Genomic DNA, 47,892 nt, shown 5'->3' with positions numbered 1-47,892 from the left:
GGCATCGCGATGTAGTCCTTGAACCGGCCCGGGACGGGCTGCCAGTTCGCGTGGATGACACCGAGCGTGGCGTAGCACTCGCGTTCGGACTCGACGAGCACCCGGATGCCGACGAGGTCGTAGATGTCGGTGAACTCGCGACCACGCACGATCATCTTCTGGTAGATCGAGTAGTAGTGCTTCGGTCGCCCGGTGACCTCGGCCTTGATCGCGCCCTTCGCGAGGTCGGTCTTGACCCGCTCGATGACCTGGCCGAGATAGGTGTCGCGGCTCGGCGCCCGATCGGCCACGAGCCGCACGATCTCGTCGTAGCGCTTCGGGTACAGCGTGGCGAACGCGAGATCCTCGAGCTCCCACTTGACCGTGTTCATGCCCAACCGGTGGGCCAGCGGGGCGAGCACCTCGAGCGTCTCGCGCGCCTTGCGCTCCTGCTTCTCCGGCGGCAGGAAGCGCAGGGTCCGCATGTTGTGCAGGCGGTCGGCGAGCTTGATCACGAGCACCCGCGGGTCGCGAGCCATGGCCACGATCATCTTGCGGATGGTCTCGGTCTCTGCCGCCGCGCCGTAGTTGACCTTGTCGAGCTTGGTGACGCCGTCGACCAGGTGCGCGACCTGCTCGCCGAACTCGCGGGTGACGTCGTCGAGGGTCAGGCCGGTGTCCTCGACGGTGTCGTGCAGCAGCGCTGCAACGATGGTCGTGGAATCCATACCGAGGTCGGCGAGGATCGTGGCCACCGCGAGCGGATGGGTGATGTAGGGGTCCCCGCTCTTGCGCAGCTGGCCCCGGTGACACTCCTCGGCCACGTCGTAGGCACGCTGCAGCAGCCGGACGTCACCCTTCGGATGCGCCGTGCGGTAGATCGCGAGCAGCGGTTCGAGGACCGGCTTGACGGGGCTCGGCCGAGTGGTCGTGACGATGCGGCGGGCCAACCGGTCCCGAACCCGGCGACGGTGCGTCGAGCTGACGTCCTCGCTCAGCTTGGCCGGTTTGGCGTCCTTGGCCGGTTTCGCGTCCTTGGTTTGCCTGGCGTCCTTCGCCGGCTTCTGCGCCGTGCTGCGGGGTTCGGCGGGCTTGGCCGGCGCCGTCGGTGCGGTTGCGGAGGGAGCTGCCGTCTTGGCAGCGACCTGCTGCTCGGTCATCAGCTCGGCTTCGTCGCGCTCGGGGGCCTGCCGGGCAGCAGCGGATGCACTGGCTGCGTCGGCGAGCGACTGTGGCTGCCGCGTGCCGGTCTCGCTGGTCAGGACCAGGCCCCTCTCTGGCGATGTCGTACCACCACTCTACGGACCAGGTGGCCAGCGCGGTTTCGGCGCTGCCGAGAAGGTCACGGCGCCGCCGTAGGGGTCACAGCGTCAGCAGCGAGACCAGCGGCGGGGTGTCGCCGAGCAGTGCGCGTCCGTTCAGGAAGCCGAGTTCGACGATGACCGCCATCGCGGTGACCGTGGCCCCGGCGTCGGTGAGCAGGTCGGCGGCGGCGCGCAGCGTTCCACCGGTGGCAAGCACATCGTCGACCAGCAGGATCCGCTTGCCGTCGAGCAGCCCGGTCGGCACCTCGATCTCGGCGCTGCCGTACTCCAGGTCGTAGGAACGCGCGAGCGTGGGCGGTGGTAGGTTGCCCGCCTTGCGGACCGGCACCAGCCCGGCGCCGAGCTCGGTGGCGATGGCGCCCGCCATCAGGAACCCGCGAGCCTCGACCCCGGCCACGAGATCTATTCCGCCGCCCGCGCGAGCCAGCGCTTCGACGACCGCCGCGAACGCAGCCGCGTCGGCCAGCAGCGGCGAGATGTCCTTGAACAGCACGCCCGGCTGCGGAAAATCCGGGACGTCGCGCAGCAACGCCGTGATGCGCGCGGCGAGGTCCGCGTCGAAGCTCATGTGCGCTTGCGGCGATTCGGCCGTGCCCCCACCTTCGGAGCGGGCGCCGGCGCTCCGCGTCGCACGTTCACCGACGAGCCGACGCCGACCAGCCCGCCCTCCTCGGCCTTGCGTGCCTCGCTCGCGCGCTTGGCGGCGACGCGCTTCGTGAGCGCCTTGTACTGCGGGTCGCGCTCGGTGAGGTCGACGACGACCGGGGTGGCCAGGAACAACGACGAGTACGCGCCCGAGAGCAGACCGACGAACAGGATCAGCGCAAGGTCCTCAATGGTGCCGACGCCGAGGATGCCGGCCCCGACGAACAGCAGGCCGGCCACGGGCAACAGCGCAATGACCGAGGTGTTGATCGAGCGCATCAGGGTCTGGTTGACGGCCTTGTTCGCGGCCTCGGAGAACGTGGTGCGTGAGCCGGCAAGAATGTCCTTCGCGTTCTCACCCACCTTGTCGTAGACCACGACGGTGTCGTAGAGCGAGAAGCCGAGGATGGTCAGCAGGCCGACGATGGTCGACGGCGTGACCTGGAAGCCGACGATCGAGTAGACGCCCGCGGCGATGATGAGGTCGTGCAGCAGCGCCACCATGCCACCCACCGCCATGCGCCATTGGAAGCGCAGCGCGATGTAGATCGACACCACGACCAGAAAGATGATCAAGCCTTGTAGAGCCTTGATCGTCGTGTCGTGGCCCCAGTCGCTGCCGATCGACTTCGGGCTGATGTTCTTCTTGGCCGAGATACCCAGGTCTGCGGCGACGGTTTTCTGGACGTCCTGCAGGTCCTTCGGCCCCAACGTCTTGGTGTTGACCACGATCGTGTTGTCGGTGCCCACCTTCTGCGGCGACCCCTCGGAGGCGACACCTGCCTTGTCGAAGGCGTCGGCCACCTCACTGACCGAGACGTCGTTCTTCAGCCCGGTGATGATGAAGGTGCTGCCGCCCTTGAAGTCGATGCCGTAGTCGAAACCCCGGAACACGAAGCTGATCACGCAGATGAGGATGAGCACGGCCGACGCCGCGTACCACTTCTTGCGGCTGCTGATGAACTGGATGTCGGTCTCGCCGCGGTACAGCGTGGTGAATCGAGACATCAGGAGTCGCCCTTCTCGCGCTGCTCGCGCAACCGAGCCCGGCGGGCCGCAGCCCGTTCCGCGGCCGAGCCGGACTGCGGGGTCGTACGCCGGCGGGTGCTCCGCTGGTCATCGTCGTCTGTCGGCGCTGCCTCGACGTCGGGCTCGTCGTCCGACGTGTCGTCCACCACCTCGACATCCGCGGTCTCGTCGCGCACGTCGCCCGCGGTGTCGTGCAGGACGTCATCAGTGCTATCGACGTCATCGGTGTCGTCGGGGTCGTCGGCTTCCGGCTCGTCCAGCACGGCAACGCCACGGCGCAGTTGCGCGCGCTGGGTGGCCGTCTCACCTTGCTTGGGCGGGCCTGCCGACGCACTCGACGCAGCCCGCGCTGGCTTGCGCGAACGGCGAGCCGGCAGCTCGTCGTCGACCACGCTGCCAGTGCGCACCGAGTTCAGCCCGGTGAAGCGTGGCGAGCCGAAGGTGCGGCTGCGTGAGAGTAGCGACACGATCGGGTGGGTGAACAGGAAGACGACGACGAGGTCGAGGATCGTCGACATGCCGAGGGTGAAGGCGAAGCCTTTCACGTCGGCCGAGGCGAAGTAATAGAGGATCGCCGCGGCCAGGAACGACACCGTGTCGGCCGACAGGATCGTGCGCCGCGCGCGCACCCAGGCCCGGGGCACTGCGACGCGGATCGACCGGCCCTCGTGCACCTCGTCCTTGATCCGTTCGAAGAACACGACGAACGAGTCGGCGGTGATGCCGAGCGCCACGATGAAGCCGGCGACGCCGGCCAGGTCGAGGGTGAAGCCGATCTGGGTGCCGAGAATGACCAGCATGGCGTAGGTCAGCACAGCGGAGACGAGCAACGAGGCGATGGTGACGATCCCCAACCCGCGGTAGTACAGCAGCGAGTACAGCACCACCAGAGCAAGGCCGATGCCGCCGGCCAGCAGCGCAGCGTGCAGCTGCTGGGTACCCAGCGTGGCAGACACGTCGTCGTTGGCATCGGTCCGAAAGCTCAGCGGCAGCGAACCGTAGTTCAGCTGCGTGGCGAGCTCGTCCGCACTCTTCTGCTTGAACGAGCCCGAGATCTGGGTTTGCAGGTCGAGGGTGGCTTGGGTGATCGGCGCCGAGACGACCTGACCGTTCAACGTGAACGCGACAAACATCGAGCACGGAATCGCCGCCGACACGCCGCACGGCGCCGTGTCGCTGGTCTGCACGGCCGAGCCGCTCGACGTGGTGTGGTAGGCGCTCGTCCACTTGCTCCAGCGATCACCGCCCGAGCTCTTCAGGGTCAGGGCGACGGTCCATTCAGCGTTGCTCCCACCACTGCCGGTGCTGGGCGCCTGCGCGCTGGCGGAATCGACCTGGCTGCCCTTCACGATGACGTGGCCGAGCAGGTAGGCCGCGGTCCCGTAGGGCGTCGAGCCACAGGCGATGTAGTACCGGTTGGGCTCGTCGGGTTCGTTGACGGCGGACTCGCAGTCGAAGGTGCGCAGGGCACTGGCGATGGCTGTTTGTCGAGCGGCGCTCAACGTCGAGAAGGCGCGGCAGGTGCCGGTCTGACTCGGAGACGGGCACTTCTCGGCGTTGGGGATGAGGTTCTTCAAACCGGGGTCGGTCTTGACGAGTGCCGCGATCGGGTCGCTCAGGCACGCGACGGGCGCGGCGGTCGTGGCTGCGGCCGAGGACGAAGCGGCGGGCTTGCTGGTCGCAGCCGTGCTGGCCGCGCCACTGCTCGCGCCGGTGGTGGGGCTGGCCTTCGCCGTGGTCGCTGCCGGAGTGCTCGGTGTGGTCGAGGGGGTGGGCGCCGCCGCCAGCGGACGTTCCCGGAAGCCGTTGCTGGTGGCCGACGGCGAGGTGCCCGCCGATGCCGACGCGGTGGCCTTCGGCGCCGTCGATAAGGCGCCCGAGGCGCCTGTTGACGGCGCGCTCGACGCGCCGCTGGCCGAAGTGGACCGCGGCGTGCAGGTGACGACCTGCGCCGGGGCGACGACGCCGCGGAAGTTCAGCACGGCCGGCTGGCCGAGCGCGGCGACGTCGGTGTCGGTGCCGCCGGGGATGAGCACGACGAGCTGATTGTCACCCTGCACCTGGACGGTGGCACCCGTGACACCGGTGCCGTTGATGCGGTCCTCGATGATCTGGCGTGCCTGGCTCATCGACGACGAGGTCGGCGTGGTGCCGTTACCTGTTCGGGCGGTGAAGATGACGCGCTTGCCACCGACGAGGTCGATGCCGAGCTTGGGGGTGTGCCGGGCGCCGGGGAAACCGACGGCCAGGTAGAGCAGGCCCAGCAGCACGATCAGGGCAGCGAAGTAGCGCCCGACGCGCAGCGTTCCGGGGGGTGGTGCCACGGGGAAATTCTCCTCGGCGTTCTCGATGACGGATATCTGGACGCGCACGTCCGGACAGGATGTTCAGACAACACGCGCGAGCCGCGGGACAGTATGACCGACCGATCCCCCTGTCCCGCTGTGAGCGCCTGTGGGCGCCGGTGGGCGCCGGTGGGCACCTGCGGGCGGCGCCCGCAAGCACTAGACGGCCGGGTCGGCGCCCGACCGTTTGTCCTCGGTCTCGCGTGCGCCGGTGTTGCGGATGTCGGTGTTGCGGATGTCGGTGTTGCGGATGTCGGTGTCGTGCACGTCTGCGTCCTGAACGTCGGTCTCGTGGACGTAGCGACCGGGCAGCTCGGTGACGTCACGTAGCGCGGCCAGCTCCCAGCGGACCTCGACGCCCGGAGCGATCGACAACATGACGGTGCCGTCGTCGTTGGTGCTCACGACGGTGGCGTGCAGTCCGGACGTCGTCATGACCTCGGTGCCGACTCCGATCCGCTCCGCCCGCTCGCCCTCAGCGACCGCAGCCCGTCGACGATTGCGGGCCGACAGCGCCAGCATGCCCACGATGAGGACCGCGAAGATGAGGAACGGTAGGTATTTCACCGGGCTGACCCTACGCGTCGAACAGCGTCGGGCCGGTTCCCGCTCTGGGCGGTGCCAGGTCCAGGTGGGCCCACGCGGCCGGTGTCGCGACGCGGCCGCGGGGGGTGCGCGCCAGCAGACCGGCGCGGACCAGGAAAGGTTCAGCGACCTCTTCGACCGTCTCCGTCTCCTCGCCAACCGCCACCGCAAGCGTGCCGACGCCCACGGGCCCGCCGCCGAACCGGCGCACCAACGCATCGAGTACCGCGCGGTCCAGCCGGTCGAGCCCGAGCTCGTCGACGTCGTACACCGCAAGCGCCGCCCGGGCGATCGCCTCGGTGACGACCCCGTCGGCCCGCACCTCGGCGTAGTCGCGAACCCGGCGCAACAGGCGGTTGGCGATCCGCGGCGTGCCCCGCGAACGACCGGCGATTTCCTGCCCGCCGTCGGGTCGCAGGTCGACGCCGAGCAGCGCGGCCGAGCGGCGCAGCACCTGTTCGAGCTCAGGTGGGTCGTAGAAATCCATGTGCGCGGTGAAGCCGAACCGGTCGCGTAGCGGGCCGGTGAGCAGCCCGGCCCGGGTGGTCGCGCCGACGAGGGTGAACGGCGCGAGGTCGAGCGGGATCGCGGTGGCGCCGGGGCCCTTGCCCACGATCACGTCGACCCGAAAATCCTCCATGGCCATGTAGAGCAGTTCCTCGGCCGGCCGGGCGATGCGATGGATCTCATCGATGAACAACACCTCGCCCTCGCCCAGGCTGGTCAGTAGTGCCGCGAGGTCGCCGGCCCGCTCGATGGCCGGGCCGCTGGTGACGCGGATCGGCGCATTCAGCTCAGCGGCCACGATCATGGCCAGGCTCGTCTTGCCCAGACCGGGCGGGCCGGACAGCAACAGGTGATCGGGCGGTCGGTTGCGGCGCAGCGCGCTCTCGAGCACGAGCTGCAGCTGCTCGCGCACCTTCGGCTGACCCACGAACTCGCCGAGATGCCGGGGACGCAGCGAGTTCTCAACATCGCGCTCGTCGGGCAAGGCCTCGGGATCGACGACGTCCTCGGCCGGCTCGGGGGTCACGACCCACCCCGCGAGGCCGCCGCCCCCACCGTGATCAACAGGGCTGAAACGTCGTGAGACGACGTTTCAGCGCTGTTGATCACCGGGGGGGTGGCGGTCATCGGGTGCGGCCCAGAAGCTGGATGGAGCGGCGCAGCAGGGCCGGGACGTCGGCCGGGTTGTCGGCACTCACGTCGACCGCCACCACGTCGACCGCCTCGGCCGCCTCCTTGCCGGAGAAGCCCAACCCGGCAAGAGCGTGGGTCAGCTGGTCACGCCACGGGGCTACCGCAGTCACGCCGGCACCGGTCGGCAACCCGGAGTCCGAGCCGTCGATCGCGCCGATGCGATCGCGTAGCTCGAGCACGATCCGCTCGGCGCCCTTGCGCCCGATGCCCGGCACGGCGGTGAGGCTGGCGAGGTCCGACATCGCGATCGCCCGGCGCAGTTCGCGCGGCGGGTGCACGGCAAGCATGGTCTGGGCCAGTTTCGGACCGACGCCATTGGCGGTCTGCAGCAGTTCGAACAACGCCCGCTCGTCGTCGTCGCCGAAGCCATACAGCGTCAGTGAGTCCTCGCGAACGACGAGGCTGGTGGCGAGTCGGGCCTGCTCCCCCAGCCGCAGCCGGGCGAGCGTTCCCGGCGAGCACGACACCGCCAGGCCCACCCCGCCGACCTCGACGACGGCTCCGTCGGGCGCCAATGCAGCCACCGTGCCGTGCACGCTGGCGATCACGGCGCCTGCTCTGGCGACTGCGCGTCGCGCAGCCGACGCTGCGCGGCCTCCAGACCGGTCCGTGACGCGGCGCGTTCGTCGTCGGCCAGCTCGAGATCCTCACGGATGGCGAGCGCCCGGGCGAAGTGGTCGCGCGCGTCGTCCCAGTGCCTCTGCGCGAAGTCGTTGAGGCCGGCGTGGTGATGCGTGTAGGCCTCGATGACGAGCCCGAACTGCTCCGCCGCGGGCAGCAGCTCGGTGACGATGACGTTCGAGTCGGCGAACTCGCCGCGGCGCTGGTGCACGCGGGCCAGGCGCAACCGGGCGGTGTGTTGCATGGCGGCATTGCCGGCGATCTCGGCGCGGTCGGCTGCGGCGGTGGCCTCGGGCAGCGCGTCCTCGAGCTCATCGAGCCCGCGCAGCAGGTCGACGAGGTCACCGCGCGCCACCAGCTCGCCGATCTCGTCAACAGCGGTGCGGATCTCGACGCGCAGCTGCTCGGCCCGCGCGCGCGCCGCGTCCGGATCGGGGTAGCTCTCGTGCAACGTCTCGGGGTCCAGTAACGGCTGCAACGCCGGGGCCGGCTCGCTCATGCTGCGTCGTCCCACAGCTCTTGGTCGGCATCGTTGGTCGCCGAGCACAACTCGGTGCGCGCCTGGATCTTGCGATCGAGGTCGTCGATCGCGAAGACCAGTTCGACGTAGAGCATCGTGGAGTGCACGTACCGACCCTGCCACTGCCAGCCCAGCGCCGGGCCCAGACGGGCGTGGTGTCTGGCGTATTTCTTGGCCACCCGGTCGGCCTTCTTGCGACCGGGAAGCAGATCGGCGCCCAGCTCGGCCACGGTGTTCACGCCGGCCGCGCGCACCACCTGCTCGTCATCGAACACCCGGGCGGCGGTGACCGGGTCGAGCCGGAACGGTAGGCAGATCACCGGGTGATCCTCGCGCGAGCCGCCGACCGGGCCGCGCCTGCCGCAACTGCCGCCACTGCCTCGGTGCGCTTGCGCTGCGCGCTGCCACGCCACACGTGGCAGATCGCGAGAGCAAGCGCGTCGGAGGCATCTGCCGGTTTGGGCAGCTGAGACAGGCGCAACAACCGGGTGACCATCGCACCCACCTGTGCCTTGTCGGCGGTGCCCGAGCCGGTGACCGCCGCCTTGACCTCGCTCGGCGTGTGCAGCACCACCGGCAGGCCGGCTCGGGTAGCGGCGACAATGGCCAACCCGGCGACCTGTGCAGTGCCCATGACGGTGCGCACGTTGTGCTGGCTGAAGACCCGCTCGACGGCGACGACGTCGGGCCGGTAGGTGTCGATCGCCCACGCGATCGCGTCAGCCTGCACCACCAGCCGGTCGCCTATCTCGGCATCGGCCGGCGTGCGCACGACGTCGACGTGCACGAGGGTCAGCGGCCGACCAGGCGCACCATCGACCACGCCGATCCCGCAGCGGGTGATGCCCGGGTCGACCCCTAGTACGCGCACAAGATTCCCTCATCGAACGGTCGTTCGATGCAGCCTAGGGCGCCCGGGCGACCGGACGGGCCGGACACGCCGCACCATTCACCCAGGGTCGGTCCGTACCGTTGGGCGCATGTCCGTTTATGACCTGGGCCAGCGGCGCGGGGTGGTGCGTCCCAGCCCGCTCTTCCTGGCCTTCGTCGCGCTCACCGCGGCCGGTGGGCTGCTGGCGTGGGTCGAAACGGACCAGGGCTCGCGACTGGGCGACTTCGGTGTGTTGGTGTTCGTGCTAGCCGGCTGGATCGTTTCGGTGTGCTTCCACGAGTTCGCGCACGCGTACGCCGCGTACCGCGCGGGCGATCGCAGCGTCGAGCAGGCGGGCTATCTGACGCTGAACCCGTTCAAGTACACCCATCCCGTGTTGTCGATCCTGCTGCCGCTGTTCTTCATCGTGCAGGGCGGTATCGGCCTACCCGGTGGCGCGGTCTACCTGCACCGGCACGCCTTCCGTAGCCGGGCGATGCAGAGCGTGGCGTCGTTCGCCGGGCCGGCCGTCAACCTCGTCCTGGGCGTGGTGCTGCTGCTTGTTGCGAAATCACATGACACCGAGCTCTTCAGCTACCTGACCGGCTCCGGTTCAGGCCACGCTCGGTTCTGGTCCGGCGTCGCGTTCCTGGGCTTCCTGCAGATCACCGCCGCGGTGCTGAACCTGCTGCCGGTGCCGGGTCTCGACGGCTGGGCGATCATCGAGCCCTACCTGGCGCCGGAAACCCAGCGCCTCGGCGACAAGATCAAGCCCTGGGGCATGCTCGCCATCATCGTCATCCTGCTCTACGTCGACCAGCTCAACCAGTATTTCTTTGACCTGGTGAACGCATTGGCCAAACTCACCGGTACGCAGGAGATCCTGTGGCAGGCCGGCTACCTGTTCTTCAAGTTCTGGAGCAAGAACCCCCTGTGAGGGCGGGATGGCGACGCCCCGTTACTCGGCGCCGACCGCTTCGAGCACCTCGTCGCTGACGTCGAAGTTGGCGTAGACGTTCTGCACGTCGTCGAGGTCCTCGAGCGCGTCGACGAGCCGGAGCACCTTGCGTGCACCGTCCTCGTCGAGCGGGACCTGCAGGGTGGGCAGGAACGACTGGTCGGCCGACTCGTACTCGATGCCGGCGTCCTGCAGGGCGGTGCGGACCGGGACGAGGTCGGTGGGCTCGCAGATGACCTCGTAGGCACCGCCGAGGTTGTTGACCTCGTCGGCGCCGGCATCCAGAACGGCCATCAGCACGTCGTCCTCGGACAGTCCGGTGTCCGGCACGATGACGACGCCCTTGCGGTTGAACAGGTAGGACACCGACCCCGGGTCGGCCAGCGAGCCGCCGGCGCGCGTCATCGCGGTGCGCACCTCCATGGCGGCGCGGTTGCGGTTGTCGGTGAGGCATTCGACGAGCAGGGCAACGCCGCTGGCACCGTAACCCTCGTACATGATCGTCTGCCAGTCGGCGCCGCCGGCCTCGGCGCCCGAACCACGCTTGACCGCGCGTTCGATGTTGTCGATCGGGACGGAGTTCTTGCGCGCCTTCTGCACGGCATCGAACAATGTGGGGTTGCCGTCGACGTCACCACCGCCCATGCGGGCCGCGACCTCGATGTTCTTGATCAGCTTGGCGAACAGCTTGCCCCGCTTGGCGTCCTTGGCCGCCTTCTGGTGCTTCGTCGTCGCCCACTTGGAGTGGCCACTCACAGCCCCGGCTCCTCTCCGTTGATGGTGACTGATACCCAACGGATCAGTCTAGCTGCCGGGCCTCGGCGATCATCCGCACGAACAGGGCGTGCACCCGCAGATCGCCGGTCATCTCGGGGTGGAACGATGTGGCCAGCAACGGCCCCTGCCGAACCGCGACGACGTGGCCCCCGCTGGTGGTGCCGAGCGGCGTCGCGCCCGGGCCGACCTCCTGCACCCACGGCGCCCGGATGAACACTGCGCGCACCGCGTCACCCTCGACGCCGGCGACCGCGACGTCCTCCTCGAAGCTGTCGACCTGCCGCCCGAAGGCGTTGCGCCGCACGGTGATGTCGATGCCCCCGAAGGTCGCCTCGATCGCATCGCCGCCGGCATCGACCCGGTCGGCAAGCAGGATCATGCCGGCGCAGGAGCCGTACACCGGCAAGCCGTCCTTGATCCGTGCACGCAAGGGCTCGTGCAGCTCGAAGATGCGCGCCAGCTTGACGATCGTCGTCGACTCGCCACCCGGCAGCACCAGCCCGTCGAGGTGGTCGAGTTCGGCGGGCCGGCGCACGCGAACCGCGTCGACGCCGGCGGACTCGAGCGCGCGCAGGTGCTCGCGGACGTCGCCCTGCAGGGCCAGCACACCGACGGTCAGCACACCGCCCAGCGTAGATCCGGCGGGCAGCGCGGCGGCTCAGCCGGGGTCGGACCGCTTCCGGCGCAGGGCGGCGCAGGGCGGCGTGACGGTGCGTGACGGTGCGTTGTGGTGCCTCGCTCTGTGTCTCGCTGAGCCGCTCGAACAGCGTGCGCAGGCTCTCGTGCAAGCTGGTTATCAATTCGGGTGACAGCGCGGCAAGCATCTCCTGCTCCTGGCAGGCTGGTGAAGTTGCCCGGCGTGAGCTGCAGGATCGGCCCGAGCCCGGCGCCGGCAGGGCCGGCCACGCGCCGCCGATGGCCCAGTTCGCGGCTCGTAGCCGCGGGATGTTCCGGCCCAGGGCAGCCAGCGATCGCGGGCTTCGGGATGATCAAAGGTTCCGGGCGCGCGGGAGCGAGGTCTCAGCGTTCGAGACCCGTTCGAGACCCTGGTGACGCCCGGGGTTACGCAGGCGGGACGACGGGCACGAGCAGCGAGCTGTCGTAGCGGCCGCCGAGGTGGATCACGTGCGTGCCCGCGTTGCGGTACGGCGGCTGGGGGGCGCGCTGGGCCAGCACATAGTCCGGCAACTCGTGCTCACCACCGAACGTCACCATCTCGACGTGTGTCCCCGGCTCGTAGGTGCCGCCGTCGGCCGGGACCGTGATCTCGCCCTTGCCGAAGCGCGGCATGGGTGCCCCGGGTGGCGGGCCGCTGACTTCGCCGACGAGCTGCAGGGTCTCGCCGGGCCGGAAGGTCAGGGCGATCGGGCTGAGCGGGATGTCGACCTGGACGACCTGTCCCGCTTCGAGCGGCTCCTCGACGGTGCCGAGCAGCACCGGCTCGGTCGGGGTCGACCGCTCGGCGTCCAGCTTGCGCTGCGACGCCCGCAGGGCACCAGTAGCGGCCGTCATCGTCATCGGCCGGCCCGGGTACGGGCGGCCCGCCGCGTCGACCTTGTGCGCAAGCACATTGAGTTCCAGGTCGTCGGCACCGTGGGCCTCGACCCACAGCCGCAGGCTGAAGTAACCGGTCGGCTCGGTGGTCTCGGCGAAGGTGGTGCTGAATCGGACCCCGCCGGGCGGCCCACCCCGACCCCCGACCGCGTACTCGACGCTCGCCTCGGCGGCCGGCGCGTCGGCGACAGCGTGCCGTCGGCGAAACTGGCCACGACGTAGGCCGGCACGGTGACCCGGTCGAGGCGGGCCTGCTTGTCCTGCCAGTAAGCGCAGCCAGCCGACCGATCCTCCTCAGCTCACGCGGTGGCGAAGCGGGTGAGCGTCTTGGCCGGGTCGACGTCCGGGAGCCAACGACGCCAGACGCGGTAGTACGCGAGTTCTTCCTTGGTGCGGATCGGCGGCGTGATGTCATGCCGTTCGGCCTCGAAGTCGTCATCGGCGATGCCGGCGGCAACCGCGTCCGACAGCACCTCGCGGGCGCCGGAGCCGTCGCCGAATTGCGATTTGACGCGCCATAGCAGGTCCTCGGGGAGCCAGCCGGTGAAGGCCTCACGTAGCAGTACCTTTTCTATCTCGCCCTCGGCCGGGATCTTCAGTTCGATCGGCAACCGCATCGCCCAGTCGATGACCTCGAGGTCGAGGAACGGCACCCGGGCCTCGAGCGAGTGCGCCATGGTGACGCGGTCGGCGCGCTGCAGATTGAGGTTGTGCAGCCCGTCGATGGTGCGTTGGAGCTCGTCGTGCAGGGCCCGTGGGTCGGTGATGTCGCGCATGTACTCATAGCCCGCGAACAGCTCGTCGGCGCCTTCGCCGGTGAGCACGACCTTGACGTGCTGGGCTGCCTCGCGGGCCAGGAAGAAGTTGGGTACCGCGCTACGCACGAGCGCCGGGTCGAAGGACTCGATCGTGCGCACCACGACGGGCAGCGCCTCGAGCGCCTGTTCCGCGTCGTAGACGATCTCGTGGTGACGGCTGCCGATGTGCTCGGCCACTCGCCTCGCGGCGGCGACGTCGGGGCTGTCGATCGTGCCCACCGCGAACGTCTGCAGCGTCTCGCCGAGCCGGCCGTAGTGCCGCGCCGCGATGGCCGCGACCAGCGAGGAGTCGAGCCCGCCGGACAGGAACACCCCGACCGGCACGTCGCCCATCAGCTGCCGGTCGACCGCGTCGATCAGCACGTCGCGCGCACCCCGGAGCGGGTCGCCGGGAACGGGGCCGGTCACCCGCGGCACGGAGTCGGCGAAGCGCCGGACGCCGGTCTCGGGTGTCCAATAGCAACCGGGCGGAAAGGGCTCGACCACGCCCTGCCAGGACGGGTCGAACGCGTGCAGCTCGGAGGCGAAGCGGATCGTGGCGCCGCGCCGGGCCCAGTACAGCGGCTTGATGCCCACCGGGTCACGAGCCGCAACGAAGCGGCCGTCCTCCGCGGCGAAGACGATAGCGAACATGCCGTTGGTGCGGGCCAACGCGTCCGGGCCGTCGCGGTCGATGAGGTGCAGCGCGACCTCGTTGTCGGATCCGGTCAACAGCTGGCGACCGGCGAGCACCCGACGCAACGTGACGTGGTTGTAGATCTCGCCGTTGCCGACGAGTTGCGCCGAGGAGTCCGGCAACCGAAGTGGCTGGTGGCCACCCTCGACGTCGACGATCGAGAGTCGACGATGCCCAAGCCAGTGCCCGCCCACCTGGACGGTGCCGGCGTCGTCGGGGCCGCGATGGACCAACCGTTCGAGCATCGGCTCGAGTTCGGCCGGATCACCGGGCCCGTACTGGGCCACGATTCCGCACACCGGGCTGCTGCTACCAGCCTCGTTCCGACAGTCTGTGCGGCTGCGCGATCTCATCGACGTTGATACCGACCATCGCCTCGCCCAACCCGCGCGAGACCTTGGCGATGACGTCGGGGTCGTCGAAGAACGTGGTGGCCTTGACGATGGCCTCGGCGCGCTGCACCGGGTTGCCGGACTTGAAGATGCCGGAGCCGACGAACACGCCCTCGGCGCCGAGCTGCATCATCATTGCCGCGTCGGCGGGGGTGGCGATGCCGCCGGCGGTGAACAGCACGACCGGCAGCTTGCCCAGGGTCGCGACCTCGCGGACCAGTTCGTAGGGTGCCTGCAGCTCCTTGGCCGCGACGAACAACTCGTCGTCGGGCAGGTTCTGCAGCCAGCGGATCTGATCGCGCAGCTTGCGCATGTGCGTAGTGGCGTTGCTGACGTCGCCGGTACCGGCCTCGCCCTTGGAACGGATCATGGCCGCGCCCTCGGTGATGCGGCGAAGGGCCTCGCCCAGGTTGGTGGCACCGCAGACGAAGGGGACGGTGAAGTTCCACTTGTCGATGTGGTTGGTGTAGTCGGCGGGCGTCAGCACCTCGGACTCGTCGATGTAGTCCACGCCGAGTGACTGCAGCACCTGCGCCTCGACGAAATGCCCGATGCGAGCCTTCGCCATGACCGGGATCGACACCTCGGACACGATCGAGTCGATCATGTCGGGGTCGCTCATCCGCGAGACACCGCCCTGCGCCCGAATGTCCGCCGGCACCCGCTCGAGAGCCATCACGGCGACCGCGCCGGCGTCCTCGGCGATGCGGGCCTGCTCGGCGGTGACGACGTCCATGATGACGCCGCCCTTGAGCATCTCGGCCATGCCGCGCTTCACGCGGGCGGTGCCGACCAGGGGTTGATTTTCAGACATATCCGGATTCTACGGCGGCAGCCGTCAGCTGTTGACCGGGATTCCCTTGCGGATCAGCACGACCCAGGTGTTGCCCGGGTTCAGTGTCAGTGGTTTGCCGTTGCTCGCGGTCAGCGTGGTGCCTGCGGTGATGCTCTTGCGGCTCCAGGTGCCGTTGACGCGTTTGCCCTGCCGGAATACGGAGACCGCACCTGACCCGATGGAGTGGGTGAACTGCGCCGGGTTGCCGTTGACGTCCCTGTCACCTTCGTAGACGTCGATGAGGCAGGACTGCACGATGACGTTGGTGGCCGTGATCAGCTTGCCGTCCGCAGCGCGCTGAGCCACCCCGTCGATGTAACGCACGTACTTCTGCAGTGTGGCGTTCCAACGGAACTGCACGGGCGTACCGCTGCTGTAGCTGCCAGTGACGACGGTGTCCATGCGGGTACCCGAGCTCACCGGAAGTCCGGCCAAGCTCGGGTTGAAGCGCCAGCCGTTGCTCGTGGGCTTGGCGGTCTTCGTCCTCTTGGCCACCTGCGCGAGGTCGAGCACCACGTTGATGTAGTCCGACTCGTACCGCGAGACCCGCTGATAGAACGACGCCCCGGCCCCGAAGTTCCACTCGGTCAGCCCTGCGGCGCGCAGGATCTGCTTGGGCTTGGACTGGCCACCGGAGAACGCCTCCGTGATCTTGCCGTACTGGCGCAACAGCTCCGGGTCGCTCGGGCGTGTGCTGCGCACGTAACCGACGGACTTCGGTTTGTTAGACCCGAAGATCGCGGCGATGCGGTCGAGCCCACCCTCGACGGCTTCGATGTAGACGATGTCGGCCTTGTCGATCCCGACCTGCGGACGGCCCGGGGCGGTGTCGTCGATCTTCACCGCGATGACCGGCGTGCGCGGCACGGCCCCGATGCCGGTCAGGGGGTTCTTCGCGGCCGGGACCGGGGCCGGGCTGCTGGTGGCCGCGGCGGGTGACGTCGAGGACGGCGTGGCGCGTGAATCCGTCGCCGCTCCCCCGCTGCCGCCGGTACATGCCGCCAGGCCCAGCAACGCGACCGAGGCGATCGAACCCACCGCGACGCGGGCGGAGCAGGACGTGCGGCGGCCTCCGGGGCGGGGGCTGGTGGTCATCGATCCTCTTCCGGGTTATCGACAGGCGCTTCCGGGTTATCGAGTGGCATAGCGGCGAGCGACGGAGCTGGGTCGAGCGTCGCACCCGCGGGCGGGTGAACCGCGGCGGGCGGCAGCGTGTCGTCGATGTCGAAGAAGTCGGGTTGGCCACGGTGACCGGCCAGGTGCAACAGGCGCGGCATCCGCCGGGCTCGCAGGGCGCGGGTGTCGCGTACGGCGTCGTTGTAGAAGCGACGGGCAATCAGCACGCGGGCCGCGGCCTCGCGCAGCTCGACCTCGGCGGCCGGGTCGAGTGGCACGGGCAGCGCGAGCAGGTGGGTGACGGCGCGACCAACGGCATTCTCGAGTGCCTGCCGCCCCCCGGCCGCCGTCGGCACGTCGCCGGTGCCGCTGCCCAAGACCTGCTGCGCGGCAGCCGCATAGGCGGCGCGGTCGGCGACCGTGAGCCCTGAGGCCGGGGCGTCGACGAGCCGTTGGACGGCGACCGCTCGACGCACCAGCTGGGCGTCGAGCGCGGCCTCCGCCGCGTCGACCCGCGCGTGCAGGCGATCCAACCGGGTCAGGGTGAACGTGACCCATGAGGTCAGCGCGACGGCCAGGAGAACGGCAAGGACCACCCAGCCGATCAGGAGCACCCGGCGACACTATGTGGGTCGGCCGGCTCCCAACGAACCGGCCTCAGACCGGCGCCCCGGTGCCGGCGATGGCCAGGTCGTACACCCGCAGGACGTCGGCGACGATGACCGTCCAGTCGTAGGGTGCTACCGCACCGGTTCCGGCCGTCACCAGCTCGGCGCGCAGGGCGGCGTCGGCGAGCACCTCGCGTAGGGCGTCGGCCAGCGCCACCGGGTCGCCGGCGGGGAACAGCCGGCCGGCCCGGCCCTGGTCGAGCACCCGCCGAAAGGCAGGAAGGTCACTGGCCACCACCGGGCGCCTGGCTGCCATGGCCTCGAGCAGGATGACGCCGAAGCTCTCGCTGCCGGTGTTGGGCGCGCAGTACACGTCGATCGAGGCGAGCATCTGCGCCTTCTCGGTCTCGCTGACCTGACCCAGTAGGACGAAACGGTCGCGCAGGTGCGCGGGCAGCTCGTTGCGGAAGTCGTCGGAGTCACCGCGGCCGGCTACGAGCACTTGCAGCTCGGGGTGGTCGGGCGCCAGCAGCTCCAGCGCCCCCACCAGGGTGTCCATGCCCTTGCGCGTCTCGTCGTAGCGACCGATGAAGCCGATCGTCCCGCCGGGGCGGGGATAGCCGGGCAACGGCCGCGCGGAGTCGAAGTGCTCGACCGCCACGCCGTTCGGGATGACCACCGCGTCGCCGCCGAGGTGCTCGACGATGACCTTGCGCGCGGCCGGCGACACCGCGATCTTGCCCGTGATCCTTTCGAGGAACGGTTGCAGCACCGAGTCGAACATCGACAGGAAGCGCGAGCGCGCGGTGGCCATGTGGAATGTCGCCACCAGCGGGCCCTCGTGCAGGGCGCAGGTCAGCAGCGACAGACTCGGCGGTGCCGGTTCGTGCACGTGCACGACGTCGAACGCACCGTCGCGCAACCAGCGCCGTACCCGGCTCGCCGACACCAACCCGAACTGCAGCCTGGCCACTGAGCCGTTGTACGGGATCGACACCGCTTTGCCGGCCACCACCACGTAGGGCGGGACGTCGGGGATGTTGTCGTCGCCCGGGGCGAGCACCGAGACAGTGTGGCCCAGGGAGATCAGCTTCTCGGCGAGGTCGCGCACATGCGTCTGCACCCCGCCGGGGATGTCCCACGAGTACGGGCAGACGATGCCGATGCGCACCGCTCACACCCCGGCACGGGCGGGGCGCGGCGTGAGGTCGGCCAGCCAGAGCTTCTGCAGCATGTGCCAGTCGGCGGGGTGTTCGGCGATCCTGGCGGCGAAGATGTCGGCCAGTCGCTGGGTCGTCCGGGTGACCTGGTCCCGCAACCTGCCGTCCGGCAGCGGGAGCGGCGGGCTGATCGTGTGCCCCCAGCTGTCGTTGCCGACGAAGAATGCGTGCACGCCCAGCAGCGCAGCGCCGGTCTGGGCTGCGAGCAGCGCAGGTCCGGCCGGCATCCGGGTCGGCTCGCCGAAGAAGTCGACCTCGATGCCCCGGTGCGACAGGTCCCGATCGGCCATCAGGCAGATGACCTTGTTCGCCCGCAGTCGCTCGGCCAGCACCTCCGTCGGCGGCCGCGCACCGCCGGTGAGCGGCAGCACCTCCATGCCGAGGCTCTGCCGGTATTCCACGAAGCGGTCGAACAGCGATTCGGGCTTGAGCCGTTCGGCGACGGTGGCGAACGGACCGTGCTCGGCGACCAGCCACACGCCGGAGGCCTCCCAGTTGCCGGAGTGCGGGAGGGCCAGGATGACGCCTCGGCCGGCAGCCAGTCCGTTCTCGATGTGCTCCCGACCGACGGTGTTCGCATCGACCCGGGCCGCCACCTCAACGAGATCCATGCTCGAGAGCCGGAACGTCTCCAGCCAGTAGCGGGAGTACGAGCGCAGGGCGTCGCCCACGAGCGTGTCCATGCCCCGCTCCGAGACGTCAGGCCCGACGATTCGGCGCAGGTTGCGGCGCAGCTGTTGGGTCCCGCCGCCGTTGCGCACGGCCGCGGCGTCGGCTGCGGTGGTGAAGATCCGCCGCCCGACCGGTGCCGGCAGCGACTTCAGCGCCCCCCAGCCGGCGGCGTAGCCGAGGTCGACGGCACGGTCGCGAGCCCGGTCGAACATCAGACGTCCGCCGTCTCCTGCGGGCCGGGTCCGACCGCGGCGCTGCGGGACTGCCGCCACACCGTCGCAAAGCGCTGGTAGACGGTGATGGTCGACGCGGCGACGAGCAGCCACAACGCCACCGCGAGCACGTACGGCACGTGGTAAAACGGCAGGTCGCTGAGCCCGGTGCCGACCAGGACGATGATCAACCGCTCGGCGCGCTCGGCAATGCCGACGGTGGCCGTCAACCCGGCCGCCTCCGCGCGGGCGCGGATGTAGGACGTCAGCGAGCCGAGCACCAGGCACAGCAGCGCGGCCAGCAGGATCCAGCGCTGGCCGTGCCGGGCGTAGTACCAGGCAACGGTGCCGAAGACGGCGGCGTCGGCGATGCGGTCGCATGAGGAGTCCAGCACCGCCCCGAACGTCGAGGACCGGCCACCCAGGCGGGCCACCGTGCCGTCGAGCAGGTCGAACATCACGAAGAACCAGATCAGCAGCGTGCCGCCGAAGAACCAACCCTGCGGGAAGAAGATCAGCGCGCTGGCCACCGCCCCGACGGTGCCGGCCGCGGTGATGGCGTCGGGCGTGACACCCGCTGCCACCAGCCGCTTGGCGAGGGGCGTGACCCCTCGGGTGAAGAAGCCGCGCGCATGGATGTTCAGCACCGGCGTTACTGCTTCGGAAACTTGAGCTTGGTGATGTCGGGCAGGTTCAGGTTCGGGTCCTGCTGGGTGAGCCCCGGTGGCAGTTGCCCCGGCAGGCCCCCCGGGAAGCCACCCGGGAAGCCCGCGGGCATCCGCGGCTGGTTCGGGCCACGCCCGCGTCCCTTGTTCTGCTTGGCCTTGCGCTTGTTCTTCGACGATTTCGTGGCGCTGCGCTTCGCCATGCCGGGCATCATGCCGCCCATCTGGCCCATCATCTTGCGGGCCTCGAAGAAGCGGTCGACGAGCTGGTTGACGTCACTGACCTTCACGCCCGAGCCGTTGGCGATGCGCAGCCGCCGCGACCCGTTGATGATCTTGGGGTTCTCCCGCTCGAGCGGGGTCATGCCGCGGATGATGGCGGCGGTTCGATCGAGATCCTTGTCGTCGACGTTGGCCAGGGCTTCCTTGATGTTGCCCATCCCGGGCATCATGCCGAGCAGGTTGCCGATCGGGCCCATGCGGCGGATGGCCTGCAACTGGTCGAGGAAGTCCTCGAGCGTGAACTGGTTGCCGGCGGCCAGCTTGGCCGCCATCGCCTCGGCTTCGTCCTCGTCGAAATGCTTCTGCGCCTGCTCGATCAGGGTCAGCATGTCGCCCATGCCCAGGATGCGGGATGCCATCCGGTCCGGGTGGAAGACGTCGAATTCCTCGAGCTTCTCGCCGTTGGACGCGAACATGATCGGCCGGCCGGTGATCTCGCGGACGCTCAGTGCGGCACCGCCGCGGGCGTCACCGTCGAGCTTGGTGAGCACCACACCGGTGAAGCCGACGCCCTCCTGGAAGGCCAGCGCGGTGTTGACGGCGTCCTGACCGACCATGGCGTCGACGACGAACAGCACCTCCTGCGGGTCGACCGCATCACGGATATCGGCAGCCTGTTGCATGAGCTCGGTGTCGATACCGAGCCGGCCGGCGGTGTCGACGATGACCATGTCGTGCTGCGCGCGACGCGCGAATTCGATCGAGTCGCGGGCCACCTTGACCGGGTCCCCGACGCCATTGCCCGGTTCGGGAGCATAGGTCGGCACACCCGCGCGCTCGCCGACGATGGTCAGCTGGTTGACCGCGTTCGGGCGCTGCAGGTCACAGGCGACGAGCAACGGCGTGTGACCCTGGCTCTTGAGCCAGTGCGCCAACTTGCCGGCGAGCGTGGTCTTACCGGCACCCTGCAGACCCGCGAGCATGAGCACCGTCGGCGGCTGCTTGGCGAACTGCAGCCGTCGGGTCTCGCCGCCGAGGATGCCGATCAGTTCCTCGTTGACGATGGAGATGACCTGCTGCGCCGGGTTCAGGGCCCGGGAAACGTCCTCACCGCGCGCACGCTCCTTGATGCGGGCGATGAACTGCCGTACCACCGGCAGCGCGACGTCGGCCTCGAGCAGAGCGATGCGGATCTCGCGCGCCGTCGCGTCGATGTCAGCCTCCGACAGCCGGCCCTTTCCCCGCAGGTTCGTGAAGACCGTGGACAGACGGTCGGACAGGGTGTCGAACACGGCAGATCCTTCGACGGCAGCGGCAGGTGACGGACGGGCACCAGACTACGTGCCCGTCCGCGCCGCCCTACTCGATGCGGTCCGTCAGTGCAGGCCGCTGCCGCCGTCGACGTAGATGACCTGGCCGGTGACGTACCCGGCCTCCTCGCCGGCGAAGAACGCGGCCGTGTTGGCGATGTCAGCCGGGACGCCGCCACGACGCACGGGCAGGGCCGCAGCCGCACCCTCGCGCATCTGCTCGATGGTGGTGCCGATGCGCTCGGCCGTCGCCTTCGTCATGGCCGTCTCGATGAACCCGGGCGCGATGGCGTTGGCGGTGATGCCGAACGGGCCGAGCTCGATGGCCAGCGTCTTGGTCAGGCCCTGCAGGCCGGCTTTGGCTGTCGAGTAGTTGATCTGGCCGCGGTTGCCGCGCGCGGACGTCGAGGACATGCTGATGATCCGGCCGTACTTCTGCGCCACCATGTGTTTCTGGGCGATCTGGCTGCACAGGAAAGCGCCGCGCAGGTGGACGTCCATGACCATCGTCCAGTCGTCGTCGGTCATCTTGAACAGCAGGTTGTCGCGCAGCACGCCGGCATTGTTGACCAGGATCGACAGGCTGCCGTACTCGCCGACGAGCTCGTCGACCGCGGCCTGCACCTGATCGCGCTGCGAGACGTCGGCGCTCAGGGCGATCGCAGTGCCGCCGATGCCGGTGATCTGGTCGACGGTGGCCTGTGCGGCGTCCTTGTTCAGGTCGAGTACGCCGACCTTGGCGCCGTCGGCGGCGAAGCGGGCGGCGATGCCGGCTCCGATGCCCTGCGCGCCGCCGGTGATGAGCGCGACATGGTCCTTGACTCCGGTCATTGCTGATCCTTTCGAGGTTCGAACTGGTGGTGGTGGTGGTTTACGGCTGCTGCTGGCTGGCTACGAGGCGCCGCAGCCCGCGCAGCCAGCGGTCGGGGTCGGACGCCTTCTGCGCCCAGAACGTACCGACCTCGGGATGGGGCAGGACGAGGAACCGGTCTTGCGCCATCGCGGCCAGGACGGCGTCGGCCACCGCCTCGGCAGTCACGATGGTGCCGGACGCGGCGACGGCTGCCGCGCCGCGGTCACCGGCCGCGAGCGGGTCCATGAGCAGCGGGGTGTCGACCCCGAGCGGGCAGACGACGCTGACCCCGATGCCGCGGTCGCCGTAGGTGACCGCGAGGTGCTCGGCGAATCCGACGGCGGCGTGCTTGCTGACCGTGTACGGCGCGTCGCCGGGAGAGATCAGCAACCCGGCAGCGGAGGCGGTATTCACGAGGTAGCCGCGGCCCTGCTTCAGCATCACCGGCACCACGGCGCGGGCGGCGTACACGTGCGCCATGAGATTGACCTCGAGGGCGCGATGCCACAGGTCGTCGGGGTCGTCGAGCTCGACGCCTGTGGTGATGCCGGCGTTGGAGCAGAAGACGTCGAGGCGGCCCTCCCGGGCGACCGTCCGCTCGACCAGTGCGGCCACCGCGGCCGCGTCGGCGACGTCGACCTGCTCAGGCACTCCCCCGACCTCGCGCGCGACCTCCGTCGCAGCCTCGAGATTGCGGTCGACCACCACGACGTGGCGCGCGCCGTCGGCATGGAAGCGGCGCACCAGGGCGGCGCCGATCCCGCTGGCGCCACCCGTCACGACGACGACGGTGTCCTTGACGTCCATCAGGCCTCCGGTCCGAGCGCACGCAGTAGATCGAGATCCGCGGCCCCGTGCGTGGTGGGCAGAAGCATCATCACCGGCGTCTTGACCCCGGCGTCGACGTAGGCCTGCACCTGGTCACGACAGGCAACCGGCGAGCCGTGCAGGACGAGGTCGTCGACCACCTCGTCGGGAATCGCCGCCGCCGCGCCCTTTCGATCACCCGCCGCCCACGCCTCGTGCATCGGCTTGAGCTGCTCGCCGCGGCCGAGCCAGTCGTGGAACGCGGCGTACGCCGGGACAGTCAGGTACGTCGAGATCAGGGTGCGGCCGAGCGCCCGGGCGTAGTCGACGTCGTCGGTCGGGCAGACGAAGATCCGGGCAACGACTTCTATGTCTCCAGCATCCCCGCCCGATTGCCTCGCACCGTTGTGCACCTCGGCCAGGCACTGCGCGACGTCGTAGGACGCGAGCCAGTTCAGGATCGCGCCGTCGGACTCGCGCCCGGCCAGCCGGAGCATCTGGGCCCGCAGGGCCGCGACCAGGACCAGCGGCTTGGGGTTCGGCGCCTGGTCGAGCTTGAAGCGGTGCACGCTGATGGTGTCGAAATCGCCGGTGACCCGCTCACCGCTCAACAAGGCGTTGGTGGTGCGCAGGACGTCGCGGGTGCGGCGGAACGGCTGCTCGAACGGGATGCCGTTCCAGTCGCCGACGATCACCGGGCTGGACGCGCCGAGGCCGAGCACGAAGCGGCCCGGCGCCGCGGCGGCCATCGACGCGGCCGACATCGCGATCAGCGCGGGGCCGCGGGTGTAGACGGGCACGATGGCCGTGCCGAGGCGCAGCGTCGGCTCCCACGCGGACGCGAGCGCCAGCGGAGTGAACGCATCGGTGCCGTTCGTCTCGGCCGACCACACGTCGGTGTAGCCGAGGTCGGGCAGCGCGCGGATGATCTCGGCGTGTGCGGGCAACGGCACGCCGAGCAGCGGGATCGTGAGTCCCCAGCGGTTCATCGGACGGTCCTTTCACTGGTGACGCCGAGGCCGGCGAGCACGAAGTCGGCGATCTCGTCGGCGAGTTGCTGCGGGCGTTTGCGGCCGTTCGGCCGGTACCAGATGGGCATCTCGTTCACGACGCCGAAGATCGTGAACGTCACGGTGTCGGCCGAGGTCGTCGAGCTGAACGTCCCGTCGGTCTGGCCGTCGCGTACGACCCGGCCCACCGCGTCGTGGCAGCGGCGCCGCTGCCGGCGGTACTGCTCGGCCCGCTCGTCGCCCAGGCTGTGCATCTCGCGCCAGAACACCTTGGCCTGTTTCGCACTCTGCGCCGTTGATACGACGAGCTCCGTGATCATCGCCCGCAACGTCGCGGCGGCCGGCTCGGCGCGGGCCAGGATCGTGTCCATGGCCGCGAGCTGACGGCTGATGAGGTCGCCGTACACCTCGTAGAGCAGGTCCTCCTTGCTCGCGAAGTGGTGGTAGAAACCGCCCTTCGCCACGCCGGCCGCGGTGACGACCTGCGACACCGACGTGCGCTCATAACCCTGCTGGGCGAACAGGTCGACGGCGGCCGTGAGCACGCGCGTACGCAGATCGGGTTCACTCATGTGGCGCGATGCGGCGCAGCTCCTGGCGGGCGATCGTGCGCAGGTGCACCTCGTCCGGCCCGTCGGCCAGGTGCAGGGTGCGCAGCTGGGCCCACATCTCGGCCAGCGGCACCTCGTGATCGACGCCGGCCGCGCCGAACGTCTGGATCGCGCGGTCGACGACCCAGGACGCCGCCCGTGGTGCCGCCACCTTGATGGCCGCGATCTCGGTGCGCGCCTCCCGGGCGCCGACGGTGTCGATGAGCCAGGCGGCGTTGAGCACGAGCAGCCGGGCCTGGTTGATGGCCAGGCGGGATTCCGCGATCCACTCCTGCACCACACCCTGGCTGGCGACCGTGCCGCCGAAGACGGTGCGCTGCGAGGCGCGGGTGCACATCAGCTCGAGGGCCCGCTCGGCCATGCCGATGGCGCGCATGCAGTGGTGGATGCGGCCGGGCCCGAGCCGGGCCTGGGCCATCATGAAGCCGCCACCCTGCGGGCCGAGCAGGTTCTCGACCGGCACCCGCACGTCGTAGTCGATCAGGGCGTGACCGCCGTGGGTGCCGTCGTCGTAACCGAAGACGCTTGTCGAGCGCTGCAGGGTGACACCCTCGCTGTCGAGCGGCACGAGGATCATCGAGTGTCGCGCGTGCCGGGGCGCGTCCGGGTCGCTGACGCCCATCACGATCGCGACCTTGCACTCCGGGCGCATCGCCCCGCTCGACCACCACTTGCGGCCCTGCACGACGTAGGAGTCCCCGTCGCGGGTGATCGTCGTGGCGATGTTGGTGGCGTCCGATGACGCGACGTCCGGTTCGGTCATCGAGAAGCACGAGCGGATCTCACCCTCGAGCAGCGGCTCGAGCCACTGCGTCACCTGCTGCGGTGTGGCGAACATCGACAGCAGCTCCATGTTGCCTGTGTCGGGAGCGGCGCAGTTCATGGCCTCCGGGGCGATGTGCCCCGAGCGGCCGGACAACTCGGCGATGGGCGCATAATCCAGGACGCTGAGCCCGGCGCCACGCTCGATCTCGCCGTCCTTGGCCTGGGGCAGGAACAGGTTCCACAACCCCCGCTTGCGGGCGCGCTGCTTGAGGTCGGCCAGCACCTCCGGCGTCCGGAACGGGTCTCCTTCCGCACGGAAAGCCCGAGCCTGCGCCTCGAAGGTCGCCTCGGCGGGATACACGTCCTCGTCGAGGAAGCGCGTCATCTCCTCCTGCAGGGCCAGCGAGCGATCGCTGTGTGCGAAGTCCATGGTCAGCTCCCGGGTAACGAGTCGAGTGCGGAATGCAGCAGGCTGGGGACGGCGTCGCCGAAATGCGCGAAGCCCTCGCCGACGGTCTTGCCGGCCAGGTAGCGGTGATGGATGCCTTCGGCGATGACGGCGAGCTTGAAATAGCCGAAACCGACGTGCCAGTCGAGGTGTTCGGTGCTGCGCGAGGAGTTCTTGGCGTAGTGCTCGACAGCCTGCGCGCCCGTCCAGAAGCCCTGCGCCGGTGCCATTGCCGGTCCGGTCAGCGTCCCGTTGCCCGCGATGTCGGTGTAGACGACGAGCAACCCGACATCGGTGAGCGGGTCGCCGAGCGTGGCCATCTCCCAGTCCAGGACGGCCGGAATCCGGGTGATGTCGGGGGTGAACATCACGTTGGTGAGCCGGTAGTCGCCGTGCACGATGCCGGGAGCCGACTGCACGGGCAGCGTCGCTTCCAGTCGACGGACGACCGCGGGCAGCACGTCGAGCGGGCGGGTCTCGGACGCTTGCCACTGCGCCGACCAGCGGCGCACCTGTCGGGCCAGAAACCCATCGGGGCGGCCGAACTCCTGCAGGCCCACCGCTGCGGGGTCGACCTCGTGCAGGGCGATCAGCGTGTCGACGAGCAGCTCGCAGGCTCGGTCCGCGTCCGCCGGGGCCAGGGTCGCGAGCAGGTCGGGCTTGTCGAGCACCACGCCGTCGACGAAGTCCATCAGGTAGAACGGCGCGCCCAGCACATCGGCGTCCTGACAGAGGGCCACGGCCGACGGCACGGGAACGGGTACCTCGGCCGGCGTCAGCGCGTTGATCACGGTGAACTCGCGGACCATGTCGTGCGCGGTGGGCAGCACGTGCGCGAGCGGCGGACGACGCAGCGCCCACGTCGAGGACCCGTCGGTGATGCGGTAGGTGAGGTTCGACTTGCCGCCGGCCACCACCTCGCCGGCGAGCTCGCCCAGCCGCAGGCCGGGCCGCTCGTCGTCGAGCCAGATGGTCAGCCGGGCCAGATCAACGCCGGGCAGTTCCGCCATGCACCCGACCCTAGAGACCGACCGGTCGGTCGGTCAAGGGATGGGCGGCTGCGCGTCGGCCGGTTCTGCTGCGGGTTCTTCCGCCGACTCGTCTGCCGGCAATGCCTCGCGCTCGGCGTAGTAGGGCGTGCTCTCACGTTGCGCCCGGAAGCCGCCGTGCAGCAGGAAGTACACCAAGCCGCCGATGAACACGATGATGGCGGTCCAGACGTTGAGCCGCAGGCCCAGGATGTGGTTGGCGTGGTCGGTGCGTAGCGCCTCGATCCAGACGCGGCCGGCGGTGTAACCCATGACGTAGAGGGCCATCACGTTGCCGCGGCCGAGCCGCAGCCGCCGGTCGATGACGAGCAGCAGCACACCGATCAGGACGTTCCATAGCAGCTCGTACAGGAACGTCGGCTGGTACATGCCGGGCACCAGCGCACTGCCGTTGCAGACCTGGCCGCCGTCGGCGGTGCCGAAGCGGGTGGTGTGCCCCGTCGTCACCTCGAGGCAGTGCACCTTCAGTCCCCAGGGCAGCGACGTCGCCGAGCCGTAGAGCTCGTTGTTGAACCAGTTGCCGATCCGGCCGATGGCCTGGGCGAAGATGACGCCCGGCACCGCGGCGTCGGCGAACACCCGCAGGTCGATACCGCGGCGACGGCAGCCGATCCAGGCGCCGAGGGTGCCCAGCGAGATCGCGCCCCAGATGCCGAGGCCGCCGTCCCAGATCTTCAGTGCATTGGCCGGGTTCTCGCCGGACTTGAAATACAGCTCCGGATCCGAGATCACGTGATAGACCCGGCCGCCAAGGATGCCGAAGACGATGGCCCAGGCCGCGACGTCCCAGACGTGGTCGGACTTCCCGCCGCGCTCGACCCAGCGGCGGGTGGTCAACCAGACCGCCAGCAGGATGCCGGCGATGATGCACAGCGCGTACGCCCGCACCGGGAACGGTCCGAGATGCCACACGCTCTGCGTAGGGCTCGGGATCGAGGCGAGCGGGTGCACGCAACCACGGTAGCTGTCGGCGGCCGGCCTGCCGCCGCTACGTTGAGGGCATGCCAGCCGACACCGACGTCCGCGCCCTGATCGTGCCGCAGCCCGGCGGCGCCGACGTGCTCGAAGTCCGTTCCGTCCCCCGCCCGCAGCCCGGTCCCGGCCAGCTCGTCGTTCAGGTCCAGGCGTCCGGCGTGAACTTCAAGGACGTCTACATGCGCGAAGGCATCTACCCGGCGGCGATGCCCCTTCCCCTCGGCGACGAGTGCGCCGGTCAGGTGCTCGAGGTCGGCGAGGGCGTCACCGACTTCGCCGTCGGCGACGTCGTGGCCACGGCCAAGGCACCGGCGGGCGCGCACGCCGAGGTCGTCGTGCTCGACGCGGCCGGCACGGTCGCTGTACCCGAGGGCGTCGACGCCGAGATTGCCGCCGCGGCAATGCTGCAGGGCATGACCGCGCACTATCTCGTGCACGCGACGTACATGGTCGGTCAGGACGAGATCGTGCTGGTCCACGCGGCGGCCGGCGGTGTGGGCGCGCTGCTCGTGCAGATGGCCAAGGCGCAGGGTGCGCAGGTGATCGCGACCGTGGGCAGCGAGGCCAAGGTGGCGGTCGCCAGGGACGCCGGCGCCGATCACGTGCTGCGCACCGACGTCTCCGAAGATCTCGCCGCCGAGGTGCGGGCTATTGCACCGGACGGCGTCGACGTCGTCTACGACGGCGTCGGCAAGGACACCTTCGAGGCATCGCTGCGCTCATTGCACAAGCGCGGGCTCCTGGCATTGTTCGGCGCCTCGAGCGGGCAGGTGCCGCCGTTCGACCTGCAACGGCTCAATCCCCTGGGCTCGCTGTTCGTCACCCGCCCGACCCTCGCCGACTACGTTGCCAATCCAGAGGAGCTGCGCGAGCGGGCCGGCGATCTGTTCGCAGCGATCGCCGACGGCACGCTGACCATCGCGATCGGCGGGCGGTACCCGTTGGCTGAGGCGCGTCGTGCCTACGACGATCTCGAGGGTCGCCGGACCACCGGCAAGCTGTTGCTCGTGCCATAGCCGACTAGCGGCGAACGCCGGCTGCCAGCTCCTGGGCGAGCGCTCGGACGGCGTCGACGCCGTGGTCGTCGGGCGAGTCGAGCAGGCAGCGGACCAGCGCCGAACCGACGATGACGCCATCAGCGAAGGCCGCGATCTCGGCCGCCTGGTTGCCGGTCGACACCCCGAGCCCCACGCACACCGGCATCTCGGGCGCAAGACTGCGGAACCGGGCGACGAGAGCGGCCGCAGCGTCGCTGACGCTGGCCCGTGCGCCCGTTACGCCCATGACCGCCGCGGCGTAGACGAAGCCCCGCGAGGCCGCGGCGGTGGACACGATGCGTGCGTCGGTCGAGGACGGCGCCACCAGGAAGATGCGGTCGAGCGCGCTCGCGTCGGTGGCCGCGATCCAGGGCCCCGCCTCGTCCGGGATGAGGTCGGGCGTGATGGCGCCGGAGCCGCCGGCCGCAACGAGGTCGGCGGCGTAGCGCTTGACGCCGTAACGGTCGATTTGGTTCCAGTAACCCATCGTGACGGCAGCGCCGCCGGTGTCGACGACCGCGGCCACGGCCGCGAGCGCGTCGCGCACCCCGACCCCCGCGCGCACGGCCGGTTCGGTGGCGGCCTGGATGGTCGGACCGTCCATGACCGGATCGCTGTACGGGATGCCGACCTCGACCACGTCGCACCCGCCCTCGACGAGCGCCCGCATGGCTGCGATGGACAGCTCGACGTTCGGATAACCGACGGGCAGGTAGCCGATCAGTGCGGCGCGCCCGTCGGCCTTGGCCTTGGCGAGCGCGTCGGACAGAGCTGTCACGGGGTCACGCCGGTGGGGCCACCCGGCTTTGCGCCCGCATCCTGGGGCTCGGCGGGGGTGAGCCCGAACCAGCGCGAGGCGGTTTCCACGTCCTTGTCGCCGCGCCCGGACAGGTTGACCAGGATGACGCCGTCGGGCCCGAGCTCGCGGCCCAGCACCATCGCGCCGGCCAGGGCATGTGCCGACTCGATGGCCGGGATGATGCCCTCGCTGCGCGAGAGCAGCGAGAACGCCTCCATGGCCTGCGCGTCGGTGACCGGGCGGTACTCCGCTCGACCGATGTCGTGCAGGTAGGAGTGTTCGGGTCCGACGCCGGGATAGTCGAGCCCCGCCGAGATGGAGTGCGACTCGACCGTCTGGCCGTTCTCGTCCTGCAGCAGGTAGGAGCGGGCGCCGTGCAGGACGCCGGGTGTGCCGCCGGTGATGGACGCCGCGTGCCGGCCGGTCTCGACGCCGTCGCCGGCGGCCTCGAGGCCCACCAGCCGGACGTCCTGGTCGGCGACGAACGCGGTGAAGATGCCGATGGCGTTCGAGCCACCGCCGACGCAGGCCGCTACCACGTCGGGCAACCGTCCGACCCGCTCCAACATCTGCTCCCGGGCCTCGTCGCCGATGATGCGCTGGTACTCGCGCACCATGGTCGGGAACGGGTGCGGGCCGGCGGCAGTCCCGAAGACGTAGTTGGTTGTCTCGACGTTGGTGACCCAGTCGCGCATGGCCTCGTTGATGGCGTCCTTGAGCGTGCGCGAGCCGGTCGTCACCGGGACGACCTCGGCGCCGAGCAGCCGCATCCGGGCGACATTCAGCGCCTGCCGGCGGGTGTCCTCCTCGCCCATGTAGACGACGCACTCCAGCCCGAGCAATGCTGCGGCAGTGGCCGTGGCGACGCCGTGCTGTCCCGCGCCGGTCTCGGCGATGACCCGCTTCTTGCCGATGTACTGCGTCAGCAGGCCCTGGCCAAGAACATTGTTGATCTTGTGCGAGCCGGTGTGGTTGAGGTCCTCGCGCTTGAGCAGGATGCGTGCGCCGCCGGCGTGTTCGCCGAACTTCGGCACGTCGGTGAGCGGCGAGGGCCGGCCGCTGTAGTCGCGGTGCAGGCGGGCGAGCTCGGCGCGGAACGTCGGATCGGCCTGGGTGGCATGGAAGGCGGCGGTGAGATCGTCGATCGCGGCGACGAGCGCCTCGGGGACGAACCGTCCGCCGTAGGGGCCGAAGTGACCGGTGTCGTCGGCGGGCTGGGCTGTGATGTGTGGTGCAGACGTGGACGTGCTCATGAGGGGCTCCGGGTGGGCAGGTGCGAACGGGTGACGGGGCGTCACCGACGCCATCGACCGCCGTGGGCTGCTGCGAGCTGGGCCGGGTGCACGCCGCGATCCTACCGTTCGGGCTCGTGTACGCCTCAACGCCGGTAAGGTCCGGCCATGGGCGAGCAGCGAGGCGCAGGGTCGCTGCGCTGGTTCACCGAGTTCGGCCCCGAGCACTCGCATCGCTACGTCGAGCGCTTTCGCGCTCTGGCAGCCAGCGGCACCGACGTCGACGGCGAGGCCCGACTCGTCGACGCGCTGCTTCCCCGCGGCGCCCGGGTGCTCGACGGCGGTTGTGGCCCGGGACGGGTGGGTGCGGCGCTGGCCGCGCGCGGCCACGCGGTCACCGGGGTCGATGCCGATGGAGTGCTCATCGCCGCCGCGCAGGCCGATCACCCCGAGGCGCTGTGGATCGTCGAGGACCTCGCCGACTACGCGACCGACGAGCCGTACGACGCGGTGGTGCTGGCCGGCAACGTCCTGGTCTATGTGGCCCCCGGCACCGAGGCAACGGTCATCGCCGGACTGGTCGACTGCCTGGCGCCAGGCGGCGTGTTCGTCTGCGGATTCGCTACTGATCGCGAGTACACCGTCGCCGACCTCGACCACGACGCGGCGGCAACCGGGCTGGTGCTCGAGCACCGCTTCGCCACCTGGGACCTGCGCCCCTGGCATGCCGACGCCGGCTGGGCCGTCGGCATCTTCCGTAAGCCTCTTCAGGCCGCACCGGTTCATTGGGCGTCGTCGCCATACTCATCGAGCCCGTAGGCGACGTTGTCCGAGGTGCCGGCGACCTTCTCCTGGGCTGCAAGGCGTGCTGCGAGCAGCCGCTCGCGTGAGTAGACGCCCAGACCGCGCGGCGGATCCGGGATCGGTTGGTTTCGCAGCTGCGCCACCCGCACCTCCCATCGACTCACCTTTCTGACCCAATCGCGATGCTCGCGGCTGCGTCGGAACGTTTCCGGCGGTGCGGTAAGCCCGTAGATGTCGGCCCACCACTCCCCGAAGACCGGATCGAGAATGGTGTCGAGGTGAGCGGGGAACCGCCGCCCGGCAAGATCTCCCACGTCCTGCCATATCTGCAGCGGCAGCACGAGGTGACCATCGACATCGACCACGACCAAGCGATAGCCGGCGGTGTTGAGCAGTCGTTGCAGGACTGAAAGCGACGGAGTCGCCGAGCCTGCTTCGATTGAGCCAACCAGCGCGTTGCTGACCCCCGCATGCTTGGCTAGTTCACGTTGACTGAGGTCGGCCGTTCGCCGCACTCGGCGAATGATCTCCGACAGCAGGTAATCACCGATCTTGATGCCGCCGTCTGTGGACATGCGACGACCGTGCCCTACCCGTGCGACACGACGTGCTGAGTCGCTCGCCTGCTGTGGACGGCCAACGAATTGTCCACATCCAGTGCCTTCTCCTACCCCCAGGTGATACCAACTGCCCGCCTTTGCTCTGCTCAGTGACAGTGAGCGCGCGCGCAGTCCTAGTGAGCAGAGCAAAAGGGCCGGGGGGCGTTAGTCCTGGCGAGGTAGAAGCCCGGGTCGAGTCGAGTCGAACTCAGCGCGACGGGCGGGGGGTGGCGGGGTGTGCGCCGGCGGTGACGAGTTCGGCGACGGCCTGGCGCGGATCGGCGCCGGTCACGAGCGTCTCGCCGACGAGCACGGCGTCGGCGCCGCAGGCGGCGTACTCGATGAGGTCGATGGGTCCGCGGACTCCGGACTCGGCGATCTTGACCACGCTGCTCGGCAGGCCGGGAGCAATGCGCTCGAAGGTCGAGCGGTCGACCTCAAGGGTGCGCAGGTTGCGGGCGTTGACCCCGATGACCCGCGCGCCGGCGTCGAGCGCGCGGGAGGCCTCGTCCTCGGTGTGCACCTCGACGAGCGCGGTCATCCCGAGCGACTCGATCCGCTCACGCAGGCCGACCAGCACGTTCTGCTCGAGCGCGGCGACGATGAGCAGCACGACGTCGGTGCCGTGTGCCCGAGCCTCGTGCACCTGGTAGGAGCCGACAACGAAATCCTTGCGCAGCACGGGGATCTGCACCGCTGCGCGCACGGCGTCGAGATCTGCCAGCGAACCGCCGAAGCGGCGCTCCTCGGTCAGGACGCTGATCACCCGCGCCCCGCCGGCCTCGTACTGGCCGGCCAGCCGGGCCGGGTCGGTGATCGGAGCAAGCGCACCTTTTGACGGGCTGCGCCGCTTGACCTCCGCGATGACGCCGACACCTGGTGCGCGTAGCGCGACGTAGGCGTCGCGGGCAGGGCGAGCGGCGGCCGCCTGCTCGCGCACGACGGCGAGCGGAAGCGCGGCCTCGCGTCGCGCGACGTCCTCACGAACGCCTGCGACGATCTCGTCCAATACGGTCGCCACCGGATCGACCTCCTGTCGGCAGTGCATCGGCCGGTGTGCTCCAGTGAAGCGTATCCGCGGCGAGCCGACGTTCCTCCGTCGGGTGCGCCGCCTCAGCGTGAGGTCGGGTCCTCACCGCGATCGAGCGCGGTCCACAGCGACGCGGCCGCCTTCTGCGGATTTTCCTCTGCCCTGGCTCGTGCCGCGTCCGCTGCCAACGACCGGTTCTCGTAGCGCGTTGACATCGCGCCCCACCGGTGCCCGCGCCAGGTGATGAGCAGGCCGGCGAGCAGCACGAGCACGCCGCAGACGGCCACGAGCACCGGCCACACCACGTGCACGTCGATGTGCGGCGGGGCCGCGGCGTCACCGACCGTCCGATGCCGGTCCGCCACCAGCCGACGCGCCCGGCCGATGCCGATCGCGCCGAACGACTCGGAAGCCCGCCAGACAAGCCCGCCGCCGGCCAGCCCGATAACGGCACCTACCAAACGACGGGCTATGCCGCGGGTGGCGAGCACGGCCACTACGCCGGCCAGCGCGACGAGCGCCAGCGCGGTCGAGGCGGGGTCGACCGTGCGGCCGCTGACCTGCAGCACGTCGGCTCGGTTGGCCAGCGGCGTGGTGATCGTCTGCCACGAGCGGCCGCCGACGAGCAATGCCGCGGCGGCGGCCACGAGATCCAGCACCAGCGCGAGCGCGTACTCGGCGTGGCGCCGCCCCGGGCGTGCGGGCTTGGTCATGTGACCGTCCGCAGGGTCTCCGCCATTGCGATCGCCTGCAAGACCGCGCGCGCCTTGTTGCGGGTCTCCTGCTCCTCCTGCGCCGGGACGCTGTCGGCCACCACCCCGGCCGCAGCCTGCACGTAGGCCACGCCGTCGCGCATCACCGCGGTGCGGATGGCGATGGCCATGTCCAGGTCACCGGCGGCGTCCAAATAGCCGACCGCGCCGCCATAGACGTTGCGGCGGACCGGCTCGAGTTCCTCGATCAGCTCCATCGCCCGCACCTTCGGCGCGCCGGTGAGCGTTCCGGCCGGGAAGGTCGCCGTCAGTACGTCGAATGCGTCCTTGTCCTCGGCGACCTGCGCCTCAACCGTCGACACGATGTGCCACACGTGGCTGTAGCGCTCGACCGCGCCGAACTCGACGACCTGCACGGAGCCCGGCGACGACACCCGTCCCAAGTCGTTGCGAGCCAGGTCGACGAGCATGACGTGCTCGGCCTGCTCCTTCGGATCGCTGACCAGTTCCGCGGCCAGCGCGGCATCCTGTTCGGCGGTCTCCCCCCGGCGGCGGGTCCCTGCGATGGGATGCAGCACGGCGCGTCGTCCGCTGACCGACACCAGCGCCTCGGGGCTGCAACCGACGATGTCGACATCCTCGGTGCGCAGGAAGTACATGTATGGCGACGGGTTCAGCGTGCGCAGCACCCGGTAGACATCGAGCGGGTCGGCGTCGGTCTCGGCCACGAAGCGCTGCCCGACCTGAATCTGGAAGACCTCGCCGGCACGCACCGCCTCGAGCGCCGCCTCGACGGCCGGTTGGTATTGGCCTTCAGGCGTGCGCGACTGCGCCTCCTTCGGCGCCGTTGGCGAGATCGTGGCCACGGTAGGCGGAGTCGCGGTGGCAAGTGCGGACTGCATGACGTCCAGCCGTCCCACCGCGTCGGCGTAGGCGGTGTCCAACTCGACTGCACTCATCGCCGGGTGCAGCACCGCGTTGGCGATCAGGACGACAGAGCACTCGTGGTGGTCGACGGCGGCGAGGTCGGTGACGAGCAGCATCGTAAGGTCGGGCAGGCCCAGCTCGTCGACGGCCTTTTCGGGCAGCCGCTCGATGCTGCGCACGACGTCGTAGCCGAGGTAACCGACGAAGCCGCCGGTAAGGGGTGGCAGACCGGGTAACCGAGGCCCCTTCATCGCACGCCAGGCAACCCCCAACGCGGCAAGCGGGTCGCCTGAGGTCGGGACACCATCCGGCGCGGCTCCCTTCCAGGACGCCTCCCCGTCGACCACCGACAACGACGCAAGGGCGTTGACGCCCACAAACGACCAGCGCGAGAACGACGCGCCGGGTTCGGCCGACTCGAGCAGGAACGTGCCTGGTCGCCCCGCCGCGAGCTTGCGGTAGACCCCGACCGGCGTCTCGGCGTCGGCGAACAGGGTGCGGGTGATCGGGACCAGCCGGTGCGAGGTGGCCAGCCGGTCGAGGTCGGCCCGGTCGAGGGGCGCGGGGACGCCACCAGTGCTCATGAGAGCGTGTCGAGCCGGCCACCGGCGTCGAAGCAGCTGCGTTCACCGGTGTGGCAGGCCGGCCCGACCTGGTCGACGGTGATCAGCAGGGCATCGGCGTCACAGTCGAGCGCCACGGACTTGACGTGTTGGACGTGCCCGGAGGTGTCGCCCTTGACCCAGTACTCCTGCCGCGAGCGCGACCAGTAGGTGGCTCGGCCGGTGGTCAGGGTGCGGTGCAGTGCCTCGTCGTCCATCCAACCGACCATCAGCACCTCGCGAGTGTCGTGCTGCTGCACCACGGCGGCGACCAGCCCGGCGGCGTCACGCGTGAGCCGCCCAGCAATAGCCGGGTCGAGCAGGGAGGGAACACGGGCAGACATGCCACTGATTGTGCCGAACGACTTCTCATGTCGGAAAACAGCTGGCGACGGACGTCAAGAATGCGCGTCACCCGCCGATAACACCGGGGTCAGCGAGTCGCAGGCAAGGACCCGGTCACTCGGAGGACGGTCCACCATGGCACTTCACCGCAGGGTTTACGTGATAGGCCTGCTAGCGGCGTCGCTGACGGCCGCGCTCGTCCTGGTGGGTCTGATCATCATCACGTCCGCCAACACCCAGGCCAGTTCTTTGATCGCGAAGAACAGGCAGCTCGACGTCTTCGCGGATGCTCAGCGCAATCTTGTGTCGAGCCAGGTGCAGTTCGCCACCGCCCTTAGATATCCGCTCGGCAGCTCCACCCGCCGCGCCTACTTCGTACGAGCCTCTGCGCAACAACAGCTCGGGCTGAGTCAATGGAACCAGTTTCGGCGGTTGGCAGGGAAACGGGGCTCGTCGTCCGCTGCGGCCGTCAAATTGAACGGCGACCTGCGTGCGTTGCCCTACATCCAGCTCAAGTCGAAGCCAGTCTCGACGAACACGACCACCACGACGCCGACGTCGGTCGGCGCCAGCGCGTTGCTGGTGAACAACGACTTCAACGCCGTGCGTCTGGCGGAACGAGGTTGGTGGCGTGACCAGCTGGCCGCCCACCACGACGCCGCGCACCATGGGGTGCTGTGGATGATCATCGCTGGATTGATCGCGCTGCCCGGAGTGGTCATCTTGTTGGCCTCGCTCGCCCGGGCGGCCAGGATTCGGGACGCGGATCTCGAGGAACGCGACCGCGACCTGGCGCGGGTCGCACGATCCAACGAGTTCGAGGCTCGGCTGCAGCGAGCTCTCGAGCTGTCGCCCAGTGAGGATCGGGTGTACGCGGTCGTGGCGCAGGCGCTGGAAGAGATGGTGCCCGACCTCAGCGTGGAGATGCTGCTCGCCGACTCGAGTCGCGCGCACTTCCAGCAGCTAGTGACAACTGGGCCGCCGGCCCACAACTGCACGGTCGATTCCCCCACGGCCTGCCCGGCAGCGCAGCGTGGCGAGGTGATGACGTTCGAGTCGAGCCAGGCGCTGGACGCGTGCCCTTATCTGAAGCAGCAGGGTTCGCCCTGCTCGGCCGTCTGCGTTCCGGTCAGCGTCAGTGGACTGACGGTGGGTGTCGTGCACGCCGCCGGAGCGGAGCACGCCCCTCCCGACGCGCCGAAGCGGACTGCGCTCGAATTGATTTCTCGGCGGGCGTCGGACCGGATCGGCATGATGCGGGCATTCTCCGACTCAGAAGTGCAGGCCAGCACCGATCCGCTGACCGGGTTGTCGAACCGGCGCGCGCTGGAGAGTTCCATGCGTCGTCTGCAGCACACCGTCGATTCGTACGCGGTGGCCTTCGGCGACCTGGACCACTTCAAGATGGTCAACGACAAGTACGGTCACGGCGCCGGCGATCATGCCCTTCGCGTGTTCTCCCGCGTGCTGCGGGATCAGCTGCGCCCCGATGACATCTTCGGCCGGTACGGCGGAGAAGAGTTCCTCGTCGTGTTGCCGCACTGCGATGCCGAGGAAGCCGTACAGGTGCTCGAACGCGTCCGCGTGGCCCTGGGAGTCACCCTGGTCAGCGCTGACTGCCCGTCGTTCACGGTGAGTTTCGGGGTTGCCGTGCACTCGCAGGGCAGACCCTTCGAGGAGACGATCAGCATCGCCGACGGGGCCTTGCTCGACGCCAAGCGACAGGGCCGCGACCGGGTCGTGGTCGCTCAACCGGCCAGGTCCGACGTGGTGGACACCGACGACAACAACGCCCTGGAAGCGATGGCCGGCTGACGCTTCGGCGACACGCTCCTACTCGGCCGTGGACTGCGCCGCGGGCAGCGTGACAGTGACGGTGCTGCCGCCCTCGACGGTGCTGTCGAAGCGGACCGTCCCACCGTGGGCACGCACGATCGTGGCCACGATGGACAACCCCAGCCCGCTCCCACCGCGAGCGCGGGTTCGTGCCTTGTCGGCGCGCCAGAAGCGCTCGAACACATGCGAGGCGTCCTCGGGCGTCAGACCCGGGCCACCGTCGACGACCTGCACGGTGACGTTCGCGTCGTCGCCCCAGGCCCGGACGAGGATCGGTCGCTCGGGTGCGGTGTGCACGACCGCGTTGTTGACCAGGTTGCGGATGACGCGCACCAGCTGGTCGCGGTCACCGATGACCTGCGGTACGCCGTAGACCTGCATCTCGATCCGCCGCTCGGCGAAGGCCGCGCGCGAGCCGCGCACGCAGTCGTCGACGAGATCGGGCACATCGACGAGCTCGGTGCGCGTCGGGCGGTTGCTGCCGTCGGATTCGCCGCGGGCGAGCAGCAGCAGGTCCTCGACGAGTCTGGACATCCGCGTGCCCTCGGACTCGATGCGGTCGAGGTTGTCGTCGGAGGTGTCACCAGCGGCCCGCTGCATGCGCGCCAACTCGGCGTAGCCGCGGATGGAGGTCAATGGCGTGCGCAGCTCGTGCGAGGCGTCGGCCATGAACTGGCGCATCCGCGTCTCGCTCTCGATGCGGGCCGCGAACTGCGTCTCGACCGCTGCAAGCATCGTGTTGAACGACGTCGCCAGCTGCCCGACCTCGGTGTCGGGTTCGTCGTCGGGCACCCGCCGGTCGAGCCCCGCGCCCTCTGGTGAAAGCTCGGCCGCAACGCTTTGGGCGGTCACGGTGACGCGACGCAGGTGTCGCAGACTGAACCGGACCCCGTAGGAGGTCGCTATAACGGCGACCAGCACTGCTGCCCCACCAATGAGCAACTCGATCGCCAACAGTCGATGCAACGTTCGCGTGACCTCGCTGGTGGACAAGCCGGTGACCACAAACAGACCGTCGCGGCCCGACTGTCCCGCAGCGACCCGCAGTTGCACACCGTCCTGGTAGGTGGTCAACCACTGGTCAGGATTGGCGGCAAGACGGTCGAGCTGCCCAGAGTTAAGCTTCAGCCCCTTCAGGCCTCTCGCGTAATCGCTGCTGAAGGTATAGGTGCGGCCGACGACAGGATCAAAGGCGAGAACCCATTCCTGATCGATCTGCGGGCCGGCGTCGCAGCTGTAGGAACCAGTGCCGGTAGGACGGGCTGTCTGCACGCAACGATCAAAGAACGCGACGTTCTGCGTCGTCGTGGACGTCAACTGCTGATTGAACTTCGTGGTCAAAAAGAATTTCAGCGAAAAGTACGTCGCTCCGCTGAGTATGAATACGACGAGGAAGACGAGGCCCACGACGCCGGCGACCAGCTTCGCCGTCAGACTGCGTCGGCCGAGATGACCCACCCGGCGACGAGGGTCCATCTGTTCACCGGGCGGGGCCAGCTCGGCCAGACCCGGCAGGTGCACAGGCCGAGGACCGTCGACTGGAGCGACAGGATCGCCGCTCAGGAACTCGACGCGGCTCATGAACGGGTGCGCATGATCAGTTGCGAGGAGCCTTGATCACGTATCCGGCGCCGCGGATGGTGTGAATCAGCTTCGGCTCAACGCTGTCGATCTTTTTGCGCAGGTAGCCGATGTAGAGCTCGACGATGTTGGACTGACCCTGGAAGTCGTACTTCCACACCCGGTCGAGGATCTGTGTCTTGGACAGCACGACCCGCTCGTTGCGCATGAGGTAGCGCAGCAGCTCGAACTCGGTGGCGGTCAGGTGCACCTCTTCGCCGGCGCGGGTGACCTCATGGCTGTTCTCGTCGAGCTCGAGGTCGGCGACCTTCAATAGGCCCTCGCGGCCGCTGTCGGGCGTCGAGCGACGCAGCACGGCATGCACCCGGGCGAGCAGTTCCTCGATGCTGAACGGCTTGATGACGTAATCGTCGGCACCGGCGCGCAGCCCCACGATTCGGTCGCTGGCCGCGTCGCGGGCGGTCAGGAAGATGACCGGCACCTGCGAGCCCGCGGCACGCAGGTTCTGCAGCACCCCGAGGCCGTCCAGGCCGGGCATCATCACGTCCAGGACGATCAGGTCGGGATCGGTCTCGGCCACGCGGGCCAGGGCAGACGTCCCGCTGTCGGCGGTGACGGTCTCGAAACCGTCGAAGCGCAGGGCCGAGGAGACAAGGTGCGTCACGTTGTCCTCGTCGTCCACGACCAGGACGCGCCGCTTGGTGTTCGTCGACGCCACGGTGGCTGCGCTCATCTCGGTTCTCCTCGGTGCACTCATGGCTTCGCGGCGCGGACGCCGAAAGCACGGGAAAGGCTGTGCCCATCCTGAGTGTGGCAGCTGGGCTAACCATGGGAGCTACCTGTGAGCAGCATAGGCGCGCTCGACAATCAGCGCGCGGTCGAGTACCCCGTGACAGTGTCGTCGTGCTCGCCCAGCCCGACCTTGCCGTATCCGACGTGCACCAGTCGCGGCGCGCGCCGCTCGACGTGGCGCCACGCGGCCGGCGCGAAGGCCAGCACGAGCGCAACCACAGCGGCCAGGATCAGCAGCACCGAGACTGCGGGCCCGCCCTTGGTCCCGTCGATCAGGAAGTAGCAGCCGGCAGCGGCCACCGCGACCTGCAACACTGCGAAAGGCCAACGGCGTGAGCCGTTGACGAACCAGATGATGGCGACGAGCAGGGCGATGAACAGCACGCCCGTGACGCATCCGGCGATGACCTCGCCGCCCTGGGTGGTGGTGATGTCCGGCGGGTGGACCGGGTGGATCAGCCCGTGGCCGAGGAACAACAGGGTGTAGACGGCGAGGAACGGCAGCGGAGCGGTGCCGATGGAGACCGCGCCGGTGACCAATCCGGGCGTGGGACGGTCGTCGTCGGCTGCCGAGTACTCCCTCACTGGTCGCACTCCCTCACTAGTCTCGGGTCATGCCACAGCATGCCGCCTCCGAACGCCACGCGCTCGCCGAGACTTTGCGCCGAGCCGGCCCCCAGGCCCCGACGTTGTGCGGCGAGTGGACCACCGCCCAGCTCGCCGCCCATCTGGTGCTGCGGGAGCGCTCGATCGTCGAGGTCGGTGGCCGGTTCCCCGTCGCGGCCCTGCAGCGACGCGCGCAACAAGTCGTCGATGACCTGGCGGCAACCTCCTACCCCGAGCTGGTTGACCTCGTCGATCACGGCCCGACGTGGCGCGAGGTGCGCGGCCCGGTGCCGGTGGCCTGGTTCTGGTCCGTGCCTGCGGTTTCCGAACTGGCCAATCTGCTCGAGTACCTCGTCCACCATGAGGACGTGCGTCGGGCGCAGCCGGACTGGACGCCGCGCACGCTGCCGGCCGACTTCGAGGCTATGGTCTGGAAGCGGCTGCACCTGCTGGCGCGGGTGACGCTGCGCGCCGTTCCGGTGGGGCTCGTGCTGCGGTGGCCGGCGCACGGCGAGCTCATCACGCGCCGGGCGAAGAAGGACGGCGCGGCGGTGACGATCACCGGCGACCCGGTCGAGCTGGCCCTGTTCGGGTTCGGGCGGCTGCCGCAGGCGCTCGTCCAGTGGGACGGGGCCGAGGCCGACCAGGAGGCCGTTCGCTCGGCAGACATCTCGCTGTAGGCATCTCGCTGCAGGCGCGGTCAGCGCACCGGCAACCCGTGCGCGCGCAGGTCGGCCTTGACCTCGCCGACAGTGCAGTCGCCGAAGTGGAAGACGCTTGCGGCCAGCACCGCGTCGGCGCCGGCCTCGAGTGCAGGCGCGAAGTGCGCGACCGCGCCGGCCCCGCCGCTGGCGATCACCGGCACCTGGACGACCGCGCGTACCAGGGCGATGAGCTCGAGGTCGAAGCCGTCCTTCGTGCCGTCGGCGTCCATCGAGTTCAGCAGGATCTCGCCCGCCCCCAGCTCGGCCGCCCGCTGCACCCACTCCACCGCGTCGATCCCGGTGCCGCGGCGACCGCCATGGGTGGTGACCTCGAACCCGCTGGCCGTCGACTCGCCGCCGGGTCGGACGCGCCGCGCGTCGGCCGAGAGCACCAGCACCTGGTTGCCGAAGCGCTGCGCGATCTCGGCGATGAGCTGTGGACGGGCTATCGCCGCGGTGTTGACGCCCACCTTGTCGGCACCCGCGCGCAGCAACGCGTCGACGTCCTCGACGGTGCGCACTCCCCCGCCGACGGTCAGCGGGATGAACACCTGGTCGGCGGTGCGGCGCACCACGTCGTACGTCGTCTCTCGACCTGACGATGAAGCGCTGATGTCCAGGAACGTCAGCTCGTCGGCACCCTGCGCGTCGTAGCGACGGGCCAACTCGACGGGATCCCCCGCGTCGCGCAACCCCAGGAAGTTCACACCCTTGACCACGCGGCCCGAGTCGACGTCCAGGCAGGGGATGACACGGACCGCCAAACCTCCGGTGCCCGCATCACTCACGCCGCCAGTCTGCCAAGCACCGTGGCGGTGCCGGTTTCGGCGTGGTCGGCCGGCCGACCACGTGCTAACGCACGGGCCGGTCAGCGGCGGTGGGCCGCACGCGGTGCCCGTCCGACGAACAGCAGCACCAGGCCCAGCAGGAAGACGGCGATGCCGATCCACAGCGTCGGCCGCAACGGAGTAGCCGTGCCGGTCGAGGCCAGGCCGTCTGCGCCGCTCGACGTCGACGCGCTGGCCACCGCGCTGCTGGCCAAGACTCCACCGCTGGCGGGATCGCTCGCCGATGCGCTGGTGGCCGCCACGCTGCTGGCCGGCGCAGACGTCGACACCGGCGCAGACGTCGACACCGGCGCAGACGTCGACACGGGGGCGGAGGACGACGTCACCGTCGACGAGGACGGCGGCACCGGCACGACCGGCGGGACCGGCGGCACCACGACGACCGCGGTGTTCGTGAGAGCCACGGTCAGCACGTTGCCATTTCGGGCGATGAACGGGATGGGTTGCGGCGACGCCGGCGTGAAGGCTGCGGTGTACCCGTCGACCGGCGTCTCGACGTAGCTGTACTGGCACGAGGTGTTGCCGACCTGATCGGTGAAGATGTACAGGTCGCTGCTCGTGGCCGAACCGTTGTTGGGCACGCTGACCGTCTGCGACACCGGGGCCCCGGTGTCCGGGTCGGCGCACGTGGAACTGATGGTCACCGACCAGGTCGCGGGGGCGGTGGACGAACCCGTCGTCGTCTCGTTGAACGTGATGGTGCCGGTCGGGCAGCCGGCCGTGCTGAGTACGCCGACGAACGCGAAGGCCGCTTGCCCGCTGCACTGCGGGGTGGCCTCGCCGACCGTGCTATCGCTACCGGAACTGAGCCCGCTGAAGATCAGGACGGCGCCGAGCAGCATGCACAGGATGGCACCGACGCGTTGTTTCATGTGTTGGACTCCGACTCGTGAATGGCCTGTCCGCAGGACCGGGGCGGCCCGTATGCTAGCGCAATGTCGCAGCCCCTCGGGACTCGGAATCTGGTGAGCCGGAATCTGGTGAGCCGACGGCTCGACGGGTGGCTCGTCGGATGGCTTGCCGTGATCGTCTGGTTCGCCGTCGTTCTCGCCGACCACGCCGGGCTCAGGTTGGGTTCGGGCCTCGCCGCGGCCGTCTACTGGGTGGGCGCGGTCGTGTCCGCATCGCACTTCGGGCTGTCGTACCACCTGGCCTACTCCGACGGCCTGCCCGCGCTGCGCCGGCGGCCCGTCGCGCTCGTTCTCGGCCCGGCGCTGCTGGTGGTCGTGCTGGCGTCGATCGTCGGAATCTCGCTGGCCGTAGGTCCGACGTCGGCCGCCCGCGTCACGAGCGCGCTCATCACCTCGGTCTACCTGATGACGGCGTGGCACTACGTCAAGCAGGTCTACGGCATCGGGCGGGTGGGCGCGGCCTTCCGTGGCGTGCGCCTGACGCCCACGCACGTCCGCGTGCTGCGCTACGGCCTGTACCCGCTGTGCTTCATCGGCGCCGCTCAGGTGCTCGTGATCGGGCGCAACTACCGGCTGGCCGGCTACCAGGTGGGGTTCGGGGTGCTGCCCTACGAGGTCCTGCCTTGGCTGCGTGGGCTCGCGGCGTTGGCGGCGATCGGTGTCGGCGTCACCTTCGTCGCGCTGCGTCGCAGTTCCGGTGCGTGGCCGCCGGCGCTGCTCGTCGCGCCCTACGCCGCGGCGTTCCTGTGGCTCGGCCTGGCGCCCAGCCCGGTGTGGACGATCCTGCTGCTGGCCCCGTTCCACGCGCTGCAGTACCTGGCCGTCGGGCACCGCGCCGAACTGGCCGTCGCGGCCGGTCGCCCCGGGACGCACGGCGCCGCCTGGTGGCTCAACGTGTTCGGCGGCGCGGCCTGCGGCGGGCTGCTGGTGTCGCGGTGGCTGCCGCAGTCGCTCGACGCCCACGTGGACCGCGCCGGACCGCTGCTGTTCGCCGCTGCGTTCTTCGTCTTCCTCAACCTGCATCACTACCTGATCGATGCGGTGATCTGGCGCTCGTCGGGGGAGCTCGTTCGAGCCATCGTGCGCCGACCGGGCAGCGCTGCACCGGCAGCGCCGGCCACACCCTCGGGGCAGCCCGTCGCTGGGCTGCTCACCAGCTGAGTCCAGCTCCGGGCTCGGCACCGTCAGTTGGCGATCGCCAGCCCCACCGCGAGCAACAGCGCGAACGCCAGCGTCAGCTGGCCGGTCGCCCGCAGGGTCGGGACGAGCGCGGGACCGGACGCCCCGGAGTGGACGGGACTGATCGCACCCAGGGCGAGCGGCGCCGCGGCCCAGGCGATGAGCGGTGGTCCGTGGTCGCGGATGGCGAGCACCCCCGCGAGCGCGAACGGGATCACGACAAGCGCCTCGTAGAGCAGGCGGGTACGGCCGTCGCCGAGCAGCACGGCCAACGTGCGCTTGTGCGCGCGCACGTCACCCGGAATGTCGCGCAGGTTGTTGGCGACGAGCAGCGCGCAAGCGAGGATACCAATGGGTATGGCGGTCAGTACGGCCGTGGCGGTAACCCGTTGCGTTTGGACGTACGCGGTGCCACCCACCGCGACCAGGCCGAAAAACACGAAGACCGAGACCTCGCCCAGCGCCCGGTACCCGTACGGCTTGGCGCCGCCGGTGTATCCCCACGCGGCCGCGATGGCCAGGGCCCCGACGACGACCAGCCACCAGCTCGACAGCGCCGCGAGCGCAAGGCCGGCCGTCGCGGCAACCGCGAAGCAGACAAGGGCAGCGATCAACACGGCACGCGGGCGCGCAGCGCCCGATCCGACAAGCCGCTGCGGTCCGACCCGGTCGGTGTCGGTGCCGCGGACGCCGTCGCTGTAGTCGTTGGCGTAGTTGACGCCGATCTGCAGGGCGAGCGACACGGCGAGCGCGAGCGCGGCGCGCCCCCACCGGACGTCACCGTCGTGCGCGGCCACGCCGGTGCCCGCGACCACCGGCGCCACGGCCATGAACAGGGTCCGCGGGCGGGCGCCCTCGAGCCACTCGGCTGTGGTGGCCACCAGGTCAGCGCACCGCGGCGAGGGCCTCGGGCAGCGTGAACGCCCCGGCGTACAAGGCTTTGCCCACGATCGCGCCCTCCACGCCGTCGGCGCTCAGAGCGGCGATCGCGCGCAGGTCGTCCAGCGACGACACTCCCCCGCTCGCCACCACGGGCTTATCGGTGCGCGCGCACACGTCGCGCAGCAACTGCAGGTTCGGTCCGGTCAGCGTGCCGTCCTTGTGTACGTCGGTGACGACATACCGGGCGCAGCCATCGGCGTCGAGCCGGGCAAGCGTGTCCCAGATGTCGCCGCCCTCCTGCGTCCACCCGCGAGCGGCGAGCGTCGTGCCGCGGACGTCGAGCCCCACCGCGATCTTGTCGGCGTGCTTCGCAATGGCCGAGCGCACCCAGTCCGGGGACTCGAGCGCAGCCGTGCCCAGGTTGACGCGGGCCGCGCCGGTGGCCAGCGCGGCCTCGAGCGAGGCGTCGTCGCGGATGCCGCCCGACAGCTCGACGGCGACGTCGAGCTGCCTGACGACGCCGGCGAGCAGCTCGCGGTTGTCACCCCGGCCGAAGGCGGCGTCGAGGTCGACGAGGTGGATCCACTCGGCGCCGTCGCGCTGCCAGGTCAGCGCCGCGTCGAGCGGATCGCCGTATGAGGTCTCGCTGCCCGCCGCCCCCTGCACGAGTCGTACTGCGGCGCCGTTCGCCACGTCGACGGCGGGCAGAAGGACGAGCGGGCTCATGACTGGCTCCGATTCAGGACAAGGTAGACGGGCGCGGCGATCACGCAGACGAGGGCCGCTCCCAGAGTGGCCGACCACGAGCGGGTGACCACGAAGACCGTGAGCAGTACGACCAGGACCAGGATGCCGAGCACCCCGAACCGCTCGCGCTGCCGGGTACCGGGATGGTGTTGCCAGAGCCGAAGGCGCCGCCAGAGCAAGGCCCGACGTTCGCGACGCGCGGCGGCCGTCGAACGGCGGGCGGCAGCGGCTCGGTCGGCCGCCGCGCGAGCGGTGGCCGCGGCCTCGCGCTCAGCCCGCGCGGTTTGCCGCGCCTTACTCACAGCTTCACTCCGTTCGGCTCTGCCAAGGAGCGTCGTTCACTAGGCTGCCTTCCGCCGGTACTGCCGCTGCCCCGAACTATCTCACGCGGGCCCGCCGAGAGGACGCTGACCATGGTCGACCGCGACCGTCTCACCGAGCTGGCCACCCGCGAGCAAGCGCGCTTCCGCGCCGAGCATCCGCGCTCCGAGCAGGCGTTCGCCCGGGGCGCGCACCTGTTCGGCCGCGTGCCGATGACCTGGATGAACAAGACCGCGGGCGCGTTCCCGCTGTACCTGAACACCGCGCACGACGCCACGGTCACCGACATCGACGGCCGGCAGTACGACGACTTCGCGCTCGGAGACACCGCAGCCATGGCCGGGCACTCCCCCGCGCCCGTCGTCGCCGCCGTCACCCGACGGCTGGGCGAGCTCGGCGGTGCCACGGCGATGATGCCGACCGAGGACGCCGAGTGGGTGGGTGCAGAACTCACCCGTCGATTCGGTCTAACCCGCTGGAGCTTCTCGCTCACCGCCACGGACGCCAACCGCTGGGCGATCCGCATCGTGCGGGCGGTTACCGGCCGTCCCAAGATCCTCGTCAACAGCTACTGCTATCACGGCAGCGTCGACGAGTCGTTGATCGTCGTCGGTCCGGACGGCGAGGGCATGAGCCGCGAGGGCAACGTCGGCGCGCCCTGCGACGTCACCGCCACCAGCCGGGTCGCGGAATTCAACGACCTCGACGGCCTCGAGCGCCAGCTCGCCTACGGCGACGTCGCGGCGGTGCTCATGGAGCCCGCGCTCACCAACGTCGGGATTGTCCTGCCCGAGCCCGGTTACCTCGACGGCGTCTGGGACTCGACCCGCCGACACGGCACGCTGCTGATCATCGACGAGACACACACCTTCTCAGCCGGTCCCGGTGGCTGCTGCCGCGAGTGGGACCTCGAGCCGGACCTCGTGGTCATCGGCAAGGCCATCGGCGGTGGCATCCCGGCCGGCGCCTACGGCATGTCCGCCGAGTTCGCCGACCGCGCCCTGGGCCGTGCCGACCTCGACCTCGTTGACATGGGCGGCGTCGGCGGCACGATGGCCGGCAGCGCGCTGTCCGTGGCGGCGATGCGCGCGACGCTCGAGCACGTCCTTACCGATGACGCCTTCACGACGATGATCGCGCTCGCCACCCGGTACGCCGACGGCATCTCAGCGGCCTTCGCCGAGCACCGCGCGCCGTGGTCGGTGAGCCGGCTGGGCGCCCGCACTGAATACCGCTTCCGACCGCAGGCACCGCGCACCGGTACCGAGTCGCACAGGGCCGCGGACGAGCAGCTCGACGACTTCGTCCACCTGTACCTCGCCAACCGCGGCGTGCTGATGACGCCGTTCCAGGCCATGGCCCTGATGAGTCCGGTGACGACGGTCGAGCAGGCCGACCACTGCGTGGCCGTGACGTCGGAAGCGGTCGGCGAGCTGCTGGCCTGAACGGTCGCTGCGATGACAGCGCGGCGACCACGCAAGACGCCAAGTCTGCGCGGCGCTTATCACCGCGGGAGCGTGGAACGCTGTCCACTCGTCCAGTTTGCCCCAGCGAGGTCGACCGCCGCGCGGCATGACCAGATGGCCGCAGCGCACGCTATCTGCGGCATGAGAGCGCGTGGGTTTTCGCGAACGCTTCGTGCTGCCGCGAAGAGAGCGCACCTGCGTGAGTGAGTAGCTCTACTCAGGCTGAGCGCACGGCTGCGAACCAGTCTTGAGGCATGT

The 47,892-nt window shown here is 69.8% G+C and carries 52 protein-coding genes; 9 read left to right on the top strand and 43 right to left on the bottom strand.

The features are described 5' to 3' along the window. The 10 genes from ACFFC4_RS18200 to ruvC form a co-directional block, all read right to left on the bottom strand. Positions 1-1,139, bottom strand: a 1,139-nt coding sequence (locus ACFFC4_RS18200; protein ID WP_375503473.1) for a RelA/SpoT family protein, incomplete at its 3' end; no start/stop codon positions are given. Between the two features lie 202 nt (positions 1,140-1,341). Then, positions 1,342-1,872 carry an adenine phosphoribosyltransferase gene (locus ACFFC4_RS18195; RefSeq protein WP_375503471.1) on the bottom strand — a complete coding sequence of 177 codons (531 nt, stop codon included), beginning with the start codon at positions 1,870-1,872 and terminating at the stop codon, positions 1,342-1,344. Next, positions 1,869-2,957, bottom strand: a complete 1,089-nt coding sequence (secF, locus tag ACFFC4_RS18190; RefSeq protein WP_375503469.1) for a protein translocase subunit SecF — start codon at positions 2,955-2,957, stop codon at positions 1,869-1,871. The genes ACFFC4_RS18195 and secF overlap by 4 nt, the downstream gene beginning before the upstream one ends. Continuing rightward, positions 2,957-5,350, bottom strand: a complete 2,394-nt coding sequence (gene secD, locus ACFFC4_RS18185; RefSeq protein ID WP_375503467.1) for a protein translocase subunit SecD — start codon at positions 5,348-5,350, stop codon at positions 2,957-2,959. Before secD ends, secF begins: the two co-directional genes overlap by 1 nt. A 132-nt stretch (positions 5,351-5,482) precedes the next feature. Continuing rightward, complete coding sequence (yajC, locus tag ACFFC4_RS18180; protein ID WP_375503465.1) at positions 5,483-5,890, bottom strand: preprotein translocase subunit YajC; 408 nt, start codon at positions 5,888-5,890, stop codon at positions 5,483-5,485. A gap of 10 nt (positions 5,891-5,900) precedes the next feature. Then, positions 5,901-6,941, bottom strand: a complete 1,041-nt coding sequence (gene ruvB, locus ACFFC4_RS18175) for a Holliday junction branch migration DNA helicase RuvB (RefSeq protein ID WP_375503463.1) — start codon at positions 6,939-6,941, stop codon at positions 5,901-5,903. A 97-nt stretch (positions 6,942-7,038) separates the two neighbouring features. After that, positions 7,039-7,656 carry a Holliday junction branch migration protein RuvA gene (ruvA, locus tag ACFFC4_RS18170; protein ID WP_375503461.1) on the bottom strand — a complete coding sequence of 206 codons (618 nt, stop codon included), beginning with the start codon at positions 7,654-7,656 and terminating at the stop codon, positions 7,039-7,041. Next, a complete protein-coding gene (locus tag ACFFC4_RS18165; RefSeq protein ID WP_375503459.1) occupies positions 7,653-8,228 on the bottom strand; it encodes a hypothetical protein in 576 nt (191 codons plus the stop codon). The genes ruvA and ACFFC4_RS18165 overlap by 4 nt, the downstream gene beginning before the upstream one ends. Then, positions 8,225-8,569 (bottom strand): hypothetical protein, encoded by a 345-nt coding sequence (locus ACFFC4_RS18160; protein WP_375503457.1) that lies wholly within the window; start codon positions 8,567-8,569, stop codon positions 8,225-8,227. The genes ACFFC4_RS18165 and ACFFC4_RS18160 overlap by 4 nt, the downstream gene beginning before the upstream one ends. Next, positions 8,566-9,120 carry a crossover junction endodeoxyribonuclease RuvC gene (gene ruvC / locus ACFFC4_RS18155; RefSeq protein ID WP_375503455.1) on the bottom strand — a complete coding sequence of 185 codons (555 nt, stop codon included), beginning with the start codon at positions 9,118-9,120 and terminating at the stop codon, positions 8,566-8,568. Before ruvC ends, ACFFC4_RS18160 begins: the two co-directional genes overlap by 4 nt. A gap of 109 nt (positions 9,121-9,229) precedes the next feature. Between ruvC and ACFFC4_RS18150 the strand changes: the two genes are divergently transcribed. Beyond that, the gene (locus ACFFC4_RS18150) at positions 9,230-10,057 is read left to right on the top strand and encodes a site-2 protease family protein (RefSeq protein WP_375503453.1); all 828 of its coding nucleotides are present in this window, start codon (positions 9,230-9,232) and stop codon (positions 10,055-10,057) included. Positions 10,058-10,078: 21 nt separating this feature from the next. On the opposite strand, the gene ACFFC4_RS18145 is transcribed toward ACFFC4_RS18150, so the two are convergent. From ACFFC4_RS18145 to ACFFC4_RS18135, 3 genes are all read right to left on the bottom strand, one after another. Continuing rightward, a complete protein-coding gene (locus ACFFC4_RS18145) occupies positions 10,079-10,834 on the bottom strand; it encodes a YebC/PmpR family DNA-binding transcriptional regulator (RefSeq protein WP_375503451.1) in 756 nt (251 codons plus the stop codon). 43 nt (positions 10,835-10,877) lie between these two features. Further along, positions 10,878-11,486, bottom strand: coding sequence for a pyridoxal 5'-phosphate synthase glutaminase subunit PdxT (gene pdxT / locus ACFFC4_RS18140; protein WP_375503479.1), 609 nt, complete (start codon positions 11,484-11,486; stop codon positions 10,878-10,880). Positions 11,487-11,917: 431 nt separating this feature from the next. Beyond that, the gene (locus ACFFC4_RS18135; protein ID WP_375503477.1) at positions 11,918-12,466 is read right to left on the bottom strand and encodes a CocE/NonD family hydrolase C-terminal non-catalytic domain-containing protein; all 549 of its coding nucleotides are present in this window, start codon (positions 12,464-12,466) and stop codon (positions 11,918-11,920) included. On the opposite strand from ACFFC4_RS18135, the gene ACFFC4_RS18130 reads away from it, so the two are divergent. Then, a complete protein-coding gene (locus ACFFC4_RS18130) occupies positions 12,413-12,631 on the top strand; it encodes a hypothetical protein (RefSeq protein ID WP_375503449.1) in 219 nt (72 codons plus the stop codon). The two genes, ACFFC4_RS18135 and ACFFC4_RS18130, sit on opposite strands and share 54 nt — an antisense overlap. Before the next feature lie 77 nt (positions 12,632-12,708). Here the strand turns inward: ACFFC4_RS18130 and asnB are convergent, their stop codons facing one another. The 15 genes from asnB to lgt all read right to left on the bottom strand — a co-directional run bounded on the left by asnB (position 12,709) and on the right by lgt (position 27,649). Continuing rightward, entirely contained in the window at positions 12,709-14,202 is a 1,494-nt protein-coding gene (gene asnB / locus ACFFC4_RS18125) for an asparagine synthase B (RefSeq protein ID WP_375503447.1), read from the bottom strand. Between the two features lie 10 nt (positions 14,203-14,212). Further along, a complete protein-coding gene (gene pdxS, locus ACFFC4_RS18120) occupies positions 14,213-15,109 on the bottom strand; it encodes a pyridoxal 5'-phosphate synthase lyase subunit PdxS (protein WP_375503445.1) in 897 nt (298 codons plus the stop codon). A 24-nt stretch (positions 15,110-15,133) separates the two neighbouring features. Beyond that, entirely contained in the window at positions 15,134-16,225 is a 1,092-nt protein-coding gene (locus ACFFC4_RS18115; protein ID WP_375503443.1) for a DUF3048 C-terminal domain-containing protein, read from the bottom strand. Further along, positions 16,222-16,860 carry a hypothetical protein gene (locus ACFFC4_RS18110; RefSeq protein ID WP_375503441.1) on the bottom strand — a complete coding sequence of 213 codons (639 nt, stop codon included), beginning with the start codon at positions 16,858-16,860 and terminating at the stop codon, positions 16,222-16,224. The genes ACFFC4_RS18115 and ACFFC4_RS18110 overlap by 4 nt, the downstream gene beginning before the upstream one ends. 43 nt (positions 16,861-16,903) lie before the next feature. Continuing rightward, positions 16,904-18,025: a glycosyltransferase family 4 protein gene (locus ACFFC4_RS18105; RefSeq protein WP_375503439.1), complete on the bottom strand. Its 1,122-nt coding sequence runs from the start codon at positions 18,023-18,025 to the stop codon at positions 16,904-16,906. A gap of 3 nt (positions 18,026-18,028) precedes the next feature. Then, positions 18,029-18,958, bottom strand: a complete 930-nt coding sequence (locus ACFFC4_RS18100) for a phosphatidylinositol mannoside acyltransferase (RefSeq protein WP_375503437.1) — start codon at positions 18,956-18,958, stop codon at positions 18,029-18,031. Further along, positions 18,958-19,605 carry a phosphatidylinositol phosphate synthase gene (pgsA, locus tag ACFFC4_RS18095; RefSeq protein ID WP_375503435.1) on the bottom strand — a complete coding sequence of 216 codons (648 nt, stop codon included), beginning with the start codon at positions 19,603-19,605 and terminating at the stop codon, positions 18,958-18,960. Before pgsA ends, ACFFC4_RS18100 begins: the two co-directional genes overlap by 1 nt. A 5-nt stretch (positions 19,606-19,610) precedes the next feature. Next, positions 19,611-21,137, bottom strand: coding sequence for a signal recognition particle protein (gene ffh, locus ACFFC4_RS18090; RefSeq protein WP_375503433.1), 1,527 nt, complete (start codon positions 21,135-21,137; stop codon positions 19,611-19,613). Positions 21,138-21,221: 84 nt separating this feature from the next. Next, on the bottom strand, positions 21,222-21,986 hold the full coding sequence (gene fabG, locus ACFFC4_RS18085; protein WP_375503431.1) for a 3-oxoacyl-ACP reductase FabG: 765 nt from the start codon (positions 21,984-21,986) through the stop codon (positions 21,222-21,224). Positions 21,987-22,026: 40 nt separating this feature from the next. After that, positions 22,027-22,815, bottom strand: a complete 789-nt coding sequence (locus ACFFC4_RS18080) for an SDR family oxidoreductase (protein WP_375503429.1) — start codon at positions 22,813-22,815, stop codon at positions 22,027-22,029. Further along, the gene (locus tag ACFFC4_RS18075) at positions 22,815-23,804 is read right to left on the bottom strand and encodes an LLM class F420-dependent oxidoreductase (RefSeq protein ID WP_375503427.1); all 990 of its coding nucleotides are present in this window, start codon (positions 23,802-23,804) and stop codon (positions 22,815-22,817) included. Before ACFFC4_RS18075 ends, ACFFC4_RS18080 begins: the two co-directional genes overlap by 1 nt. Beyond that, positions 23,801-24,397, bottom strand: coding sequence for a TetR/AcrR family transcriptional regulator (locus ACFFC4_RS18070; protein ID WP_375503425.1), 597 nt, complete (start codon positions 24,395-24,397; stop codon positions 23,801-23,803). The genes ACFFC4_RS18075 and ACFFC4_RS18070 overlap by 4 nt, the downstream gene beginning before the upstream one ends. After that, positions 24,390-25,631 (bottom strand): acyl-CoA dehydrogenase family protein, encoded by a 1,242-nt coding sequence (locus ACFFC4_RS18065; RefSeq protein WP_375503423.1) that lies wholly within the window; start codon positions 25,629-25,631, stop codon positions 24,390-24,392. The genes ACFFC4_RS18070 and ACFFC4_RS18065 overlap by 8 nt, the downstream gene beginning before the upstream one ends. 2 nt (positions 25,632-25,633) lie before the next feature. Beyond that, complete coding sequence (locus tag ACFFC4_RS18060) at positions 25,634-26,659, bottom strand: phosphotransferase family protein (RefSeq protein ID WP_375503421.1); 1,026 nt, start codon at positions 26,657-26,659, stop codon at positions 25,634-25,636. A 33-nt stretch (positions 26,660-26,692) separates the two neighbouring features. Continuing rightward, positions 26,693-27,649, bottom strand: coding sequence for a prolipoprotein diacylglyceryl transferase (gene lgt, locus ACFFC4_RS18055; RefSeq protein ID WP_375503419.1), 957 nt, complete (start codon positions 27,647-27,649; stop codon positions 26,693-26,695). A gap of 50 nt (positions 27,650-27,699) precedes the next feature. On the opposite strand from lgt, the gene ACFFC4_RS18050 reads away from it, so the two are divergent. Continuing rightward, positions 27,700-28,689 carry a quinone oxidoreductase gene (locus tag ACFFC4_RS18050; RefSeq protein WP_375503417.1) on the top strand — a complete coding sequence of 330 codons (990 nt, stop codon included), beginning with the start codon at positions 27,700-27,702 and terminating at the stop codon, positions 28,687-28,689. 4 nt (positions 28,690-28,693) lie between these two features. On the opposite strand, the gene trpA is transcribed toward ACFFC4_RS18050, so the two are convergent. Together trpA and trpB are read right to left on the bottom strand one after the other, a co-directional pair. Continuing rightward, positions 28,694-29,488 carry a tryptophan synthase subunit alpha gene (trpA, locus tag ACFFC4_RS18045; protein WP_375503415.1) on the bottom strand — a complete coding sequence of 265 codons (795 nt, stop codon included), beginning with the start codon at positions 29,486-29,488 and terminating at the stop codon, positions 28,694-28,696. After that, complete coding sequence (gene trpB / locus ACFFC4_RS18040; RefSeq protein WP_375503413.1) at positions 29,485-30,762, bottom strand: tryptophan synthase subunit beta; 1,278 nt, start codon at positions 30,760-30,762, stop codon at positions 29,485-29,487. Before trpB ends, trpA begins: the two co-directional genes overlap by 4 nt. 147 nt (positions 30,763-30,909) lie before the next feature. Here trpB and ACFFC4_RS18035 point away from each other — a divergent pair, with 147 nt between their 5' ends. Next, positions 30,910-31,560, top strand: coding sequence for a class I SAM-dependent methyltransferase (locus ACFFC4_RS18035; RefSeq protein WP_375503411.1), 651 nt, complete (start codon positions 30,910-30,912; stop codon positions 31,558-31,560). On the opposite strand, the gene ACFFC4_RS18030 is transcribed toward ACFFC4_RS18035, so the two are convergent. The 5 genes from ACFFC4_RS18030 to hisI all read right to left on the bottom strand — a co-directional run bounded on the left by ACFFC4_RS18030 (position 31,524) and on the right by hisI (position 35,760). Continuing rightward, complete coding sequence (locus ACFFC4_RS18030) at positions 31,524-32,120, bottom strand: multiprotein-bridging factor 1 family protein (protein WP_375503409.1); 597 nt, start codon at positions 32,118-32,120, stop codon at positions 31,524-31,526. The genes ACFFC4_RS18035 and ACFFC4_RS18030 overlap by 37 nt on opposite strands. 232 nt (positions 32,121-32,352) lie before the next feature. Next, complete coding sequence (gene trpC / locus ACFFC4_RS18025) at positions 32,353-33,192, bottom strand: indole-3-glycerol phosphate synthase TrpC (protein WP_375503407.1); 840 nt, start codon at positions 33,190-33,192, stop codon at positions 32,353-32,355. A 65-nt stretch (positions 33,193-33,257) separates the two neighbouring features. Further along, positions 33,258-33,887, bottom strand: a complete 630-nt coding sequence (locus ACFFC4_RS18020) for a Trp biosynthesis-associated membrane protein (protein ID WP_375503405.1) — start codon at positions 33,885-33,887, stop codon at positions 33,258-33,260. After that, positions 33,884-35,398, bottom strand: coding sequence for an anthranilate synthase component I (locus ACFFC4_RS18015; RefSeq protein WP_375503403.1), 1,515 nt, complete (start codon positions 35,396-35,398; stop codon positions 33,884-33,886). The genes ACFFC4_RS18020 and ACFFC4_RS18015 overlap by 4 nt, the downstream gene beginning before the upstream one ends. After that, entirely contained in the window at positions 35,395-35,760 is a 366-nt protein-coding gene (hisI, locus tag ACFFC4_RS18010) for a phosphoribosyl-AMP cyclohydrolase (RefSeq protein WP_375503401.1), read from the bottom strand. Before hisI ends, ACFFC4_RS18015 begins: the two co-directional genes overlap by 4 nt. Positions 35,761-35,896: 136 nt before the next feature. On the opposite strand from hisI, the gene ACFFC4_RS18005 reads away from it, so the two are divergent. After that, positions 35,897-37,576, top strand: a complete 1,680-nt coding sequence (locus ACFFC4_RS18005) for a diguanylate cyclase (RefSeq protein ID WP_375503399.1) — start codon at positions 35,897-35,899, stop codon at positions 37,574-37,576. 18 nt (positions 37,577-37,594) lie between these two features. Here ACFFC4_RS18005 and ACFFC4_RS18000 read toward each other — a convergent pair whose 3' ends face one another. Continuing rightward, positions 37,595-38,650: a sensor histidine kinase gene (locus ACFFC4_RS18000; protein ID WP_375503397.1), complete on the bottom strand. Its 1,056-nt coding sequence runs from the start codon at positions 38,648-38,650 to the stop codon at positions 37,595-37,597. Between ACFFC4_RS18000 and ACFFC4_RS17995 the strand changes: the two genes are divergently transcribed. Continuing rightward, positions 38,645-39,214, top strand: coding sequence for a hypothetical protein (locus ACFFC4_RS17995; RefSeq protein ID WP_375503395.1), 570 nt, complete (start codon positions 38,645-38,647; stop codon positions 39,212-39,214). The two genes, ACFFC4_RS18000 and ACFFC4_RS17995, sit on opposite strands and share 6 nt — an antisense overlap. Here the strand turns inward: ACFFC4_RS17995 and ACFFC4_RS17990 are convergent. Continuing rightward, positions 39,195-39,911, bottom strand: a complete 717-nt coding sequence (locus tag ACFFC4_RS17990; RefSeq protein WP_375503393.1) for a response regulator transcription factor — start codon at positions 39,909-39,911, stop codon at positions 39,195-39,197. The genes ACFFC4_RS17995 and ACFFC4_RS17990 overlap by 20 nt on opposite strands. Before the next feature lie 134 nt (positions 39,912-40,045). Next, entirely contained in the window at positions 40,046-40,555 is a 510-nt protein-coding gene (locus ACFFC4_RS17985; protein WP_375503391.1) for a hypothetical protein, read from the bottom strand. A gap of 29 nt (positions 40,556-40,584) precedes the next feature. Here ACFFC4_RS17985 and ACFFC4_RS17980 point away from each other — a divergent pair, with 29 nt between their 5' ends. Continuing rightward, positions 40,585-41,256, top strand: coding sequence for a TIGR03085 family metal-binding protein (locus tag ACFFC4_RS17980; protein WP_375503389.1), 672 nt, complete (start codon positions 40,585-40,587; stop codon positions 41,254-41,256). Between the two features lie 20 nt (positions 41,257-41,276). Here the strand turns inward: ACFFC4_RS17980 and hisF are convergent, their stop codons facing one another. Together hisF and ACFFC4_RS17970 are read right to left on the bottom strand one after the other, a co-directional pair. After that, the gene (gene hisF, locus ACFFC4_RS17975; protein ID WP_375503475.1) at positions 41,277-42,044 is read right to left on the bottom strand and encodes an imidazole glycerol phosphate synthase subunit HisF; all 768 of its coding nucleotides are present in this window, start codon (positions 42,042-42,044) and stop codon (positions 41,277-41,279) included. A 104-nt stretch (positions 42,045-42,148) separates the two neighbouring features. After that, positions 42,149-43,000 (bottom strand): hypothetical protein, encoded by an 852-nt coding sequence (locus tag ACFFC4_RS17970; protein WP_375503387.1) that lies wholly within the window; start codon positions 42,998-43,000, stop codon positions 42,149-42,151. A 63-nt stretch (positions 43,001-43,063) separates the two neighbouring features. On the opposite strand from ACFFC4_RS17970, the gene ACFFC4_RS17965 reads away from it, so the two are divergent. After that, on the top strand, positions 43,064-44,200 hold the full coding sequence (locus tag ACFFC4_RS17965; RefSeq protein WP_375503385.1) for a hypothetical protein: 1,137 nt from the start codon (positions 43,064-43,066) through the stop codon (positions 44,198-44,200). A gap of 23 nt (positions 44,201-44,223) precedes the next feature. On the opposite strand, the gene ACFFC4_RS17960 is transcribed toward ACFFC4_RS17965, so the two are convergent. From ACFFC4_RS17960 to ACFFC4_RS17950, 3 genes are read right to left on the bottom strand one after another with little or no spacing between them, the layout of a single operon-like run. After that, entirely contained in the window at positions 44,224-45,099 is an 876-nt protein-coding gene (locus ACFFC4_RS17960) for a 1,4-dihydroxy-2-naphthoate polyprenyltransferase (protein ID WP_375503383.1), read from the bottom strand. A 4-nt stretch (positions 45,100-45,103) separates the two neighbouring features. Then, positions 45,104-45,826, bottom strand: a complete 723-nt coding sequence (gene priA / locus ACFFC4_RS17955; protein ID WP_375503381.1) for a bifunctional 1-(5-phosphoribosyl)-5-((5-phosphoribosylamino)methylideneamino)imidazole-4-carboxamide isomerase/phosphoribosylanthranilate isomerase PriA — start codon at positions 45,824-45,826, stop codon at positions 45,104-45,106. Beyond that, positions 45,823-46,149, bottom strand: a complete 327-nt coding sequence (locus ACFFC4_RS17950; RefSeq protein ID WP_375503379.1) for a hypothetical protein — start codon at positions 46,147-46,149, stop codon at positions 45,823-45,825. The genes priA and ACFFC4_RS17950 overlap by 4 nt, the downstream gene beginning before the upstream one ends. A gap of 111 nt (positions 46,150-46,260) precedes the next feature. On the opposite strand from ACFFC4_RS17950, the gene ACFFC4_RS17945 reads away from it, so the two are divergent. Next, positions 46,261-47,613: a transaminase gene (locus tag ACFFC4_RS17945; RefSeq protein ID WP_375503377.1), complete on the top strand. Its 1,353-nt coding sequence runs from the start codon at positions 46,261-46,263 to the stop codon at positions 47,611-47,613. Positions 47,614-47,892: the final 279 nt, after the last annotated feature.

It is taken from the genome of uncultured Jatrophihabitans sp., from assembly GCF_964244045.1.
Lineage (GTDB): Bacteria > Actinomycetota > Actinomycetes > Mycobacteriales > Jatrophihabitantaceae > Jatrophihabitans.
The sequence above is the reverse complement of the archived record's forward strand: the minus strand, read 5'-3'. Positions and strand labels throughout refer to the sequence as shown.

What these genes read in the sequence shown, in the direction of transcription:
- ACFFC4_RS17970 (WP_375503387.1), bottom strand. Translation starts at nt 43,000, where the DNA reads ATGAAACAACGCGTCGGTGCCATCCTGTGCATGCTGCTCGGCGCCGTC.
- ACFFC4_RS18080 (WP_375503429.1), bottom strand. Translation starts at nt 22,815, where the DNA reads ATGGACGTCAAGGACACCGTCGTCGTCGTGACGGGTGGCGCCAGCGGG.
- ACFFC4_RS18195 (WP_375503471.1), bottom strand. Translation starts at nt 1,872, where the DNA reads ATGAGCTTCGACGCGGACCTCGCCGCGCGCATCACGGCGTTGCTGCGC.
- ACFFC4_RS18070 (WP_375503425.1), bottom strand. Translation starts at nt 24,397, where the DNA reads ATGAGTGAACCCGATCTGCGTACGCGCGTGCTCACGGCCGCCGTCGAC.
- ACFFC4_RS18035 (WP_375503411.1), top strand. Translation starts at nt 30,910, where the DNA reads ATGGGCGAGCAGCGAGGCGCAGGGTCGCTGCGCTGGTTCACCGAGTTC.
- fabG (WP_375503431.1), bottom strand. Translation starts at nt 21,986, where the DNA reads ATGACCGGAGTCAAGGACCATGTCGCGCTCATCACCGGCGGCGCGCAG.
- trpB (WP_375503413.1), bottom strand. Translation starts at nt 30,762, where the DNA reads ATGAGCACGTCCACGTCTGCACCACACATCACAGCCCAGCCCGCCGAC.
- ACFFC4_RS17965 (WP_375503385.1), top strand. Translation starts at nt 43,064, where the DNA reads ATGTCGCAGCCCCTCGGGACTCGGAATCTGGTGAGCCGGAATCTGGTG.
- ACFFC4_RS18115 (WP_375503443.1), bottom strand. Translation starts at nt 16,225, where the DNA reads ATGACCACCAGCCCCCGCCCCGGAGGCCGCCGCACGTCCTGCTCCGCC.
- ACFFC4_RS18020 (WP_375503405.1), bottom strand. Translation starts at nt 33,887, where the DNA reads ATGACCAAGCCCGCACGCCCGGGGCGGCGCCACGCCGAGTACGCGCTC.
- priA (WP_375503381.1), bottom strand. Translation starts at nt 45,826, where the DNA reads ATGAGCCCGCTCGTCCTTCTGCCCGCCGTCGACGTGGCGAACGGCGCC.
- ACFFC4_RS18150 (WP_375503453.1), top strand. Translation starts at nt 9,230, where the DNA reads ATGTCCGTTTATGACCTGGGCCAGCGGCGCGGGGTGGTGCGTCCCAGC.
- ACFFC4_RS18165 (WP_375503459.1), bottom strand. Translation starts at nt 8,228, where the DNA reads ATGAGCGAGCCGGCCCCGGCGTTGCAGCCGTTACTGGACCCCGAGACG.
- trpC (WP_375503407.1), bottom strand. Translation starts at nt 33,192, where the DNA reads ATGCACTGCCGACAGGAGGTCGATCCGGTGGCGACCGTATTGGACGAG.
- ACFFC4_RS17990 (WP_375503393.1), bottom strand. Translation starts at nt 39,911, where the DNA reads ATGAGCGCAGCCACCGTGGCGTCGACGAACACCAAGCGGCGCGTCCTG.
- ACFFC4_RS18065 (WP_375503423.1), bottom strand. Translation starts at nt 25,631, where the DNA reads ATGGACTTCGCACACAGCGATCGCTCGCTGGCCCTGCAGGAGGAGATG.
- secF (WP_375503469.1), bottom strand. Translation starts at nt 2,957, where the DNA reads ATGTCTCGATTCACCACGCTGTACCGCGGCGAGACCGACATCCAGTTC.
- ACFFC4_RS18060 (WP_375503421.1), bottom strand. Translation starts at nt 26,659, where the DNA reads ATGGCGGAACTGCCCGGCGTTGATCTGGCCCGGCTGACCATCTGGCTC.
- ACFFC4_RS18030 (WP_375503409.1), bottom strand. Translation starts at nt 32,120, where the DNA reads ATGTCCACAGACGGCGGCATCAAGATCGGTGATTACCTGCTGTCGGAG.
- ACFFC4_RS18100 (WP_375503437.1), bottom strand. Translation starts at nt 18,958, where the DNA reads ATGTTCGACCGGGCTCGCGACCGTGCCGTCGACCTCGGCTACGCCGCC.
- ACFFC4_RS17945 (WP_375503377.1), top strand. Translation starts at nt 46,261, where the DNA reads ATGGTCGACCGCGACCGTCTCACCGAGCTGGCCACCCGCGAGCAAGCG.
- ACFFC4_RS18075 (WP_375503427.1), bottom strand. Translation starts at nt 23,804, where the DNA reads ATGAACCGCTGGGGACTCACGATCCCGCTGCTCGGCGTGCCGTTGCCC.
- hisI (WP_375503401.1), bottom strand. Translation starts at nt 35,760, where the DNA reads ATGTCTGCCCGTGTTCCCTCCCTGCTCGACCCGGCTATTGCTGGGCGG.
- ACFFC4_RS18050 (WP_375503417.1), top strand. Translation starts at nt 27,700, where the DNA reads ATGCCAGCCGACACCGACGTCCGCGCCCTGATCGTGCCGCAGCCCGGC.
- ACFFC4_RS18005 (WP_375503399.1), top strand. Translation starts at nt 35,897, where the DNA reads ATGGCACTTCACCGCAGGGTTTACGTGATAGGCCTGCTAGCGGCGTCG.
- ACFFC4_RS18015 (WP_375503403.1), bottom strand. Translation starts at nt 35,398, where the DNA reads ATGAGCACTGGTGGCGTCCCCGCGCCCCTCGACCGGGCCGACCTCGAC.
- pdxS (WP_375503445.1), bottom strand. Translation starts at nt 15,109, where the DNA reads ATGTCTGAAAATCAACCCCTGGTCGGCACCGCCCGCGTGAAGCGCGGC.
- ACFFC4_RS17980 (WP_375503389.1), top strand. Translation starts at nt 40,585, where the DNA reads ATGCCACAGCATGCCGCCTCCGAACGCCACGCGCTCGCCGAGACTTTG.